The sequence below is a fragment of the Nostoc sp. PCC 7524 genome (genome assembly GCF_000316645.1).
GTDB lineage: Bacteria > Cyanobacteriota > Cyanobacteriia > Cyanobacteriales > Nostocaceae > Trichormus.
On record NC_019684.1, the window covers coordinates 6,526,766 to 6,584,436 of the forward strand.

Annotated in this window: 46 protein-coding genes, 1 tRNA gene and 1 pseudogene (1 of these 48 cut by a window edge); 27 read left to right on the forward strand and 21 right to left on the reverse strand. The window is 41.6% G+C overall.

Annotated elements, in window-relative coordinates; translation table 11 throughout:
* On the forward strand, positions 1 to 8,265 hold the 3' portion of the coding sequence (locus NOS7524_RS26700) for a putative Ig domain-containing protein (RefSeq protein ID WP_015141599.1). It extends 8,664 nt beyond the left edge of the window; the window shows 8,265 of its 16,929 coding nt (coding positions 8,665-16,929); its start codon lies beyond the left edge, outside the window; its stop codon occupies positions 8,263 to 8,265.
* On the opposite strand, the gene NOS7524_RS26705 is transcribed toward NOS7524_RS26700, so the two are convergent.
* A complete protein-coding gene (locus NOS7524_RS26705) occupies positions 8,262 to 9,878 on the reverse strand; it encodes an ankyrin repeat domain-containing protein (RefSeq protein WP_015141600.1) in 1,617 nt (538 codons plus the stop codon). The genes NOS7524_RS26700 and NOS7524_RS26705 overlap by 4 nt on opposite strands.
* Before the next feature lie 231 nt (positions 9,879 to 10,109).
* On the opposite strand from NOS7524_RS26705, the gene NOS7524_RS26710 reads away from it, so the two are divergent.
* Positions 10,110 to 10,298, forward strand: a complete 189-nt coding sequence (locus tag NOS7524_RS26710) for a hypothetical protein (protein WP_015141601.1) — start codon at positions 10,110 to 10,112, stop codon at positions 10,296 to 10,298.
* A 418-nt stretch (positions 10,299 to 10,716) separates the two neighbouring features.
* Here the strand turns inward: NOS7524_RS26710 and ccmS are convergent, their stop codons facing one another.
* On the reverse strand, positions 10,717 to 11,145 hold the full coding sequence (ccmS, locus tag NOS7524_RS26715) for a beta-carboxysome assembly chaperone CcmS (RefSeq protein WP_015141602.1): 429 nt from the start codon (positions 11,143 to 11,145) through the stop codon (positions 10,717 to 10,719).
* Positions 11,146 to 11,217: 72 nt separating this feature from the next.
* On the reverse strand, positions 11,218 to 12,645 hold the full coding sequence (locus NOS7524_RS26720; RefSeq protein ID WP_015141603.1) for an ABC transporter ATP-binding protein: 1,428 nt from the start codon (positions 12,643 to 12,645) through the stop codon (positions 11,218 to 11,220).
* A gap of 314 nt (positions 12,646 to 12,959) precedes the next feature.
* Here NOS7524_RS26720 and NOS7524_RS26725 point away from each other — a divergent pair, with 314 nt between their 5' ends.
* From NOS7524_RS26725 to purT, 6 genes are all read left to right on the forward strand, one after another.
* Positions 12,960 to 13,802: a prohibitin family protein gene (locus NOS7524_RS26725; protein ID WP_015141604.1), complete on the forward strand. Its 843-nt coding sequence runs from the start codon at positions 12,960 to 12,962 to the stop codon at positions 13,800 to 13,802.
* Positions 13,803 to 13,856: 54 nt separating this feature from the next.
* Complete coding sequence (locus NOS7524_RS26730; protein WP_041555981.1) at positions 13,857 to 14,273, forward strand: DUF1824 family protein; 417 nt, start codon at positions 13,857 to 13,859, stop codon at positions 14,271 to 14,273.
* A 196-nt stretch (positions 14,274 to 14,469) separates the two neighbouring features.
* The gene (locus NOS7524_RS26735) at positions 14,470 to 16,410 is read left to right on the forward strand and encodes an ABC-F family ATP-binding cassette domain-containing protein (protein ID WP_015141606.1); all 1,941 of its coding nucleotides are present in this window, start codon (positions 14,470 to 14,472) and stop codon (positions 16,408 to 16,410) included.
* 7 nt (positions 16,411 to 16,417) lie between these two features.
* Positions 16,418 to 16,783 (forward strand): hypothetical protein, encoded by a 366-nt coding sequence (locus tag NOS7524_RS26740; protein WP_144050911.1) that lies wholly within the window; start codon positions 16,418 to 16,420, stop codon positions 16,781 to 16,783.
* Positions 16,784 to 16,907: 124 nt separating this feature from the next.
* Positions 16,908 to 17,405, forward strand: coding sequence for a pentapeptide repeat-containing protein (locus NOS7524_RS26745; protein ID WP_015141608.1), 498 nt, complete (start codon positions 16,908 to 16,910; stop codon positions 17,403 to 17,405).
* A gap of 49 nt (positions 17,406 to 17,454) precedes the next feature.
* Complete coding sequence (gene purT, locus NOS7524_RS26750; protein WP_015141609.1) at positions 17,455 to 18,630, forward strand: formate-dependent phosphoribosylglycinamide formyltransferase; 1,176 nt, start codon at positions 17,455 to 17,457, stop codon at positions 18,628 to 18,630.
* Positions 18,631 to 18,733: 103 nt separating this feature from the next.
* Here the strand turns inward: purT and NOS7524_RS26755 are convergent, their stop codons facing one another.
* The 4 genes from NOS7524_RS26755 to NOS7524_RS26770 form a co-directional block, all read right to left on the reverse strand.
* The gene (locus NOS7524_RS26755) at positions 18,734 to 18,913 is read right to left on the reverse strand and encodes a type II toxin-antitoxin system MqsA family antitoxin (protein ID WP_015141610.1); all 180 of its coding nucleotides are present in this window, start codon (positions 18,911 to 18,913) and stop codon (positions 18,734 to 18,736) included.
* Between the two features lie 67 nt (positions 18,914 to 18,980).
* Positions 18,981 to 19,313 carry a type II toxin-antitoxin system PemK/MazF family toxin gene (locus tag NOS7524_RS26760; protein ID WP_015141611.1) on the reverse strand — a complete coding sequence of 111 codons (333 nt, stop codon included), beginning with the start codon at positions 19,311 to 19,313 and terminating at the stop codon, positions 18,981 to 18,983.
* 3 nt (positions 19,314 to 19,316) lie between these two features.
* The gene (locus NOS7524_RS26765; protein WP_015141612.1) at positions 19,317 to 19,538 is read right to left on the reverse strand and encodes a hypothetical protein; all 222 of its coding nucleotides are present in this window, start codon (positions 19,536 to 19,538) and stop codon (positions 19,317 to 19,319) included.
* A gap of 23 nt (positions 19,539 to 19,561) precedes the next feature.
* Positions 19,562 to 22,198 carry a serine/threonine-protein kinase gene (locus NOS7524_RS26770; protein WP_015141613.1) on the reverse strand — a complete coding sequence of 879 codons (2,637 nt, stop codon included), beginning with the start codon at positions 22,196 to 22,198 and terminating at the stop codon, positions 19,562 to 19,564.
* 125 nt (positions 22,199 to 22,323) lie between these two features.
* Between NOS7524_RS26770 and NOS7524_RS26775 the strand changes: the two are divergent.
* The 3 genes and pseudogenes from NOS7524_RS26775 (at position 22,324) to NOS7524_RS26785 (ending at position 25,437) form a co-directional block, all read left to right on the forward strand.
* Positions 22,324 to 22,560: pseudogene (locus NOS7524_RS26775) on the forward strand (hypothetical protein).
* 535 nt (positions 22,561 to 23,095) lie between these two features.
* Positions 23,096 to 23,590 (forward strand): putative signal transducing protein, encoded by a 495-nt coding sequence (locus tag NOS7524_RS27950; RefSeq protein ID WP_015141614.1) that lies wholly within the window; start codon positions 23,096 to 23,098, stop codon positions 23,588 to 23,590.
* 236 nt (positions 23,591 to 23,826) lie between these two features.
* Positions 23,827 to 25,437, forward strand: coding sequence for a protein kinase domain-containing protein (locus NOS7524_RS26785; RefSeq protein ID WP_015141615.1), 1,611 nt, complete (start codon positions 23,827 to 23,829; stop codon positions 25,435 to 25,437).
* Between the two features lie 429 nt (positions 25,438 to 25,866).
* Here the strand turns inward: NOS7524_RS26785 and NOS7524_RS26790 are convergent, their stop codons facing one another.
* Entirely contained in the window at positions 25,867 to 26,121 is a 255-nt protein-coding gene (locus tag NOS7524_RS26790) for a hypothetical protein (protein ID WP_015141616.1), read from the reverse strand.
* Between the two features lie 588 nt (positions 26,122 to 26,709).
* Between NOS7524_RS26790 and NOS7524_RS26795 the strand changes: the two genes are divergently transcribed.
* Positions 26,710 to 27,033, forward strand: a complete 324-nt coding sequence (locus tag NOS7524_RS26795; RefSeq protein WP_015141617.1) for a hypothetical protein — start codon at positions 26,710 to 26,712, stop codon at positions 27,031 to 27,033.
* 129 nt (positions 27,034 to 27,162) lie between these two features.
* Here the strand turns inward: NOS7524_RS26795 and NOS7524_RS26800 are convergent, their stop codons facing one another.
* From NOS7524_RS26800 to NOS7524_RS26810, 3 genes are all read right to left on the reverse strand, one after another.
* Positions 27,163 to 27,576, reverse strand: coding sequence for a heavy metal-responsive transcriptional regulator (locus tag NOS7524_RS26800; protein ID WP_015141618.1), 414 nt, complete (start codon positions 27,574 to 27,576; stop codon positions 27,163 to 27,165).
* 189 nt (positions 27,577 to 27,765) lie between these two features.
* Positions 27,766 to 27,987 (reverse strand): hypothetical protein, encoded by a 222-nt coding sequence (locus tag NOS7524_RS26805; protein WP_015141619.1) that lies wholly within the window; start codon positions 27,985 to 27,987, stop codon positions 27,766 to 27,768.
* Between the two features lie 13 nt (positions 27,988 to 28,000).
* The gene (locus tag NOS7524_RS26810; RefSeq protein ID WP_015141620.1) at positions 28,001 to 30,307 is read right to left on the reverse strand and encodes a heavy metal translocating P-type ATPase; all 2,307 of its coding nucleotides are present in this window, start codon (positions 30,305 to 30,307) and stop codon (positions 28,001 to 28,003) included.
* A 424-nt stretch (positions 30,308 to 30,731) separates the two neighbouring features.
* Between NOS7524_RS26810 and hemJ the strand changes: the two genes are divergently transcribed.
* A complete protein-coding gene (gene hemJ / locus NOS7524_RS26815) occupies positions 30,732 to 31,316 on the forward strand; it encodes a protoporphyrinogen oxidase HemJ (protein WP_015141621.1) in 585 nt (194 codons plus the stop codon).
* A 148-nt stretch (positions 31,317 to 31,464) separates the two neighbouring features.
* Here hemJ and NOS7524_RS26820 read toward each other — a convergent pair.
* A tRNA-Cys gene (locus tag NOS7524_RS26820) sits at positions 31,465 to 31,536 on the reverse strand.
* A gap of 421 nt (positions 31,537 to 31,957) precedes the next feature.
* Here NOS7524_RS26820 and cpdA point away from each other — a divergent pair.
* Positions 31,958 to 32,782: a 3',5'-cyclic-AMP phosphodiesterase gene (cpdA, locus tag NOS7524_RS26825; RefSeq protein WP_268742012.1), complete on the forward strand. Its 825-nt coding sequence runs from the start codon at positions 31,958 to 31,960 to the stop codon at positions 32,780 to 32,782.
* Positions 32,783 to 32,813: 31 nt separating this feature from the next.
* Here the strand turns inward: cpdA and NOS7524_RS26830 are convergent, their stop codons facing one another.
* On the reverse strand, positions 32,814 to 33,410 hold the full coding sequence (locus tag NOS7524_RS26830) for a chromophore lyase CpcT/CpeT (RefSeq protein WP_015141623.1): 597 nt from the start codon (positions 33,408 to 33,410) through the stop codon (positions 32,814 to 32,816).
* Positions 33,411 to 33,724: 314 nt separating this feature from the next.
* On the opposite strand from NOS7524_RS26830, the gene NOS7524_RS26835 reads away from it, so the two are divergent.
* From NOS7524_RS26835 to NOS7524_RS26845, 3 genes are all read left to right on the forward strand, one after another.
* Complete coding sequence (locus NOS7524_RS26835; protein WP_015141624.1) at positions 33,725 to 34,969, forward strand: tetratricopeptide repeat protein; 1,245 nt, start codon at positions 33,725 to 33,727, stop codon at positions 34,967 to 34,969.
* Positions 34,970 to 35,612: 643 nt separating this feature from the next.
* Positions 35,613 to 36,416, forward strand: coding sequence for an SDR family NAD(P)-dependent oxidoreductase (locus tag NOS7524_RS26840; RefSeq protein WP_015141625.1), 804 nt, complete (start codon positions 35,613 to 35,615; stop codon positions 36,414 to 36,416).
* 89 nt (positions 36,417 to 36,505) lie between these two features.
* Positions 36,506 to 38,038, forward strand: a complete 1,533-nt coding sequence (locus NOS7524_RS26845) for a GMC oxidoreductase (protein ID WP_015141626.1) — start codon at positions 36,506 to 36,508, stop codon at positions 38,036 to 38,038.
* A gap of 717 nt (positions 38,039 to 38,755) precedes the next feature.
* On the opposite strand, the gene NOS7524_RS26850 is transcribed toward NOS7524_RS26845, so the two are convergent.
* The gene (locus tag NOS7524_RS26850) at positions 38,756 to 40,216 is read right to left on the reverse strand and encodes an aminotransferase class I/II-fold pyridoxal phosphate-dependent enzyme (RefSeq protein WP_015141628.1); all 1,461 of its coding nucleotides are present in this window, start codon (positions 40,214 to 40,216) and stop codon (positions 38,756 to 38,758) included.
* 238 nt (positions 40,217 to 40,454) lie between these two features.
* Here NOS7524_RS26850 and NOS7524_RS26855 point away from each other — a divergent pair, with 238 nt between their 5' ends.
* The 5 genes from NOS7524_RS26855 to NOS7524_RS26875 all read left to right on the forward strand — a co-directional run bounded on the left by NOS7524_RS26855 (position 40,455) and on the right by NOS7524_RS26875 (position 44,518).
* Positions 40,455 to 41,690, forward strand: coding sequence for a DUF262 domain-containing protein (locus NOS7524_RS26855; protein ID WP_015141629.1), 1,236 nt, complete (start codon positions 40,455 to 40,457; stop codon positions 41,688 to 41,690).
* Between the two features lie 14 nt (positions 41,691 to 41,704).
* The gene (locus tag NOS7524_RS26860) at positions 41,705 to 42,346 is read left to right on the forward strand and encodes a HEPN domain-containing protein (RefSeq protein WP_015141630.1); all 642 of its coding nucleotides are present in this window, start codon (positions 41,705 to 41,707) and stop codon (positions 42,344 to 42,346) included.
* A 333-nt stretch (positions 42,347 to 42,679) separates the two neighbouring features.
* A complete protein-coding gene (locus NOS7524_RS30860) occupies positions 42,680 to 42,901 on the forward strand; it encodes a hypothetical protein (RefSeq protein WP_041555466.1) in 222 nt (73 codons plus the stop codon).
* Positions 42,902 to 42,940: 39 nt separating this feature from the next.
* Positions 42,941 to 44,032, forward strand: coding sequence for a redox-regulated ATPase YchF (gene ychF / locus NOS7524_RS26870; RefSeq protein WP_015141631.1), 1,092 nt, complete (start codon positions 42,941 to 42,943; stop codon positions 44,030 to 44,032).
* A gap of 42 nt (positions 44,033 to 44,074) precedes the next feature.
* Positions 44,075 to 44,518 carry a YidH family protein gene (locus tag NOS7524_RS26875; protein WP_041555467.1) on the forward strand — a complete coding sequence of 148 codons (444 nt, stop codon included), beginning with the start codon at positions 44,075 to 44,077 and terminating at the stop codon, positions 44,516 to 44,518.
* A gap of 88 nt (positions 44,519 to 44,606) precedes the next feature.
* Here the strand turns inward: NOS7524_RS26875 and murG are convergent, their stop codons facing one another.
* The gene (murG, locus tag NOS7524_RS26880) at positions 44,607 to 45,677 is read right to left on the reverse strand and encodes an undecaprenyldiphospho-muramoylpentapeptide beta-N-acetylglucosaminyltransferase (RefSeq protein WP_015141633.1); all 1,071 of its coding nucleotides are present in this window, start codon (positions 45,675 to 45,677) and stop codon (positions 44,607 to 44,609) included.
* A gap of 84 nt (positions 45,678 to 45,761) precedes the next feature.
* On the opposite strand from murG, the gene NOS7524_RS26885 reads away from it, so the two are divergent.
* From NOS7524_RS26885 to NOS7524_RS26895, 3 genes are all read left to right on the forward strand, one after another.
* Complete coding sequence (locus tag NOS7524_RS26885) at positions 45,762 to 46,592, forward strand: hypothetical protein (protein WP_015141634.1); 831 nt, start codon at positions 45,762 to 45,764, stop codon at positions 46,590 to 46,592.
* A 130-nt stretch (positions 46,593 to 46,722) separates the two neighbouring features.
* Complete coding sequence (locus NOS7524_RS26890; RefSeq protein WP_015141635.1) at positions 46,723 to 47,493, forward strand: SDR family oxidoreductase; 771 nt, start codon at positions 46,723 to 46,725, stop codon at positions 47,491 to 47,493.
* A 4-nt stretch (positions 47,494 to 47,497) separates the two neighbouring features.
* Positions 47,498 to 47,698, forward strand: a complete 201-nt coding sequence (locus NOS7524_RS26895; protein WP_015141636.1) for a DUF6887 family protein — start codon at positions 47,498 to 47,500, stop codon at positions 47,696 to 47,698.
* A gap of 97 nt (positions 47,699 to 47,795) precedes the next feature.
* On the opposite strand, the gene NOS7524_RS26900 is transcribed toward NOS7524_RS26895, so the two are convergent.
* The 5 genes from NOS7524_RS26900 to psaB all read right to left on the reverse strand — a co-directional run bounded on the left by NOS7524_RS26900 (position 47,796) and on the right by psaB (position 53,440).
* Positions 47,796 to 48,167, reverse strand: a complete 372-nt coding sequence (locus NOS7524_RS26900) for a DUF5615 family PIN-like protein (protein WP_015141637.1) — start codon at positions 48,165 to 48,167, stop codon at positions 47,796 to 47,798.
* Entirely contained in the window at positions 48,164 to 48,394 is a 231-nt protein-coding gene (locus tag NOS7524_RS26905) for a DUF433 domain-containing protein (protein WP_015141638.1), read from the reverse strand. The genes NOS7524_RS26900 and NOS7524_RS26905 overlap by 4 nt, the downstream gene beginning before the upstream one ends.
* A 154-nt stretch (positions 48,395 to 48,548) precedes the next feature.
* Positions 48,549 to 50,276: a succinate dehydrogenase/fumarate reductase flavoprotein subunit gene (locus tag NOS7524_RS26910; RefSeq protein ID WP_015141639.1), complete on the reverse strand. Its 1,728-nt coding sequence runs from the start codon at positions 50,274 to 50,276 to the stop codon at positions 48,549 to 48,551.
* A 249-nt stretch (positions 50,277 to 50,525) separates the two neighbouring features.
* Entirely contained in the window at positions 50,526 to 50,843 is a 318-nt protein-coding gene (locus NOS7524_RS26915; protein WP_015141640.1) for a hypothetical protein, read from the reverse strand.
* 368 nt (positions 50,844 to 51,211) lie between these two features.
* Positions 51,212 to 53,440, reverse strand: a complete 2,229-nt coding sequence (psaB, locus tag NOS7524_RS26920) for a photosystem I core protein PsaB (protein ID WP_015141641.1) — start codon at positions 53,438 to 53,440, stop codon at positions 51,212 to 51,214.
* 919 nt (positions 53,441 to 54,359) lie between these two features.
* Between psaB and ndhI the strand changes: the two genes are divergently transcribed.
* Together ndhI and NOS7524_RS26930 are read left to right on the forward strand one after the other, a co-directional pair.
* The gene (ndhI, locus tag NOS7524_RS26925; RefSeq protein WP_041555984.1) at positions 54,360 to 54,956 is read left to right on the forward strand and encodes an NAD(P)H-quinone oxidoreductase subunit I; all 597 of its coding nucleotides are present in this window, start codon (positions 54,360 to 54,362) and stop codon (positions 54,954 to 54,956) included.
* Between the two features lie 80 nt (positions 54,957 to 55,036).
* Positions 55,037 to 55,633: a DUF4142 domain-containing protein gene (locus tag NOS7524_RS26930; RefSeq protein WP_015141644.1), complete on the forward strand. Its 597-nt coding sequence runs from the start codon at positions 55,037 to 55,039 to the stop codon at positions 55,631 to 55,633.
* A gap of 110 nt (positions 55,634 to 55,743) precedes the next feature.
* Here NOS7524_RS26930 and NOS7524_RS26935 read toward each other — a convergent pair whose 3' ends face one another.
* A complete protein-coding gene (locus NOS7524_RS26935; protein ID WP_041555468.1) occupies positions 55,744 to 57,489 on the reverse strand; it encodes an iron uptake porin in 1,746 nt (581 codons plus the stop codon).
* Positions 57,490 to 57,671 lie beyond the last annotated feature (182 nt).

The window sequence follows — 57,671 nt, forward strand, 5'->3', positions numbered from 1 at the left end:
ATATACTATGACTCACTAGGAGCTATTTCTGGCAACCTTAATACAAAGCTCATTAGTCCAAGTGGCAACACAATTTTTGATATTCGTACCCAAGACGATCGCGGGCCATTCTACCTCACAGAGACAGGCACTTATCGCTTAGTTGTTGATGGCATTGGTGCAGCTACAGCAGACTACAAATTCCAAGTCCTTGATGTGGGTGCTGCACCAACATTATCTACAGACATTATCACAACTGGTAGCCTCGACTCTCCCCAGGCAGTGAGTCTCTACCGTTTACCAGGAATAGCTGGACAGAGGTTATCTTTTGCACCTACCAGCGACTTTTTCTTTGCTGATGCCGCAACTTTCGCAGAATCAACAACAATTTTACAAACATCAGGTGGTACAGAAGACGGCTATGACGGTATCGATGCAGCATTGAACGGTCTTTCGTTCCGTCCTGGTGCAGCCGTTAATTTCATTTTAGTCACAGATGAAGACAGAGATAATACTGATCCAAGTTTGACCTTTAGTAGCATTCTTAATGCCCTCAGTAACCAGCAGGCTCTTTTAAATGCGGTGATCAATGGTAATTTCCGCAACACTAACAATCAAACTGTACTGGGAGTTGATTCTGCCAGCCAAGCTTATCTGGCCAATGGAACTGGAGGATATACTATAACTGCTATTGGCTCTGTAGTTGGAGATGGGAATACGAAACCTGACTACATTGACCTAGCTTTGGCAACTGGGGGTGCAGCATGGGACTTAAATCAGCTGCGGAGTGGTGGACTAACAGCAACTTCTTTCACACAAGCCTTTGTTGATATTAAAGCTAGGGAGATTCTAGAACAGTTACCAATTACTGTCATTGCCTCAGACCCAACAGTATCTTTCGAGAATTTAACTGGTGCTATCTCTGGTATCGGTGCAGGTCAGACAGCTACTTTTAATACCAAGTTGACAGGAGATGGCATTGCTCGCAGTTTCGATTTGTTGTTTGTTCGTCCAGAAAGCGGCACCATTCTTGGCTCAATTCCTGTAACTATTAACAATAATTATTTTTATCTTGCCCAAGCCGTTGACCCAGATAATGACACGTTAACTTATAGTCTCCGCCAAGGACCCACGGGTGCAACCATTGATGCCAATACAGGTAGGATTCACTGGCAACCTGCTCAAGGAGGAGACTATCAATTCAGCATAGAAGTTGATGACGGTCGGGGTGGACGCTCTACACAAGATTACATTGTCACCGTTAAAACAGGTCAACCAAACACAGCTCCAACAATTACTTCTACTGCCGTTACTACAACCGCCATTGGTCGTCCCTACACATACGCTGTTCAAGCAACTGACCCGGATGATGATACCCTAGCGTACTACCTCAGTGAAGCCCCAGAAGGGTTAACAATTGACCGTACTACTGGTGTAGTTACGTGGACACCTACTCAAGCACAATTAGGCAACCAAAGCGTTAAGCTGCGTGTCCTGGATGGGCGAGGTGGGGAAGCAAATCAGTCTTTCACCCTGGCTGTGACACCGGATGTTAACAATCAAGCGCCTGTCATCCAGACAACACCTGTCACTCAAGTTATTGCAGGGGAAGTCTATCGTTACAATGTCAACGCAACAGATGGCAACGGAGACCCAATTACCTTTGACTTGCCCTTAAAGCCAGAGGGTATGACCATCGATGCTACAACAGGGTCTATACTCTGGCAACCAACCGCCGCACAAGTAGGCAACCATACAATTGTCTTACGAGCCAGGGATGGCTATGGTGGACTTGACTTACAAGCCTTTGACATCACTGTAGTATCGCTGAATAACGCTCCAACGATTACATCTTCTCCAGTTCTGGAAGCTGTTGCTGGATTACCTTACCAGTATCAAATCCGCGCTCAAGATGCGGATGGAGACGCGATCGCCTTCCGCTTAGATACAGCAATTACTGGTCTTAATATCGACTCTAATAGTGGTGTAATTACTTGGACACCACTTAACTCTCAAATTGGTCAACAAACTGTCCAAATCACCGCCAGCGATGGTAAGGGTGGAGAAGCAACTCAAACCTTTGATATTCAGGTTGTAGCTAGTGCTACTAATGCTGCACCAGAAATTACCTCAACACCCAGAACTACTATCCCCTTGGGAAGCAATTATTTGTACAGTGTTGCAGTTTCAGACCCCAACGGCGACCCCCTCACCTTTAGCCTCAGCAATGCCCCCGCAGGGATGACAATTGATCAGCAAGGATTAATCAGTTGGCAACCCCAGCCCAACCAGTTAGGGGTCAACCCCGTCAAGATGACTGTGAGTGATGGCCGGGGTGGAGTAGCTACCCAAGAATTTGCGATCGCTGTTGTCGGTCAATTCACACCTCAAACTAATCAATCACCTCAAATTATTTCCACGCCAACGTTAACAGCCACAGCTAATCAAAGTTATGAATACAACCTCTCTGGCAGTGACCCCGATGGCGATTTGCTAGTTTGGGATTTAGCAACCAAACCAGAGGGAATGTCCATTGATGCCACTACGGGCAGGATTCGTTGGCAGCCCCAATTAAGCCAAATCGGCCAGCATGAGGTTGTAGTGCAACTGGTAGATAGCTTTGGTGGTTTGGCTACGCAAACATTCACCTTGGCAGTACGGGGAATCAACACGCCTCCTGTGATTACTTCCACCCCCATCACCACAGCCGCCGTTAACCAACTTTATACCTACACTCTACAAGCCCAAGATGCCACAGGCGATCCTTTAAATTTCGAGTTACTGGCAGCACCCCAGGGAATGGTGATTGACCGTCAACGTGGTTTACTCCAGTGGATTCCCACCCCAGGACAAATTGGGCAACAAACAGTTACCTTAGCTGTCAGCGATTCCCAAGGAGCTGTAACTACCCAGCAGTATCAGATAGTAGTTGCCGCAGCCACCATTAATAATCCTCCCAAAATTACCTCGACACCGACATTTGCTGCCCCATCTGGACAAGTTTATCGATATGCCGTCACAGCCAGTGATCCTGATGGCGATCGCCTCACCTATCAATTGCTGAAAGCCCCGACTGGCATGACAATTGATGCTGAGACGGGATTGTTAACTTGGACACCAACTAATGCTCAAGTCGGTATCAATGCCATCCAAATTGCCGCCGTAGATCCCACAGGTGCAGCCGCCCTCCAGTCCTACTCCTTGGCAGTTCAAATCAACAATTCCCCTGTCATTACCTCCCGTCCTGTAGAGTCAGTCACCGCCGGGGCTACCTATCGCTACGACCTCAAAGCCAATGACCCTGACCGCCATCCCCTCACCTTTACCTTAACCGAGAGTCCAGAGGGCATGACCATAGATAATTTCGGGCGGATTACTTGGTCTGCGCCCCCAAATGCTCAAGGTACTTACCGCGTGCAAGTCAATGTCAGCGATAACTTTGGCGCTAGTACCACTCAAGCCTACGATTTAGCCGTTGTACGTGACGAACAAGCACCCCTAGTTAATCTCACCCTCAGTTCCACACCAGTAAGAGTGGGTCAACCACTGACAGTCTTAGTAGCTGCCAGTGATAACGTTGGAGTAACAGGGCTGAACTTAACCGTCAATGGTACTGCCATCGCTTTAGACGCACAAGGACGAGGGACAATTACCCTCAATCAAGTCGGAGAATTTGCCGCGATCGCTCAAGCTAGTGATGCCTCTGGTAATCTAGGTTCAGCCAATGTTTCATTCCTGGTAATTGACCCCAATGATCGCGAAGCACCGCAACTATCACTAACGGGAATTACCAATGGTCAAGAGATCACTGTACCTACTGCCATTAAGGGTGCGATCGCCGATAATAATCTGCTATCCTACACCCTCGCGATCGCCCCAGTCTCCGGTGGTACCTTTAGAGAAATCGCCCGTGGCACTCAACCAGCCGCAGATGGCACACTAGGCATTCTCGACCCCACGATTCTGGCTAATGACTCTTACATTTTGCGCTTGTCAGCCACAGATGCTGGTGGTAATCGCTCCACTTTGGATACTACTGTTGATGTTGCCGGTCAACTCAAACTCGGTAACTTCCAACTCTCCTTTACTGATTTAGAGATTCCTGTCTCTGGTATCCCCATTACCCTGACGCGCACCTATGACACCTTAACTACTAATACCAAAAATGACTTCGGTTACGGTTGGCGCATGACATTCCGCGATGCTGATGTCCGAACTAATCTGCGCCCAGACGAAATCTACCGTGAGATAGGCTACCGTACTGTAGGCTTTGAGATTGGTACTCAAGTTTACATTACATTGCCTAACGGTCAGCGTGAGAAGTTTCTCTTTAGACCTACTCCTTTCCTTCTGCCTGGTTTATACAGACCAGCTTTTGTGGCTACTGATCCAGGAGTCACTAGCACCTTAACAGTAGACTCAACAATATTAGTGGGAGCATCTGGGCAGTTTTACGGTTTTTATGGCGGTGCTTACCATCCGGCTAATTTTGGTGGTTACTACCGACTGACTACCAAAGAGGGAATTGTCTATGAAATTAATGCCGAGACAGGAAAGATAGATACTATTACCAATCGCAACGGCGATCAACTCACCTTTACACAAGCTGGAATTACTAGCAGTTCCGGTCAAAAAGTCACCTTTGGTCGAGATGCTCAAGGTAGAATTACTACGGTTACTGACCCAACAGGTAATCAGATTCGCTACGAATACGATCGCATAGGTAATTTAATCAGTGTTACTGACGGTACAGGTGATAAAACACGATTTGAATACAACAATCAACAAGTCCATTACCTAGAAAAAGTTATCGATCCCCTCAACCGCCCCATTGCTAGGACAGAATACAATGCAGACGGGCGTTTAGCGCAAATACTCAACTTTAACGGTGAAAGTTTTAGATTTACCTATGACCCAGAAAATTTAGTGCAGACAATCCGGGATGCTCTAGGTAATCCTACCATCTTGGAATATGACAGTCGTGGCAATGTGATCACACAAATCAATGCCCTGGGTGGTGTCACTCGCAAGAGTTTTGATGCTAACGATAATATTCTCAGTGAAACTAATCCTGAAGGGGAAACCACAACTTATACCTATGACAGAAATGGTAATAAGCTCACAGAAACAGATGCTTTAGGCAATACCATTCGTTACACATACAACAATAACAGTCGTCCCCTGACGGTAGTTGATGCTGTAGGCAATAGCACCACTTACACTTACAATGCTCAAGGCAACTTAACCACAACTCAAGATGGCAATGGAGCGATTACCCGCTACAGTTATGACGCTCGCGGTAGAATCATTTCCAGTACAGATAATGCTGGTAATATTATTGAGTATGGTTATGATAATTTTGGCAGATTGACCAGCCAGATTAATGCCCTTGGTCATACCACTACTTATACTTACGATGCCAACGGTAATCTCTTAACCGAAACCAAAACCCAGACTACTCCCACAGGTACGCGCAATCTGGTAACAACTAACACTTATGATGCCGCAGGTCGGTTGATTGCCGAAACCAATCCAGAAAATCAAGTCACGCGCTACGAATATGATAGTTTTGGTAATTTCGTAGCGATGATTGATCCTTTAGGACGGAGGACAGAATATCGCTACGATGCTCAAGGACGATTAATTGAAACTATTTACCCAGATAGCACACCAGCCGACCTCAGCGATAATCCCAGGATGCTGTCTGCCTATGATGCCTTGGGTCGGGAAGTTGCCAGAACTGACCGCGCTGGTCGGACAACTTATTACGTCTATGATGCCCTAGGAAGGTTAATTGAAACCATTTACCCAGATGGTACACCCGATGACCTCAGTGATAATCCCCGAACTAAGAGCGAATATGACAAAGCCGGACGGGAAATTGCTCGGATCAATGAGTTAGGCGATCGCACAGAATTTACCTATGATGATGCTGGTCGTCGAGTGCAAATCAAGGATGCTCTGGGTAACTTACAACGTTATGTTTATGATGCCGCCGGGCGGAAAACTGCGGAAATTGATGCCCTAGGACGCACCACTCGTTATGTTTACGATGCCCTAGGACGACATATCCAAACCATTTACGCTAACGCTACTCAATCTACCTTCACTTACGATGCTGTCGGTAACTTGATCGCCATCAAAGATCCCGCCGGTAACACCACCCGTTACGAGTATGATGCCCTTAAGCGAACCACAGCAGTAATCAATGCCTTAGATCAACGTACCAGTTATACCTATGATGAAATTGGCAATCTTACCCAGATCAAAGATGCCAAGAATCAGCTTACCCGCTTGGAGTATGACGGCATCGGTCAAAAAATAGCCACCGTTTTACCCTTGGGTCAGCGTGAAACCTTTGTCTACGATGCCGTGGGTAATCTGCAACGCCAGACCACCTTTAATGGCGAGACAATCACTTATACCTACGACACTAATAATTGGTTAATTCGCAAAAATCTAGGGGAAACTACCACCGTCAACTATACTTATACTCCCACAGGAGAAGTATCTAGTATTACAGACGGTCGGGGAACTACTACTTACAGTTATGATCCGCGAAATCGCTTAGTCCAACTGACCGAAACGGATGGGCGAACCCTAATCTACACCTACGACTCTGTAGGAAACCGCACCTCAATTCAAACACCCTCTGGTAAAACTACTTATACTTATGATGCCCTGCATCGATTGCAAACCGTTACCGATGCTGGTGGCAATTTCACTCAGTACACCTATGATGCTGTCGGCAACTTGACCCGCACCATCCTACCAAATAACCTGGTAGAAACCAGACAATATGACCAGCTTAATCGTTTAATTAACTTAACCCAGACCAGACCAGATAATACGGTAATTGCCAGCTACAACTATACTTTAGATGCCGTGGGTAATCGGGTGAGTGTTACCGAAGGCAATGGACGCAGAGTTAACTACAGCTATGATGCTCTTTATCGCTTAACTAGAGAAGCTATTACCGATACCATCCCAGGCGATGGCGTTCCGCCCACCGTAGGCGATCGCACTATCAGTTATACTTACGATGCCGTTGGTAATCGCCTCAGCCGTAATGATTCCCTAGAAGGCAATACGACTTATACCTACGATGGCAATAATCGACTGCTGCAAGCTGCCCTAGGCAACCAAACTACACTTTACACCTATGACAATAATGGCAATCTCTTAAGGCAGACGCAAGGAACAAATCAAACTCGATATACTTGGAGTCCAGAAAATCGGTTACTTTCAGCTGAGATCATCAATGCTAACGGTACTAGCCAAGTTCAGTATAAGTACAACGACCAAGGTATTCGCGTCGCCACCATAGTCAACGGACAAGAAACTCGTTACCTGATTGATGTCACTCAACCCTATGCTCAGGTAATCGAAGAATATACACCTGATGGCGTGGTTGCTAAATCCTATGTCTACGGTCGAGATTTAATCTCGCAACTGCAAAATGGACAGCAGTTTGTGCATTTAGGTGATGGCTTAGGTAGCACCAGAATGTTAACTGATGCTAGTGGTAATGTGACTGACCGCTACATCTATGATGCCTATGGGCAAATAATTAGTCAAATAGGCAGCACTGACAATACTTATTTATTTGCAGGTGAACAAAGAGATAGCAATCTGGATTTAGATTACCTACGGGCTAGATACTACGACTTCCGAAGTGGGCGATTTATTTCCGCAGACCCATTTGAAGGGTTCCTGAATGATCCCATGTCCCTGCATAAGTACCAGTACGCTCATGCCAACCCTGTCAATTTTACTGATCCTAGTGGGTTAGTCACGCTACAAGATGGGATTTTAGTTCATGCAATCCTGGGTCGTCATTTTGTGTTAGGTGATCCTGCCAATCGTGTAACTGATATCTCAATTGCCAAAATTAGCCAAGAGACAGGCAGTTATATCAGAGGTGCAACTGGTAATCGCTGGCGACCGGATTTAACTGATTTTGGAGTTAGACAAATCTACGAAATCAAACCTGATGGCAGATTTAGTGAGGGAGTTGCTCAATTGAATCGATACTTAACTTTAGGTGCAGGGTTGATAGGTCAAGGTTGGACTGTGGGAACAGCCGCCAACTATATGCCACTGCCAATGTTTGTGATTCCACCCATCAAAATTGTTCGGGTTGATCCTCCTGTGCAGGGAGTTATTATCTACCACCTGACCGACTATACAGGGGTGATTATAGCAGCCACAGTATTGGTTCTCGCAATTCGATTTGTGCCTCTGCCTAGCTTTAGCTTTGGATTTGGTCTCGCATTGGCTTTTTAGCCTCTAGCCTCCTGCAAGATACGCACTACTTCAGCGTGATCATTTTGCTGTGCAAACTCTAAAGCATCCCATCCCTGATGGTCACGCCGCTTGACATCTGCACCTCTAGCAATTAAGATTTCCACGATTTCCCCATATCCCATTGATGCTGCACGCATCAGAGGGGTAATTCCTCCACCCATATCTAAATCTACTGTCGCCCCGGCATCTAATAAAGCTTGGACAACCCCAACATATCCACCAGAAACGGCGGGAATGATGGCACTGTAACGTCCTGCGTTCACTCTCGCCCCGGCTTGCAACAAGCGGATCACAACTGGTAGATGTCCACCTTCAGCCGCACACCATAGGGGAGGAATTGTACTTTGTGTATTGGGAATAAATGCACCTAAACCTTGGGAAAAGGAACGTAATAGTGCCGCCATAGATGTTTCTTCTCGATTAGTCTCAACACCTGAGTCAGAATTAACCACAGCACCAGCTTGTATTAAAGCTTCCACCACATTTAAATTGCCTTGAGATGCGGCTAAGGACAAAGCTGTGGCGTGTCCCTGTTGATTTCTGGTATTGACATTAGCACCAGACGTAATCAAAGCCTGCACTTGACTCAAGTCTCCTTGAGTAACCGCTTTAATTAGACGAGCATCAACCAAGGCAGAGTCTTGATTTGTATCTCTTGTTAATAGCTGTACGATTTCTTCATGACCATTTTCGGCGGCTAACTGTATAGCTGTTTGTCCTTTTTGGTTACGCAGGTGAATATCTGCACCAGCCTCTAGTAATACTTTGACAATTTCCAGATGTCCTGCGGCGGCGGCGGCGATAAGGGGTGTATTAGCAGTAGAATTTGCTGGATTAACTTGAGCATGGGCGGCAATTAAAGCTTGTACTATGGGAAGATGACCTCTAGCGGCAGCATAGGTAATGGCTGATAAACCTAATTCATCTAGCAAATTGGGGTCACATCCTGCACCTAATAAAGTTTGTAGCTGTATTAAATCCCCAGTTTTGGCACTCCAGAAAAATTGCTCAGGTTGAATTTCTGGCAATGCCAATTCTTGGTGAGATACTAATTGAAATTCATTCCTGAGTTCTGCTTGTTCACTAAAATCAGTAAAACCTAGACAAACACGGGCTTCATCTATGCCCAGAAGTTGTGCTAAATCTGCCAGCCTGTCTTCTGCAAAAGTGTATCGACTTTGCAGAATGTGAGCGATCGCCTCTATACTTGTACCTGGTTGACAGTAGGACAATAATACTTCAGGTTGTCCTTTCAGCTGTTCTTTCCTGGTTAAATCACTAATTCCAAAATAATCAGGGAAAGAATTATATTCATCTAGACGCTGACCGTGACTATACAGTATGTATTTCAGTACGTCACTATCATGAACCAAAAAGACAAATACAGCAGTAGCTAAATCAGTGGAGATTTGACAAGCAAGTTGATGTAACTTTTGCTCATCTTGAGTTTCTGAACTTTCATCATATACTGTCACCCAACTTTGTTTCTGGAATGAAACATAAGCACGAGTTTCTATTACATCTGGCAATACCTGAGTAATATTACTAGGCACAGCATTCCACAAATGATAATTAACAAAAAAGTTACCCATTTCAGGTAATAATTATTTTGATACTGCACATTATATGCGGACTGCTATAGTTATGCTTCCCCAATATCTTCTAGTTTCTTAATCTGGTTCTTCGCTAAAAAAGCTAGATTCATAAAACTGAAGAAAATATTAAGTAATCTCTTTATCTATCTCAGGGATATGTAAATAAAATAGGGAGTTTAGGAAATATGGATAAATAACAGTAAATAAATTTCTCAAGGAAAGAGTGCAATGAATGATATACGACTTTACTCCAGAGTGGCAAAATCATTGATTCCTGGTAGGAAGAAAAATCAGCTTGATGTTTTACTAGAATGGTGCAGGATAGTTTATGGTTGTCTAGAAGGTGGACAGATTGAAGATGCTAAAATTTTTTTAGAGCAAGCAATTACCGAGGCTGAAAAACCCATACAAGATTAATATCAAGTTATGGCAATATCTATATGTCTCTAGCTAGAGAATTTGACAATGTTTTTGGCATCCACCATATTCCTACAGATAGTAGAACTAAAGCGTAGATGTCAGCTAAAAATAAATTAGATAAAAACGGTGATGAAAACAGCTAGCTAGCATATAATTACAGCCTCGGTTTGTGAATAGCCGAGGTTTTTTAACAATAAAAAAATATTCAAAATGTAGGGTGCGTCAGTGCGAGAAAACCTAGATGTACCAAGAAATTATTTATACTGACGCACCGTACTAACCCTCAATTTGGGATAATTGATTTTTTGGTGTATCCCCAAGAGTGTAAACTGAAGTGCGATCGCCTACGGTGGGCGGAACGCCATCGCCTCAAATTTCCTAATTCTCTCCGCTTCACTTTGCGCCTTCCTTGGTGTTAAACAAAAATCCTCTCACCCATACGCTCCTCCAACATATCCAACAAACTATCCACATCCTTACCAACTTGCTCAAAGCAAACTGGCGGTGCTGGTTCTGGTGCAAATTGAATTAACTTAATTTCACCCTTGCCAATCCCAATCATCAAAACTTCTACTTCCGGCTGATGATGTTTAATAATACCCAAAATTTCTTGCAGCCGATTTTCCACATTACTGTTTAATTTTTCCACTGCTTCTTGAGGACAATAAACAAAATGTGGTGTTGGTTGTAGATCAATCCCAATAGTACCTTGACTATCACCATTTGCTAACCACAAACCCCAAGCAAGTGCAGCTAATTCTTGCTGATTTTCCTTAACAAATCGATCCAACTGACCACGCCACTGATTGTCCCCTGATTCCGGTTGATTATTCCCAAACATCATAAATAATTCAAAATTCAAAATTTAACATGAAGACACATAAAATACTTTTAATGCTGTAACCTGTCACCTGCTCTATCTCATCCCACTTTGCATCCGCCAGAGACTAGCATAAATCCCAGCTTGCTCTAACAATTCCTCATGAGTTCCCGACTCAACTAATTGTCCATGTTCCATGACATAAATACAATCAGCATGGCAAATTGTGGAAAGACGATGTGCTATTGCAATTGTCGTTCTATCCACTGTAATCCGTTCTAGCGATCGCCCAATTGCTGCCTCAGTTTCATTATCCACTACCGATGTCGCTTCATCTAAGATTAAAATCGGCGGATTTTTCAACACAGCCCGCGCAATGGCGATTCTTTGTCTTTGTCCCCCAGATAATTTTTGTCCTCTTTCCCCCACAATGGTTTCATAACCTTGGGGTAAGCGGCTAATAAACTCGTGTGCTTCTGCTATCTTAGCGGCGGTGATAATTTCTTCCTGTGTCGCGTCGAAACTACCATAGGCAATATTCTCTGCTACTGTGCCATGAAATAAAAATACATCCTGGCTAACTAAACCAATACTGCGGCGTAAATCTTGTAACTTTAAATCACCTACAGACATTCTACCCGCGACGGTTTCCAGTCCACCAAATAGCAGTAATGCTGTAAATCCTGCTAGAATAAGCATCCGAATCAGGGGAATAAAAGCCGCAGATAGAGCGATCGCTTTAGTGTTACTGTGGCGATCAGCTAAACTGTCTTGCTCTAACCGCTTGATTTCATATTCTTCGGCGGTAAAACTTTTAATCGTGGTAATTCCACTGAGGTTATTAGATAATCGTCCATTGAGTAAGCCCACCTTTTCCCGAACATCGGCGTAACGTGGTGCTAACAATTTTTGGAAAGCCACCGAACCCAACAGAATCAATGGCATTGGCAACAGAGCCATCCAAGCTACACTAGGAGCCAAAACAAAGAATGCACCGCCAATGACTACAATAGTTGTGATGACTTGGATAATATCATTGGCTCCCACATCCAAAAAACGCTCAAGTTGATTAACATCATCACTGAGGATAGACATTAAACCCCCTGTGCTGCGTTCTTCAAAATAAGCTAACTCCAAATCCTGTAGGTGTTTATATGCGTCCAAACGTAGGTTATGCTGAATACTCTGTGCCAAGTTACGCCAAAACAACTGATAGCGATACTCAAAAAATGACTCTAGTATCCAAGTAATAACTGTGAGCAGGGAAATAATTAAAAATTGCCCAAAGATATATTTCACTCCCAACTGAGCAATGATAGAATCCTGCTGCTTAACTACTACATCTACAGCAATGCCAATCAAAGCTGGGGGAGCCAAGTCAAAAATTTTATTTAAAACCGAGCAACCAGTCGCTAACCAAATTTGGTGACGATACTGATATCCATAATCAAGCAGGCGCTGGAGAGGATGTCTGGAATGTCTACGCCTTTTTAATACTCGATGAAATTTAGATCCTATAGCCACAGCCGTTGACAGTTGCGAGAACCTGATATTACCACAGAAGACATTGTTGAGTGCTGAGTTAGGAGTTAGTAGTGAGGAGTTAGGAGATATGAGTAGTTAGTAGTGGGTAAATCCTAACTGCTTGGGTTGGTGGTTTTTCTCAGATGTTTAGTGAATAATAGGAGGCTGCTTGAGTAAATTTAACGCCAAAACTTTGACTATTTGCTAGCGTCTCCTGACGGAGAGGCTACGCGAACATACTCATGTGTACTAATTTACTATCAATGGGCTAAACGCCCTGCTACCACTAACAGCACTCACAGGGAGATAGAACCTTGAAAAATCAACAATTAGGAAATTGGCAAACCACTGTTTTGGGAATTATATTCGCCGTAGTTGTGATTATTGGTTTAAATTCATTTATTATTATTAACCCAGGACAAGCAGGAGTCATTAGTATTTTAGGTAAAGCTAGAGATGGTGCGTTAATAGAGGGGATTCACGTGAAACCGCCTTTAATTTCCGTGATAGATGTGTATGATTTAACGGTGCAGAAGTTTGAAGTTCCCGCCGAAAGTTCGACTAAGGATTTGCAAAATTTAACTGCCAGGTTTGCGATTAACTTTCGTCTTGATCCTACCCAGGTAGTTGAAGTGAGAAGAAAACAAGGAACTCTAGAAAATATTGTTTCTAAAATCATTGCTCCCCAAACACAGGAAGCATTCAAAATTGCTGCCGCCAAACGCACAGTAGAAGAAGCAATTACCAAACGTAGTGAACTCAAAGAAGACTTTGATAATGCCCTAGGCGATCGCCTGGATAAATATGGAATAATTGTATTAGATACAAGCGTCATAGATTTAACTTTTTCTCCTGAATTTGCCAGAGCCGTAGAAGAAAAACAAATTGCTGAACAACGCGCCCAAAGAGCCGTCTATGTAGCACGAGAAGCAGAACAAGAAGCCCAAGCAGAAATTAACCGCGCCAAGGGTAAAGCTGAAGCCCAAAGACTTCTAGCCGAAACCCTCAAAGCTCAAGGTGGGCAATTAGTGCTACAAAAAGAAGCAATTGAAGCTTGGAAAACTGGTGGCGCTCAAATGCCGCGAGTTTTAGTTATGGGTAGTGAATCCCAAGGTAATGTTCCCTTCATCTTCAATCTCGGAAATACCCAAAACTGACTATAATTTCCCTAATCACACACAAACACAGCTAAGAACACAATGAAACAATTTATGCCAATGCCCAATCACCCCAACATCACAACGACAGAAGCCAGAAAAATTCTCAACAAATTCAACTGCTTAGATATCGCACCCATCCTGAAACCGTCAGAAAAAGAATTAGTCCGTCAATCATTAGTTCTCCTTACCAAACTATCTGACTATCAAATCTTGGGAATTTGTGCGGATACAGCCGAAGAAGCATTACTCGCCATGAAAACCTACTCCCATGCGTTGGGTTATGAAGTACCAATTGATTTACCTGTAGTGGAAGGGCCAGTTTACATCAAATTAAACGGTAAAAATGGCTTATGTTATCTCGATTCTTATGTAGGACATCATCGCGGTGTATTAGTATCTTGTCAGTCTTATGACGAAGGAGGCATCAACGAAATGTATGGACATCTACCCCTCGATTTATTTGTCTAAAATTAGGCAAAATTATGAGGTGCGTTACACTAGACAAATGCACCTCATTTAATTAATATTCAACACTAAAACTCCTGTTAAACTTCTCTCTGCGCCTCGGCGTGAGATTTCTACCCACTCTCCGTCTACCCCCACATTTGTTGAGACTCATAATAAGTCAACCAGAAATAGATTAAACTGTGTCTTTTAAAATTCTATGAGTATAATCACCCTACAATCAATTAAAAAAGACTTTGGTATCAAAGAAATTTTAAAAGATGCTAGCTTTAGTTTAGATGCTACTGACAAAGTGGGTTTAATTGGGACAAACGGTTCTGGTAAATCAACCTTATTAAAAATGATTGCTGGACTCGAACCAGTGGATAGTGGTCAAATCATTAGCAACTCTGGTTCTAAAATAATTTACTTACCCCAACAGCCAGACTTAGATGAAAATCGCACAGTTTTAGAGCAAATTTTTGCTGACAGTGGCGAACAAATGGCCTTGGTACGTGAGTATGAAGAAATATCTGATAAACTAGCTCACTACCCAGAAGATAACCAGTTAATGTCCCGCCTTTCTACGGTGATGCAGCGTATGGACGCAACTGGTGCTTGGGAATTAGAAACCAATGCCAAAATTATCCTCAGCAAATTAGGAATTGTTGATTTTGATGTCACCATAGGGACATTATCTGGCGGTTATCGTAAACGTATTGCCTTAGCAACGGCTTTACTAGCCGAGCCAGATGTATTACTCATGGATGAGCCAACCAACCATCTCGATGCTTTATCTGTAGAATGGTTACAAAGTTATCTCAACCGCTATCGTGGTGCATTATTATTAATAACTCACGATCGCTACTTTTTAGATCAAGTCACCAATCGCATCATTGAAATTGATCGTGGCGATATTTACACCTATTCAGGTAATTATTCATACTATCTAGAAAAGAAAGCCTTAGCTGAAGAATCAGCCCTTAGCACCCAACGCAAACATCAAGGTGTATTGCGAAGAGAATTAGAATGGTTGAAGCGGGGGCCAAAAGCTAGAAGTACAAAGCAAAAAGCCCGGATTCAGCGTATTCAAGCCATGCGGGAGACTGAGTTTAAACAATCTCTGGGTAAAGTCGATATCTCTACAGTCGGTCGTCGCATTGGCAAAAAAGTTATTGAACTCAATAATATTTCTAAATCCTATAATGGACGTACCCTCATTCAGAACTTTACCTATGAATTTAGTCCCGAAGATCGAGTGGGGATCATCGGCGGTAATGGTGCAGGTAAATCCACATTAATGAATATGATTACTGGGCGAGTAGAACCAGATGAGGGGAGTATAGAAATTGGTTCTACCATTCACATCGGTTATTTTGATCAGCATTCTGAAGAATTACTCACAGCTTTAGATGAAAATCAGCGCGTGATTGACTACATTAAAGAAGAGGGGGAATTTGTTAAAATTGCCGATGGTACAAAAATTACCGCTTCCCAAATGTTAGAGCGATTTCTGTTTCCGGGAAATCAACAGTATGCGCCCATTCATAAACTTTCAGGTGGTGAAAAGCGACGGTTATTTCTGTTACGCATCCTCATTAGTGCGCCCAATGTGTTAATTTTAGACGAACCAACCAATGATTTGGATGTGCAAACCTTAGCAGTATTAGAGGAATACCTAGAAGACTTTAGTGGTTGTGTGATCGTAGTTTCCCACGATCGCTACTTCTTAGACCGCACTGTAGATACAATATTTGCCTTAGAAGCAGATGGCAACCTGCGGCAATATCCAGGCAATTATTCAGTGTATCTTGACTACAAAAAAGCTGAAGAAACACAACAATCAACTACCAACACTAAAGAAAAAACAAAAAATTCTGAAGAATCAAAAGTTACATCGCAAACTAGAGAAGTAGAACCTAAAAAGCGTCGGAGGCTATCTAATTGGGAAAAGCGGGAATTCGAGCAACTAGAGAGCAAAATTGCTCAACTAGAAGCAGAAAAAGCTGAAACCGAGAAAGCACTAGCTAACGTCTCTCCTGGTAGTTATACCCAAGTACAAAAACTCTACGAACAAGTAGAGACGCTCAAACAAGCAATTGATGCTGCCACTGAGCGATGGTTAGAATTAGCTGAGATTGAGTCTTCAGGGAATGGGTGAGAGTAGTATGATCGCTCTAATGCAAAATTTAGCACTAACCTTGGCATTGAGTGATGCCCAGTCTGGTAAACCTTACCCAGTCTACGGTGATGGGATAATGGAGCGTACAGATGAGGGGAGATTAAGTATCATGTCGCCGACAGGTGGCGAACTGAGTCATCAATGCCGAAAATTTACCAGTCAATTACTAAGTCGCAGCCGAAACCATAATTATGATGCAGCAATTTTTGGCGATGCTTTTGGGTTAGGATGTAAAGCCTGGGATAACTTAATACCCAACTTATGTCTGAATTTTTTCTGGGAGTTAGCAAAAGCCGCCAATTCTTTAACAACTCTGCAACTTAGTTTACCAAAAGTTTGCTTTAGTCGCTAAAGTCAGATGTTACTCTTTGTCTGAGTGGAAGATTTGACTGGGCTTTTAGGTTATTGCTGTTCATCGGGCTATTGATAACTTTAGCCGTGCATCCAATAGTTAGATATAGTGCCAAAAAATGATCATGATCAATCATCATACTCAAGACCTCCGCTCTAACGCCATTCATTTTTTAGAACAGAATCCATCACAGCGCCTAAAAATCCTCCAAGAATTAGGTATAGCTCGTTATCAGTTCTTAACCAAAATCCGTCTCAATGACGCTAATATCAACTGCGTGATGCGATTTTTGGAAGATCCCAGCCAGATGAAATTCCCCAATCTATCGGGAGCAGATTTATCGGAATTAGTTTTAGATGATGTCAAATTAATTCGAGGGAATTTATCAGGAGCGAACTTGCAAGGTAGCAGTTTATTAAATGCTGACTTGATTTTTGTTAACTTCACGAAAGCTGACTTGAGAAATGCCGATTTAAGGGGTGCAACTCTCAATGAGACAATTTGGTTAGAAGCCCTAGTAGAAAATTGTCAACTTGGGTTAGGCAATGGCTTAACAAAGCAGCAACGTAAAGATTTACAACTGCGCGGAGCTAGGCTTAACTATTTAGCCGATGATAATTAGTACCTCAAAAATATCAGACTGCTGAATTGATATCGGCTGGAACAAGTGAATGAATAATGCAATTAAATTACCCCAAAAACTAATGTTGCTGGGTTCGGGAGAACTCGGCAAAGAATTTGTGATTGCAGCGCAACGCCTGGGTAATTTTGTCATAGCTGTTGATCGCTACGCTAACGCTCCAGCTATGCAAGTTGCCGATTGTTTTGAAGTGATATCGATGCTGAGTGCTGAAGATTTAGAAGCTGTAGTAACTAAGCATAAACCTGACTTTATCATACCAGAAATTGAGGCAATTAGAACCGAAAAATTGCTGGAATTTGAACAAAGAGGCATAACAGTAATTCCCACAGCCATAGCAACTAACTACACGATGAATCGTGACAGAATTCGGGAATTAGCTCATCAAGAATTAGGGATTAGAACTGCTAAATATGGCTATGCAGTAACGCTGGATGAATTAATTGCAGTTGCTGATCAAATTGGGTTTCCAAATGTTGTCAAACCCGTGATGTCTTCCTCTGGAAAAGGGCAATCTGTAGTCTCATCAAAAGAGGAAGTTGCACAGGCTTGGAATTATGCGATCGCTAATTCTAGAGGAGACAGTCAAAAGGTTATCATTGAAGAGTTTATTAACTTTGAAATTGAAATTACTCTCCTCACAATTAAACAGTGGAATGCTCCCACAATTTTCTGTTCTCCCATTGGACATCGCCAGGAAAGAGGTGATTATCAAGAATCTTGGCAACCCGCAGAAATTTCTCCAGATCAGATATTACAAGCCCAAGAAATAGCCACAAAAGTCACCGATGCGTTAGGGGGAGCAGGTATTTTTGGTGTCGAGTTTTTTATTACCAAAGATGAGGTGATTTTCTCCGAACTTTCCCCCCGTCCCCACGATACAGGTATGGTGACATTAATATCTCAAAACCTAAACGAATTTGAATTACATCTGCGAGCAATTTTAGGCTTACCTATCCCGCAGATAGAACAGTTAGAAGCTTCTGCCAGTGCTGTCATTTTAGCTTCAGAAAAATCAGATTCAATCGCCTTTACGGGTGTAGCTGATGCCTTATCAGAAAAAAATGTAGATATTAGATTATTTGGTAAACCAAATGCTCACCCCTATCGCCGTATGGGGGTGGCTTTAGCTAAAGCTGATAGTGTACAAGAGGCGAGAGAAAAAGCAGTAAGAGCAGCGAACAAAATTCAGATTGTTAGTCAATAGTCAAGCAACATATCCATCTGGATGCTTTTTAAAAATAATTTTTGATGTATTTCATACTGAACTATACTGCATGAGAATTTAACAAATGGAAATATGCACAAGATTATGCTGCATATCGTAAAATTTCGACTTCAGCACCTTTATTAACTGCTTCTTCTGTGCGGTGTAAAACTTGTTCTGTAACAGCAGCACTTAAATAATATTCACCGCAATTTTGACAAATTTTTGCTGGCACACCTTTGAGAATAACTATGGTATCATCTCGCTCTAAAGTGACTGTCACTCATCATGGTTGAGCGTTGCCATGTTTACATATAAAGCATTGCATAGATTTAATATCTTTACTTTAGTTAAGAAATAGAAGACCATATTTGAGAGATTTGTTGACGTACTTTTTCCCAATCCTTTGGTTGTAAATTTCCTAATTGACGTTCTAATAGCCGCTTCTCTACTGTGTTTATCTTATGCAATCTCACTACCGACGGACGCATTAAACCTGCTTGCTGCCATTCGATAATTTCAACATCAAAAGCAGTGTGAGCGATTTGGCTGGTAATCCTTGCCACAACAACATCATCGTCACCTGTATCTAATAGTAATAATACCGGACGTAATTTGAATGTGACGGCATCAGAAAATGGCAATTTGATTAAGATGACTGAGCCAGATTGATAATTTTGCATTGCTTAAATGGTGTCGTATATTGCATCGTCTTCGCTATACCCTTTTAATAATTGTTCGGCTGCAAGGCGTTGCCAAGCTGCTTCTTCTTGTTCTGCTTCTGTGGGTTCATTGACGAGAAGAATCACTTTCACCTGCTGGTTATTTGGTAACTGTTGCAAGATCACATCTGGTAATTCTATTTTGCCTTCAGTGGTGACGTTTGCAGGAAATTCGTAGGCTTTCATGTTGTTTTTAATGTTTGCAAGTTTTATTTACTATTGTGACGCTGTAATTGCCAAACTAGCTGCGATCGCCAAATTTTAATATTTCCGCCACTATCTCCAGCCACTAACCAATTGCCATCGTGGCTCATGGCAAAGGATGTAACTGAGCTAAAATGGCTGAGGGTGTAAACTTCTCTACCTGTTGCGACTTCCCACAGTTTGATAACTGTACCCTGACTACTAGCTAGCATCATTTGCCCATCACTACTGAAAGCGAAAGAATTGCTAAAATAACCAGAACTAATAGTGAAACTCTGAATTTCTCTGCCTGTTGCCATATCCCAAAATTTGATAGTTCTGTCCCAACGACTACCGCTAGCTAGCATTCGACCATCATGACTGAAAGCAACATGATCAATCAAACTGGAATGACCATTGAGAGTGCGAATTTTTTTCCCTGTTGCCACATCCCATAATTTGATAGTTTTACTACCACCACCAGCCACTATTCTTCCATCGTTACTGAAGGCTACAGAAGAAAAACTGTCCATAAACCAGCCTAAACCACGAATTTCTCTTCCTGTTGCCACATCCCACAGATGAATATGCTCATTAGCAAGACTAACTAGCATTTGCCCATCTCTACTGAAAGCAACACTTTTGGGTGAATATAAATAGCTATCAAAAGTGGGAATTTCTCTACCTGTTGCTACTTCCCACAATTTGATCTTTTCACGATAATAGCAGCTAGCAAGCGTTTCCCCATCATGACTGAAAGCTACGAAGTTAACTGAATTGGAACGATCAGTGAGAGTACGAATTTCTTTTCCTGTTGCCACTTCCCACAATCTAATGGTTTCTTTACTACCACTAGCTAAAATTTTTCCATCATTACTGATAGTGAGATAATCATTGCGAGAAAAACTATAACGCTCTGTAGGGTTTCCAGTGAGAGTACGAATTTCTTTTCCTGTTCTCACTTCCCACAATTTGATAGTTCCATCATTACCACTACTACTAACTAACATTCGCCCATCACGACTGAAAGCTACGGAATCAATTGAGGTAAGATGACCAGTGAGAGTGCGAATTTCCTTTCCTGTTGCCACTTCCCACAGTTGGATATTTCCGTTCCAACTACCGCTAGCCAGCATTTTCCCATCACTGCTGAAAGCAACTCTTTTGGGTAAATATAAACGGCTATCAAAAGTGCGAATTTTCTTGCCTGTAGCTACTTCCCACAGTTGGATATTTCCGTTACCACCAAGGCTAGCCAGTATTTTTCCATCCCTACTGACAGCAACGCAATCAATAGCGTATAAATCATCAGTGAGAGTGCAAATTTCTTTGCCCGTTGCCATATCCCAAATTTCGATGGTGTTTTCATATGTAAAAAAACAACCAAGAATTTGCATATTGCTACTTAAAGCAAAAGATGTAGACACCTTGGAATCACAAGTAATAGTGCGAATTTCTCTACCTGTGACTACATCCCACAGCTTGATAGTATGATCATAACTAGCACTAGCTAGCATTTGTCCATTACTACTGAAAGTAATGGAATAAACAAACTCGGAATGACCAGTGAGGGTGAGAATTTCTCTGCCTGTTGCCACATCCCACAGTTTGATAGTGTTGTCATCACTACCGCTAGCCAAGATTTTCCCATCACTACTGAAAGCAAGGCAATCAACCGATTTGGAATGACCAAGGAGGCTACGGATAACTTGACCTGTAGTTACTGATAGTAGGTGAATAACATCACCTGCTAGACTTGCTATAATGTCGCCTCTAGGGCTAAGGGCTATCGCTCCAGAAATACCTGGGATAAAGTGGACGCACTCCCAGTTGTCTGGTTTTAGTAATGCGAACAAACTTAACCACTCCTGCACCGACTGGGGACGCAACTCGTAATGTAGCTCCATTCCCTTCATAATTGCCTTATTTACCCTGTCGCTAACAGTGGGATTAAAATATTTTGGTGGTTTTAGCCTATCATTTAGCAGTCTAGCTGGTACTTGCATTGGGAACTGTCCAGTCAGCAAAGAATACAATGTGGCGGCTAAGGCGTAAACATCAATATATTCACCGCGTTCTGCCTCATTTACATACTGTTCTGGTGGCGCATAACCAGGAGTCCAAGCTTCTGTATGCTGTAAAACTTCACCAGGAATAAATTGTCTAGCTAAACCAAAGTCAATGAGTACAACTTCTGGCTTATCTGCACGGAGCATAATATTACCGGGTTTTAAATCTCGGTGCAGTAAGCCTTTTTCGTGAACCAGTTTCAAAGCTTCGCCAATTTGTTGAATATATTGCAGTGCTTCTGCTTCTGGTAATGCTCCCTTTTTGGTAATTAGTTTATTTAAGTCCTCGCCTTTGATGTACTCCATCGCCATGCAGGGTAAGTCGCCCTCATCAAACACGGTTTCTATTTTTACAATGTAGGGATGGCGACATAAGGCTAGGCGTAATGCTTCTTCTTTAAAATCTTGCTTGATTTTAGTTAAATGCTTTTTTAAATCACGATTGTTGAGTATTGTTTCAGAGAGAGTTTTTATTACTCGCAGTTCACCCTGAAGATTTTTAGCTAGGTAAGTAATACCCATACCACCTTCACCCAGCTTTTTCTGGATTATGTAGCGTCCGCCAAATAACTGCCGCCCTGGATTCCACACCATAGGTCAAACCGTAGTTTTACTGATATTCTATTCTGGCATAGGCAAAACTTACTCTTGTACGCAGAAAGATTTAAGGTGTTAGGAATGAAACTTAAAATAGCAATATATTCAATCGCCATAAAATTATGACACCAGCAGTAGTTAAACCTTCATCTTGGCTAACGACTGGTATCCGAGTCGAAAAAGTCAATAATTTGAATCTGTTTAAATTTACAGACGAATTGGGTTTGCGGATGCAAGAACTACTAGATAGAAAAAAAGCAGACTCTCTCACACCATAAGAAGCGGCTGAACTAGAAGCGATTGGGGAATTAGACGAAATTTTTAGCTACATCAATGCCATCATTGCATCTCAGACATGACAATTCCTCATCATATCCAAGAGTTTATTTAAAAATCTCGACAACTTTGGATAAAAGCAGGTTTTCACCATCCACCAGAAGATTCACGACCAGAAAAGTAGAGACGTTGCGTTGTCCAAAACCCCGACTTTTGGGAAAAGTAAGCGTTCTAATATTTGATTTATGTTAGCATAGCCTGCGATCGCGCATAAAAAACTCTGTAGACGTGAGAAGTGTTTGTCCTACTCTCCACTCCCTACTCCCTACCTACGAGCAGATATTCATTTGTTAAATATTTTTACTGATTGCTCATTTAGTATATACTTACACATATTATAGGACTCGTATTTGATTTCTGAAAAAAACTCAGTACACCCCTACTCTCTCCTTTCCTATTGCCTATTGCCTATTGCCTGGCTACGCAGATAATTTTAGAAATCAAAGCGGATTCCTATATTTTAATTAATTTCCGAAGCAATAGTTCCTGATGTACATTGAAACTACAAATTGCACAATTAAAGAATCCTGCTGTATTTAATCAAAGACTCAAAATGGCATGGTTAATAACTTTGTCACCGTAGCTACTTTTAGTAACTATATTGATGCCAACTTAGCAAAACAGCTATTAGAATCAGCAGGCATTCAATGCTACTTAGCAAATGAATCTACTCTCAACACCGCATGGCATCTTACAGTAGCCGTTGGCTGGCTAAAATTACAAGTTCATCAAGCAGATTTAGAACAAGCCAAAGACGTTTTATCATCATCTGAATTGGCAGAAACAACAGCAGATAACTTACTTCAGGATGATGCAGATGATGATGATTTTGTCAAAATATCTTGGGCAGATGAAACAGCAGATAGAGCATTCCGCACATCTGTAATTGGGCTAATTTTACTCTTTCTGCCCATCCAACTTTACTCTCTGTGGCTACTCATTCGTCTATTTGTTTCCCGCCGTCAAATTAGTCCCAATAGAAGACTTAAAATTATTATTGCGCTGCTACTCGATTTACTCAATCTTTATATAATCTGGCATATCCTATTTTAAATGGGCATTGCTTTGCCTCTACTGTATGATGAATAAGAAAAAACTAATTTCAACCACAGGAGGTTTTGACTGAGACGGGACTTGAAAACATCAATCTTCCCTAGGTATGCAAGAGCCTAGCAATGAGCAATAAAATCCATCAGGGAAGACTTCGTTCTTTGGCAATATCCTAATAATCATCAACCCAGTACCGATATTCTCACCCAGGAATCAGGACTCAGGACTTAAAACTTTCTATGGTAGCAGGCAAAATTTTGCAGGGTGGTAAATACACCCTCATCCAAGAAATTGGACGCGGTGGCTTTGGCATTACGTTTAAAGCTACTCATCACTACTTAGAACAGGAAGTAGTGATGAAAACCATCAACGAAAAACTGCGACAACATCCTGATTTTGCGAAATTTGAGCGTCAATTCCAAGATGAAGCCAGAAGGTTAGCTACTTGTGTCCATCCCAATATTGTCCGTGTTAGCGACTTTTTTGTGGAAGATGGACTGCCTTACATGGTGATGGAGTATATTCCTGGGGAAACCTTGGGAGAAGCATTTATCTTGCCAGGGATACCCTTACCAGAAGAAACCGCCATTCACTACATCCGGCAAATTGGCGCAGCATTGCAGATAGTCCACAGCAATGGTTTACTGCACCGAGATGTGAAACCAGATAATATTATTCTCCGCCAAGGCACACAAGAAGTTGTACTGATTGATTTTGGTATTGCCCGTGAATTTAATAGCGGTGTCAAACAAACTCATACAGGATTAGTGTCTGAAGGTTATTCCCCCATTGAGCAGTATTTAACCCAAGCGCACCGCACACCCGCTACAGATGTTTATGGTTTAGCTGCAACCCTGTATGCGCTACTAACAGGGCAAGTTCCCACACCAGCATTATTGCGCGATCGCGAACAAATGCCAACTCCCCGCGAACTGCAACCCCATCTCAGCGCCGCAGTCAATCAAGCCGTCATGCGTGGTATGGCTGTAGAACCTCGCTTTCGTCCCCCTACCGTTGCTGAGTGGCTGCAACTCCTACCCGGCAGTGGCGTAAATTTTGCACCGCAAATCATCCCCACCCAAGCAGTTCCTACCATAGATTTGTCTGTTCACCACCAAGAAAATTTAGCTCGTGCCAAAAAACCTACTCCCATTCAAAAACCATCCCCCTTCAAAAATGCCACATTCATGGCTCAGAAGTTTGGTGCTTCTAAGGTAGTTTTAGGTATTGGTGTAGCTGTTGTTGCTGCTACAGCAGGTTTTAGCATCACTAATATATTTTCTGGCATTCAACAGCCAAAGTCACCTTCAAAGCCTTTGTTTGAAGAGCGCCCAATGGTGCCAAACGGTAGTAGAAATAGCACGGTTACATCACCCCAAAACTCAGAAAACAACAGACAAAATTCTTCCGCTTCCAGTTCTAGGGATACTGCACCCGTCTCTACATGGAGACGACGCAAACGCGTACCTGAGCAACAAACTGAATCTCCCAATCCCAACAGCAGTTCTCCAGAACAATCTCCGCAACCAACTTCAGAAGAATCATCGCCCTCAAATTCTGAGTCACCCCAAATTACCCCTAACACCTCTTCCACACCATCCCTAGTAGACAAACTACGAGACATTCGCTCATCTCGCAAGGCTAACCCAGCAAACTCCTCCGATAGCACCCCACCCTCTGCCAATCAAAATTCTACTTCTCCCGAAGTCGAGAAACCGTCCAATCCCGTAGTCATTCCAGCTTCACCACCGACAGAGCCAAAAGATACAGATTCTTCTTCTGTGGTAGTACCAACCTTGGAAGTCAAACAAAATTCTTCTAATGATAGCCAGGCTGAAAAGAGTCAATAGTCATTAGTCATATAGCTGTAGCCAATGATTAGGACATCAGGAAATCTTGAAGAAGGCAGAAGGCAGGAGGCAGAGGGCAGAAGGTTTCGTTGAGATAGGGATTCAAACCCCACCTCAACGAGAGCCACCAAATTGAAATTTTGGTGGGGGTCTTAAACCCTTGCTCCTTCCAGTCAGACGGTGACGCTCCTGCGTCGCTAACGCTTCTCTACGAGACGCTCCGCGAACGCTATCGGGCAATTAGAGAAGGGATAAATTCCTTTTGCCTAGCCTGACGGCTTGCCGTAGGCTACTGCCCTCTGACTTCTGCCTTTCTTTGATAAATTTCTTGGCGGGATGAAAATCTGGTGCCAGATATCAGATTAGGTATTTTTCTCATCTTCCCCCACTCCCCACCCCTGGCTACGCCTCCCGAAAGGGATACAACAATCAAAACTGATTACTATAGTGGGGAAAATTGGAATCAGGAATAGTATCCCCAACAAATTTGATGGTTATAGTATCACTTGGTGGTTGTGCGGGTTCTGGTATAGCAAACGGAAACTGAGGATTAGTGTAAGTAGTAGCAGCATCCGATGGTTGCAGTATTTCAACGCGGATTAACACTCCCATACCAATACCCAGGCAAAAACAGCCACTAATAAATCCAAAAGCGAGTAATGGAGCTAGCCCGTGATTTGCCATTTTTACTCCTTAAATACACTCATCATTATAAATACTTTCTTGCCTGCTTAATAGAAAGGAATCAACCCTAACATCTATCAGTTAATAGATTTTTTTAATTGCCATACTAACAATCAGAGCTTACAAATAAGGTAATTTTAGTAACTGCTTACTATGCCTATAGACTGATAATTTGGTTAGTATAGAATTATTTTATTTTGTTAATGATAAATTGATTACCTAATTTTATTAATGATTAATAATCTAGTACAAGTTGATTGTCATATCTTACAAAAATGCTCATTATTAGCTGATTTTTTATGTGCCAATATGCCAAAATTCAAGTCATAGAATGGTTGCATATGGGTTGTAATTGCGTATAATTATATTTATTGTATTTAATTAAATACTATCAATATATACTGTTGGTTAAATGTAGTGGTAGGTACTGAAGCAAGGAGATTTTATATATAAATTCACTGAGTTACTTCATTACCCCATTCCTGATTAACAGCACAGTATTTTGATATAAATTCAATTTGATGAAACCGTTTTGTGTGTAGCTTTCTGTTGAATTGAACTTCCAAAAAACTATAAGGGCTTGCTGGCATGAGACTATCTGAATTAGATCCACTCATACCGCTCAATCATTTGAAAGAAGAACTCATTAAGTTGCCAAAAGGCTACTCATTCTATGAAGAAGATGTAGTAGATTTTCTCTCAAAACGAAGATGGCCGGAGAGCGATCGCCGCATTGATCGCACAACTTTCTGGCGTTGGAGAAATGATAACGGAATTGAACACCAAAAAGTATTCAGCCGTCTGGATCTCCTCAAACTTTGTCAAATTTGTGACCACTACCGCATTGATGGTACCCGCAATGAATATTTGGAAATTATGAAAAAGAAAAAAGAGGTAGCACTTAACAGATAAGCACCTAGAACTAGCACTTTCCACTCAAAAGCATAGCTGCTTTTGTGAAAGTGATTGACATTTTACGGGGAATTAATTTATTACCTGCACTTTATCAAGATGCAGGTATTTTTTTGATTGCAGTCTAACTCAAGCTTTCTCAATAATGGGACAAATTGTAGTGTGAGCATTATCAGGTTTGATTTCCCAACCGGAAAGTAATCCTTCTAATTCTTGCTTCAGAATGAGTAATTGTCGAATTTGTTCGTCAATATCTTTCACTTTCTCTTCTAATTTAGTTTTGATATGTTCACAAGGTAATTCTCCAGCATCGTGAACCTGCAAAAACTCTTTAATTTCCGATAATGCCAAACCCAAACTTTGAGCGCGTTTAATAAAGTGTAAACGAGCTAAAACATCAGTATGAAATAATCTAAACCCACCCTCAGTTCTACCTGATGATTTGAGAAGACCAAGTTCTTCATAGTAACGAATAGTTTTAATGGGAACACCACTTTCCTTGGCGACTAAACCAATTAGTTTTGATTCTTCCTGAGCTAACATACTACTTTCCCCCTAATCTAGCCATTGATCTTAATACTATTAGGACTGATGCAACTGGCACATTCGTAGGATGCGTCAGATTTGAGTTTTTCGCTATTTTCAAAAGATTTTGGCATCTGACGCACCCTACAAGATAGGTTGAGTGTGGCACCTGCATAAGTCCTGACTATTTGATCACAGAGTCAGGGTTTAGGACTTGGGTTTACTCAAAAGAAACCACCATAATTCCAGCCCAATTAACCCAATTCCAGTAATTGTAACAGCAGCCTTGATGGCAAATGATTGTTCAACACGGCGGAACTGGTTTGTTGATACTTCATGGTTCATTGCTGCTACAGCTTGATCGGTAAGTAAACCAAACATCAGTCCCCAACTTGCTACACTGGCAACGCCGATTTTTCTACTCAACATTTTAGGCTTGCTCCTACACAGTTACTTTTGCCTGAAATTTACGCAGACGTAGAGCATTAGTGACTACGGAAACTGAGCTAAACGCCATTGCTGCACCTGCAATAATGGGGTTTAGCAACCAACCAAAGATGGGGAAAAGAACACCAGCAGCGATAGGAATACCAGCCACGTTGTAAATAAAGGCGAAGAAGAGGTTTTGCCGAATGTTGCGAATGGTGGCGCGGCTGAGTTGAATGGCTGTGGCTATACCTTGTAAATCACCAGAAATTAAGGTAATGTCACTAGCAGCGATCGCTACATCTGTACCAGTCCCAATTGCAATTCCCACATCCGCTTGAGCTAAAGCTGGTGCGTCATTGATCCCATCACCCACCATTGCAACAATTGGGTGCTGGGTGGGAAGTGGGGAATGGTTCAAAGTTCGTCTCCCCTGCTTCTCTACTTGCAGGGACTTAATCACCTCTGCCTTTTGTTCAGGGCGAACTTCTGCCAAAACACGCTCAATACCAGCTTCACTGGCGATACTTTCGGCGGTGCGGCGATTATCTCCGGTGAGCATGACGACTTCTAAACCTAGCTTTTGTAAGCCTTTCACAGCTTGGGCAGAAGTGGGTTTGATGGCATCAGCAATTCCCATTAATCCTTGAATTTCTTGGTTAACTGCTAGCCAAACTGCCGTTTTACCTGAGTATTCCAAACGTTCTTTGTCTGGTTGCAGTGCTTGGGTGTTAATGCCCAATTCTTCCATCCAGCGTTGTGTCCCGATTTGGACAAGGTGATGACTCACCATCCCTTGAACACCACTACCAGCAACTGCTTCAAAATCCCTAACTTCTGCTAATTCGACTTCCTGAGATTGGGCATATCTGACAACGGCTTCTGCTAGCGGGTGTTCAGAATTACGTTCTACGGAGGCGGCTAGTTGGATTAGCTTGATTTCGTTACCGTTAGCTGTACCGTTAACGGTAACAAAATCAGTAACTGTAGGTTTACCTTGGGTAATTGTGCCTGTCTTATCTAAGACAATGATTTGAATTTTGTGTGCCAGTTCTAAACTTTCAGCACCTTTAATTAAAATACCGTTTTCTGCACCTTTACCTGTTCCTACCATGACAGAGGTTGGTGTAGCTAAACCCAAGGCACAGGGACAAGCAATGATTAACACTCCCACTGTGGTAATTAATGCCAGGGTGACGTTGCCCATGAAGTTGAACCAAATGATAAAAGTGAGGATAGCGATCGCAATTACCGCAGGCACAAAGAAACCAGTAACTTGGTCTGCTAGTCTTTGAATGGGAGCTTTAGAACCTTGGGCTTGCTGCACTAACTTCACAATCTGCGCCAATACAGTATCTTTACCTACCCGTGTTGCCCGAAATTGGAAACTTCCAGTTTTATTAATAGTCGCTCCAATTACTTCATCACCTAGTTGCTTTTTCACGGGTAAACTTTCCCCAGTCACCATAGCTTCATCAACGGTGGATGTCCCATTAATTACTTCTCCATCTACGGGAATCTTTTCACCAGGACGAACCAATACTACGTCTCCAATCTGCACTTGCTCAATCGGCACATCTAATTCTTGCCCATTGCGAATTAACCGCGCTGTTTTGGCTTGCAAACCAATTAGTTTACGGATGGCTTCTGAAGTTTGTCCTTTAGCACGATTTTCAAACAATCTACCTAACAAAATTAAGGTAATGACAACCGCCGCAGTTTCATAATACACATCTGGCATCAAGCCCTGATTGATGAAAAAACTGGGAAAAACTGTAGGAAATAGGGAATAAAAATATGCCGCACTTGTACCTAAAGCTATTAATGTATCCATTGTGGCGGTATGCCGTTTAAAAGCTTTCCAGCCATTGATATAGAAACTGTTACCACACCAGAACTGTACAGGAGTAGTGAGTAATAATTGCACCCAAGCGTTATGCAGCCAAGGTGGCATCCAGGGTAAGTGTAAACCCGTCATCATTGGGATTGAACCAATCACCAGCACCATGCTAATGATGCCCCCCACTATCACCTTTCGCTGCAAATCACGGGATTCTCGCTGGCGATGTCTTTTCTCCTCGTCATCTTCACCCGCCATCAGGTTTTCTTCCTGCAATGGGTAGGCAGAATAACCTGCTGCATCAACTGCATTTTGGATAGTTTGTAAATCAGTTTTTGTGGAGTCGTACTTAATTGTGGCTTGTTCTGCCCCAAAATTCACACTACATTGCTCAACACCAGGGACAGAACGGACGGCATCTTCAATATTTTTGGCACAGCCAGCGCAACTCATGCCGCGCAGTTTCAATGTGGCATTATCCATATAAATATTCTGACTACCAAGAGGTGTAACAACTAACTACATCTTCAATTCTCCAGTCAACTGGAGAGTCAAGTGGTGATCAGAAAACTTTTTGGGATGGGGATTGGGGACTGGGGATTGGGGACTGGGGACTGGGGATTGGGGACTGGATAAAAATTCTACCTTGTCTCCCCTCACTCCCACCCTGCGGGTAGGCTTACGCCATCGCAAGAGAAGTTGATGCTACATCCTCCCCTGCCCTTCTGCCCCTCTGCTCCCCTGCTCCCCCATCTCCCCCATCTCCCCCTACCCCTGCCTTGCCAAAGTTACACTTCTTCACATATCTGCGATGCCGGATGAGGTTTTGCCGTAACCTGATTAATGAGAGCAGTTGCAATCATTTAGGCAATTACAAGAACAAGTTGATCAAGGCAGGTTTTGATTCATGGCTTATTCCTGGTTTAAAGCATTTCATATTATTGGCATTGTGGTTTGGTTCGCGGGGTTATTCTACTTGGTACGGTTGTTCATCTATCATGTAGAAGCTAACCAAGAACCAGAACCAGCCCGCACGATACTGAAAAATCAGTATCAAATTATGGAAAAACGTCTCTACAACATCATTACTACGCCAGGAATGTTGGTGACGGTAGCGATGGCAATTGGTTTGTTGAGTACGGAACCGGAAGTTTTAAAACAGGGTTGGTTACACTTTAAGCTGTTATTTGTCGTTCTGTTAGTGGGTTATCATCATTACTGTGGTCGTTTAATGAAGAAGTTAGCCGCAGATGAATGTCGCTGGAGTAGTCAGCAGTTACGTGCTTTAAATGAAGCGCCTACTGTCTTGTTGGTGGTAATCGTGATGCTGGCTGTGTTTAAGAATAATCTGCCAACGGATCTCACTGCTTGGGTGATTTTCGCCATGATTATTTTTATGGCGGTGACTATTCAGCTTTATGCTAGAAAGCGCAGGCTGGATAAGGAAAAACTGACAGCCCAGATAGGACAGATTCCTCAAGAACAAAGTTAGACAAGATTGCCTGAGATACCCTACATTAAGCTATGTTAAAAAATAGCTGTGATATCTCAGGCACAGAAGTATTGAAGCTTTGAAAACAAGACCTTTAATGTTCCAAAAAGAAGGGCTTGAAAGCCGTTTAATGCTGATATTCTCTTAAAGGCGACACCCGGATTTGAACCGGGGGATGGAGGTTTTGCAGACCTCTGCCTTACCGCTTGGCTATGTCGCCCTATCCACAATTATATATAATACCAGATTTTTATCTCAACTAGCATCCCCTGCCTTGGGAAATTTTGCTTTGTGTGTGCAGGTTTAGGAAAGAGATGATGGTAACAACCAGATTTCATGAGTTTACCTAAATAACACTAGCATTTACACCCCTGTAGATGAGTGTCGTAAAATACAAAAAGAACTTAATTTCTATCTTAGGATAGATGAAAAAATAAAATACTAGCCTATTAGATATATTTTACACAGCCAGAACTTTTACATTTGCGTATTATTAAGTAATAATATCAACTGTATTTTAGTTCACAAGTCTAGCAATAAATGGGAAATCATGCTATTGATGCTCTTAATCATGTATTTACTAACAAGCTAATTTTATTACTTTCTTGAAAACTGTTATTTTCTCAAAAGGAGAGTCAGATATTAATACACACAAATCCCTAACCGTAAAAATGAATCAGGCTTCTCCCATATCAATTGCTCAAGTAACAGATATACATCTGTTGGCGGCAGAAAATCATCAACTGCAAGGGATACCTACCACAGAGTCTTTCCAAGCGGTAATAGAACGATTGCAAGCACTCCGAGATGAACTTGATTTACTGCTACTGACGGGAGATTTGTCTGATGATGGTACACCCCAATCCTATGAAAATTTACAATATCAGCTGAATTTACTGAAGATACCAACTTATTGGCTACCAGGAAATCATGACTGTGCGATCGCAATGGATAAGATTCTAAATATAGGGATGCTATCCCGACGCAAGTCTTTTCAACGTGGTAGCTGGAATTTTATCTTGCTGGACTCGTCTGTACCTGATAATTTATATGGTTATCTATCAGCTACAACTTTAGAATGGCTGGATTGTGAGTTACAACTACTAGGCGAAAACCCTACTTTAGTAGCGTTACATCACCCGCCTTTGCCTGTTAATTCTGCATGGTTAGATGCTAGCAGGCTGAAAAATCCTGAAGAGTTGTTTGCTATTCTAGAGCGTTATCCCCAAGTTAAGTTAGTCTTATTTGGTCATATTCACCAGGAATTTCAGCAGCAGCATCATTGTATTGAATACCTGGGTAGTCCTTCTACTTGTTTTCAATTTCATTCCGAAAGTCCAACTTTCGCCATTAACCAAGACTTCCCCGGATTCCGTTTATTGAAACTATACCCTGATGGTAAATGGGAAACTAGGGTTGAACGAGTTCCTTATCCTTATCCATTCAAGTCAGCCGCGATAGTTTGAAACTGGGGAGTGAGGAAGGGAAGATCAGAACTTAAGGATTGATGACTACTTCATCAGCAAAACTTTGCCACCGCACAAAGTAAAATGGCCCTGCGACAGAACCCCAAATATGTTCATCTGTTTCTAAATCGCGTCCTCTGTCGAGGCTGATAAATTTCTCTGGGTTAATCTCAAATTCGCTATCTAAATAGGTTTTTTGTCCTTTACGGAAGACGATACAACCTTTACCTGGTTCGACTTGGCCTTTGAAACTATTACCAGTCCACTCCACAATCATGTTACAGCCTGGTAATTTTTCTAAATGTTCGCTGTTTAAGGTTTTGAGGCGTTGTAAGTTGCGGGATGCACCGTAGAAATTTTCTTCCTGCTTAACAGTATAATTTTCGATGTGGATGCGATCGCCTACGATATCCAACTTTAGCACCCGCAAGCGATAGGGGTCATTTAGCATATAGTCGTAAGCTTGTTCAACAAAAAACCCTACCCCTGACAAGACATCCCAAGGTAAGGGACGCATACATACGCGAATATGAGCATAAAAAGGTGGGTTCTCAAAAGCTTGGGCTTGATTGCTAAAATCAGCAGCCATCCAACGCGCTAAGGTGGCAATATCTGTAGAATGAGTCACGTCGCTTCGCTCCGAATTCAAAATTCAAAATTAACAATCCCCATCAATAAATTGAGGCGCTTAAAAAATAGCTGTAAGTATTGTAAAGGTTATTGGGGACTGGGGATTGGAGATTAGGGACTGGGTAAAAAATTCACCCTTGTCTTCCCTACATCCTTACCGGAGGCGGAGCATCTCCGACTCCGTACCCCTACACCTGTGAAAATTGGGGATAATTATCAATCCTTGATGCGTCAAACTAATTTGCAGTTACAGTTGTTAGGCATAGATGCCTAATTTTTAATTTTCAATGCCCTGATGATTACGAAGTACCTATGCTAAAACCTTTAAGTTTAATGATCACAGCAACTATACTTTGGCAATTTAGCAGTTCTTTGACGCTAGCACAAAGTCAAGATCCTCAACAAGCGGATAAATTTCCGCCGAATCCGTTAGAAATCACTACACCAGATCCACTTTTACCACCGTTACGCGACAAACAACCTTTAAGTCTTCCAGAACAGCAGAAACTTGAGACGGCGCTGGATGAGTTAAATCAAGAGGCGGCGGCAAAACTGCAAACTGGGGATAAGGTAGCAGCTTTTGAGATTTGGAATCGGGAATTACGCTTGCGTCGCTATTTAAGTGCGGTGGCTGAGGTAACAGCATTGTCACGAGTTGGTGAGATTGCTTGGAATCGCAGCGATCGCCAACAACTATACTACATTACACAACGGTTGCAAGCAATTCAAAAGCAAGCACAACCTAAGAAATCAAAAACTCCAAATAGCGTTGATTTAGAGCTATTACAGGCATTAGGTGTAGCTTATCAAAAAGTGCGATCGCCTAAACCTGCCATAGAAGTTTATAACCAAGTTTTGGCGGCTGTACGACAGCAAAAAGATACGTCTAGGGAAATTGATACTCTCAAAACTCTGGCGGAATTACATCTGAGTTGGTTTAATTATGCTCAAGCCGCCGCCACCTATGAGGAATTGTTAAAGTTTGCTACCTCCACGGGTGAACGTCAGGATGAATTAACATATCTGCAACAGTTAGCTTATATCTATCAGCAGGCGAAGCAGCCACAAAAATCTATTGATGTCTTGAGTAAGTTGCAAGAAATTTACTCCCAAAATGATCATCAGACACAATTGCCAACTTTACAACTGGCGATCGCTGCCAATTATGAAATCCTCGCCAAAGACAATGCTGATTTATTGCTAGAAGCTTTTAAACACTACCAAGAAGCTTACACAACAGCTTGGCAATTACAGCAGTATGGGCGTGCGGCTGAAGCTGTACAGAAATTAATTCCCTTGTATCGTTCTCAAGGACAAATTGATGCAGCTTTGCAAACTAGCCAAATTCTCTTAGAAGCAGAAGCCAGAGCCGCTAATTATTATGGAATGATGCAAGCTTATAGCCAAATGGGGCAGTTATATCTAGACAAACAAGATTACCCACCAGCACTAACAGCTTTTAATGACGGATTAGAAATAGCGCGACGACTCAAACATCAGGAAGCATACTTTACTCAGCAGATTGAAAAAGTATCAAAGTTAAAAGGCAATCGGTAATAGGGAATAACCATAAAAATGAAACCACAGATACACACAGATAATTCATCCCTGTTTATTTGTGGTTTCAAATAACAAACCAGGATTTTTATCAAAATTGTAATCATATAAAACATATTTTACTGTGTGCAATGAGACAGTTCTATATAGTAATATTCCATCAAATTAATTCTCAAGGAATCTTGATATATTCATGAATATCAGATACGCCAAAAAAGATATAAAGAAAATGTAAAGATAACTAATAAATCTATTTATTTTTGTTAGATTGAAAATTAATATCTTTGGTCAAGTAGTCAAAGACTGAATAAAAAGCGGTGTGCATCGCTGACAAAATAACATTAGGGAACACCAAAAAATAAATTATTCCAAATAGACTATTAGCTGTATTAGTCTAGTAGGGTGTGTCAGTAAGAATAATTCCTTGGTATGTCGGGGTATATAGCTGTAGCCAATGAGATTATGACATAACTATGGCTTTGGGAGTTGTCTGTTTCATATGGGTTGGGTTGACGTAAAAGCTATGTTATCTTTGCATCATACCCTTTTATAGCCTCTTGTTTTGCCTAAATCCCGCCATAAACTCGCTTTTTTAGTTTATCTCCTCAAATTTAACAAGTAACCCTACTCATCACAGTTGATTATGAAATCAATCGCAGGTAAAACGGTTCTCTTAACAGGAGCAACAGGTGGTATTGGAGTATTTATTGCGCGTGCTTTAGCTAAAGAAAAAGCGACTGTAGTTTTAGTTGCCCGTTCTGAAGAAAAACTTAATCAAATATGTGCTGAAGTAGATGCTTTAGGTGGTAAAGGAATTAGCATTGCCTTTGATATTAGTAACCTGGAAGAATTACCAGATTTAGTTGATAAAATTAATCAATTTGCTGGACAAATAGATATTTTGATTAATAACGCTGCTATTGAGAAATATCGAAATTTTCAAGACTATACCTTAGAAGATATCCAGTCTATTTTGACAACAAACCTGATTTCAGGAATGGAGTTAACCCGCTTGATTATGCCAAGCATGATAGCACGTAATAGTGGGCATATTGTGAATATTGCTTCTGGTTCTGGGAAAAAGGGAGCGCCATATAACAGTATTTATTCTGCTAGCAAAGCTGGATTAATTATGTGGACAGATGCTGTGAGGCAGGAATTAGCTGATACTAAGGTGAATATATCAGTAGTTTGTCCCGGTTACACTGCGGCTGGAATGTTTTTCGCCTTTGGATTACCTGCACCTAAATTAGCAAAAGTTTCTCAGCCTACAGAAGTAGCGATCGCTATTATCAAAGCGATTAAACAAAACCAACCAGAAGTCATGTTAGATGGGGTTTTAACTAGGTTGTTATTCTCTAATATCCAGCTATTTCCAGAATTTGGTGACAAAATATTTAACTGGATTGGTGTTAGGCAATTAAACAAAACCCGTGCTGAAAACTAAATAGGTAAATATTTACAAAATGGTAGGGATGTATTTTTTACATCTCTACAAAACATTAACATATCAATAATTAAACAACCGATAGCAAAATGACTAATAATCACTATGATGTCATCATCATTGGCACAGGTGCTGGTGGTGGTACTTTGGCATATAAATTGGCAGCAAGCGGTAAAAAAATATTAATTTTAGAACGTGGTAACTTTCTTCCCAGAAATAAAAGGAATTGGGACTCTCATGAGGTAATGAGATATCGCAACAGTGAAAATTGGTATGACAAAAACGGTAAATCTATAGAACCCAACACACACTATTATGTTGGTGGTAACACCAAATTTTACGGTGGTGCGCTGTTTAGATTGCGTGAACAAGACTTTGAAAAAGTAATCCATCAGGATGGTATTTCGCCTGAATGGCCATTAAAATATCAAGATTTTGCTCCATATTATGATCAAGCAGAAAAACTCTATGAAGTACATGGTAAACGCGGTTTAGATCCGACTGAACCAGCAACTCATGCAGATTATCCCTTTCCAGCTATCAGCCATGAACCATACATTCAACATATCTGTGATGCTTTAAAAGACAGAGGTTTACATCCTTTTTATCTACCCCTAGCAATTAAACTCAACGAAGTAAATCGTCATTTAAGTGCTTGCATTCGTTGTGATACTTGTGATGGCTTTCCTTGTTTAATGAATGCCAAGGCTGATGCTGATATTAATGGTATACGTCCTGCAATGGCTTATACCAATATCAAATTATTAACAAATGCAAAAGTTGTCCACTTACATACAAGTCCTTCCGGGAGAGAAGTCACAGGAGTAGAAGCAGAAATTGCAGGTACACGGCAAATATTCTCTGGAGATATTGTAATTGTTGCTTGTGGTGCGATTAATTCAGCAGCATTATTACTTAAATCTGCTAATGACAAACATCCTAATGGATTAGCTAATAGTTCTCAACTTGTTGGACGCAATTACATGGCGCATAAATTTGCTGTCATCATGTCATTAAGCACAGAATTAAATCCAACTGTTTTTCCCAAAACATTAGCAGTTACTGATTTTTATTGGGGAGAAGCTGATTTTGCCTATCCCATGGGCAGTGTACAAATGCTAGGTAATATCAACAAAGATAAAATTGCTGCCTACGGGCCGCCATTGATGCCTAATATAGTAGCACAGACAATTGCTAATCATTCTGTAGGTTGGCTATTAATTACTGAAGACTTACCAGATGTAAATAATCGTGTGCGTGTCAATGGTGAGCAACTATTTCTTGAATATACCAATAATAATGAATCCGCATTTAATCGCTTGATTAAACGGTGGACTGAGGTTTTAAAATCCATTGATTCACGTCATCAAAAGTCACAAATTTCCATCCATATTCCCCAAAATATGACTGTCAAAGAAGTTGGACATCAGTGTGGAACCTGTCGTTTTGGTGAAGATGCCCAGACTTCAGTTTTAGATATCAATTGCCGCACCCATGATGTTGATAATCTTTATGTTGTTGATGGTAGCTTTTTCCCATCCAGTACCGCTTTAAATCCAACGTTAACAATTGTTGCTAATGCTTTGCGTGTGGGTGATCATCTGTTAGAAAGAATGGGATAAAAAGTCAAAGCGATAACAATAAATTATTGAGCGATCGCTTCCCATGAAACTGGGTTTATAAGCGGTCGTTCCTGTGGCATAACGTAGGTAATCGCACATCATCTGGCGATTATCTACCGTATTGACTGCTTTGACACTCTCTATACGAATCCGTGATACTGTTGCACGTTAGTATATATCTGACGTGGCTTCTGCTTGTCACATATTCTATATAAATTGTGACTAAAGTCATAGGCCTATTTGTGACTTTTGTAGGAATTTACTGTTTAAAGTTAAGAGTATTAATAAATATAGTAATTTGTTAATTGTAGCGTTATCAAAGTAATGAATTTATTGATTAGTAAATTATTATTTATCAGAGAAAAAACTGATTTTATCCTTGTTGCCTAGTAAAATTTAATGTTTTCTGAGATAAGAGAGAATTGCTCATGAGTTATTACGACTTTAATAATCATTTTTGGTCTGCTGAAACTGTCTGCGCTTGTTCATCTAGACCAAAGCAAAAATCTGACCATAAAAGCAAAATAGGTTGGTCTTTATATATTATATGTATAGCTATATCTATACCTTTGTTGATTGATATCTTAGTTGGTCAAACTAATCAAAATTCCGTGCAGAATGTCAGAAGAAATAATGTCATTGGTAATTGTCTCATGCTTGAAAGTTCTATGAAAGTGCAAATGTATTGTAATTCCAATTAAATTTGCCCCTAAAATTTTATACTTTCACTACTTTTAAAGTGCAGAAATTATGATCCGCACAACCACTAATAAATCCGCCTAGAGTTTGGATTTGTCGTAGATAATCAATTGTAGCGGGCTTAATGACTTCCCCAGGCATTAACACAGGAATCCCTGGGGGGTAGGGACAGACGATTTCTGCACAGATGCGATCGCCAGTCTGTTCTACAGGTAAGATTTCACTAGCAGCAAAAAAAGCCTCACGGGGAGAAATAGCCTGAAAATATCCTAAACTACTATCTATTAACCACTCTCTCCTTGCTTGTAGGGGTGGGGTTATTGTTGCTAAACGCATAAAACCTTGCACCAACTCCTCAATATCATTTGAGGTATTACCCAAGCTAATAATAAAAGTCAGATTTTGCAGCGTCGCCAATTCAGCCGTCACACCCTGTTCATCCAACATTTCCTCAACTGCAAACCCCGTTAAACCCAACCCAGAAACATTAACAGTCAATCGGGTTTTATCCAAATCGACAAACCCAGGTGATACATATTCCTGTAGTGGTGACAACAAAACTGATAATCCCAAAATTTGACTAATTCTGTCTCTAGCCTCATTCGCCAGTTGCAAAGTGCGAGACATTAACTGTTTACCATGTAACGCCATTTGCTGACGCGCCGCATCTAGGGAAGCGAGAAGTACATAACTAGGACTGGTAGACTGTAAAAGTTGCAAAGCCTTACTTACTCGGTCAATATCAATTCTGCTACCTTGGACGTGTAACATTGAAGCTTGCGTCATCGCGCCCAATACCTTGTGAATTGACTGTACCGTTAAATCAGCACCTGCGGCTAAAGCAGAGGTAGGTAATTCTGGATGAAAAGCAAAGTGTGCGCCGTGGGCTTCATCTACCAATAAAGGAATATTGTATTGATGGGTAATGTGAGCGATCGCTTGTAAATCTCCACAAACACCGTAATATGTTGGGTAAACTGTCAACACCGCCTTAGCATCAGGATGCTGTTGTAAGGCAGCTTGAACTTCATCAGGTGTGATACTGTGGGCAATATCGAACACTGGATCATATTCAGGATTAACGAAAATTGGTATTGCACCAGAGAGAATTAAACCTGCGATCGCAGAAGAATGCACATTTCGCGGCAGAATAATCTTATCCCCCACACCACAGGTAGCAAGAATAGCCGCCTCCAGCCCACAGGTAGAACCATTCACCAGAAACCAAGTTTGTACAGCACCAAAGGCTTCAGCCGCTAATTGTTGCGCCTGTTGAATCACACCTTGGGGTGTAGATAAATTATCTAAATCCCCTAACTCTGTTAAATCTGCACTGAATACAGCCTTACCCAGTAAATCAGCCAAAGGTTGACTAATTCCCCGTCCCCGCTTATGTCCAGGGGTATAAAAAGCCACATGAGGACGTGCGGCACATTTTTTTAAAGCTTCTAGTAAAGGTGCTTGGTATTGATTGAGCATTTTTGGAGAATTGAACCGCTTAAAACTTATACCATTTATTGAGATGAGAGTTAGAAATTTTGAATATCTGCTGACTTAACACTCAGTGATAAACTGGTAGGAGCGAACCCAACAATTTACTAATATCAGATAGTAATCAAGATGGAAAAATACAGCTTTCTCTAGTAATATTTTCTACTATTTTGCCAAGTCTATTATAATTAAGTAATAAATAATTTATATCTTCCTAGTCAATACCATGCAAATTAAATCTACGAATGAAGAAGCCGTAACATTCTTTGAAGAGGATGAAGAACAAGAAAATGATTTTGAATATCCCATTAACCAAAAATCAGAATTAGAGGAAATTAAAAAGATTGTTGTAGCTGGAAGCGATTGGACAACAGCTACAATATTTGACCAAATTGTTCGTGAAAATATACAACTTAATCCTAGATTCCAGAGAAGAGATGCCTGGGACATAAGTCGAAAAAGCAGGTTTATCGAATCATTAATTCTTGGCTTTCCCATACCGCAAATAGTATTAGCTGCTCAAAAACAGGGAGGAAAGTTTATAGTGCTTGATGGTAAACAACGGCTACTGACAATCCTACAATTTTATGGCAGAAGTGAAACACCAAATAACGCTTTTGCGTTAAAAAACTTAGAATTTAGAACTGATATGAATGGTAACACCTATGAGAATTTAAGAAATCATCTTTTCTTTCAAAAAGAAGTGAATGATCTTGATAATCAAACTATTCGTACTATAGTATTACGGAATGTTGATAATGAAAATTTTCTCTATAAAATTTTTCTACGCCTTAATGTACAAAGTACACCTTTATCTGCTCAAGAACTAAGACAAGCTTTGCATCCTGGGCCTTTTATTAATTTTTTAGACGATCAATCAATCAAAAGTCAGGCTCTAAGAAAAATCTTCAAATCTCCCAATCCAGATTTTCGGATGCGTGATGTTGAATTACTCCTACGTTATGTAGGATTCCATTATTTTTTATCTGAATATCGTGGCAATCTCAAAGCATTTCTTGATATGACTTGTCAAAAACTGAATCAAGATTGGGAGCAAAAATATTATGATGTTCAAAATGTAGTTAACCAATTTGAAGCAGCAGTGCAAACAACCATTAGTATATTTGGTGAAAGAAATTTTTCTCGGATGTGGTTAAGCAATCAACAAATGTACCGAACACGATTTAATAAAGCTATTTTAGATGTGATGCTGTTTTACTTTTCGGATATAGTTATCAGGGATTCTGCCGCAAAACATCAAGAACAAGTTGTAGATGCTTTTAAAAAATTATGTTCATCAAATAGTAAGTTCAAAGAAGGAGTTGAAGGAACAACAAAAAATATTCGTGAAACTTACAATCGTCTGAGATTATGGGGTGAAACTCTATTAGAAGTCTTAGACGTAGAGTTTAATCTACCTGAACTTGTTGAAAACCGTATTATTTTTAATGGTTTAAGGTAAGTTTTTGTAAAAAGATGCCTAAATCTGTTAGATTTCGTACTTTAACCAAGGAGCTAACTAGGTTAAAAAAGCAATTTCTCCCGAAGATTAATCCTATTGGTTTATATTCTGATAGGCAGTTATCCAGAACTCTGGCATACAGAGTTTTAGCTCATGCTGAATTTGAGTCCTACTTTGAAGATAGAGCGTGGGAAGTTATTCAAGATGCTAAAAGAGTTTGGGATAATACAAGTAATACTCGTCTAACTTTAGTTAGTCTACTTGCTTTCTCAGGTCAAATGATGGAGATACCACCCGCAACACTCACACCTAGTAAAGGAAAAAAAGCTGTTCCAATAGATAAAATTAAAATAAGTAAAAAAATAGATTTAGCTATTAATAGTTTTAAGTGGATTATTGATAATAATCATGGCATTAAAGAAGCTAATATTCTGGCATTGCTTTTACCAATAGGGATAGATAGTGATGATTTAGATCCAGCTTGGCTAGCTACAATGAATACATTCGGGGAAAAAAGAGGTCTTGTAGCGCATACCTCAGCTACATCTTACAGAACTATTCAACCACCAGATCCTGCTAATGAACTCAGCATGGTGAAGCAAATTACTCAGGAACTTTTAAAAGTAGATGAGTTAATCAATAATTTGATGAAATGATGTCCCTGATGTTTGTCTTAGGGACTTCCAGAAAATAAATTATCCAATGTTGATAGCAAAGACGATGAGAAGATTCTTTCTCCCCCTGCTTCCCCTGCTTCCCCTGCTCCCCTCCGTTCGCGTAGCGTCCCGCAGGGAAGTTCCGAGCGGAGGAAGCCTCCGCTCGGACTTCTCTCTGCTCACCAAAGCGATTGGATATTTTTTTAGTTGGAAGTCCCTTAGCATATATAGTTGTAGATTATTAAAGGGCTTGGGTATAGTCATTTAGGGAGATGTCAGTAATTTAGGTTGTCATCTAGTTTGGGAAGGTCGAATAATTTATATAGAATTACCATGATTCATCCCACGGCTATTTCTATCCCCGAACCACAAATCCCCAACCCTGAACCAAACACATTACCAGAACCTGAACCCACACCGGGGCCTACAATTCCCCCTCCTTTTCCGGAGCCTGTACCAGAACCAGTACCTGCTCCCATCCCGCAAACGGTTCCGGGGCCTGTACCAGAACCAGTACCTGCTCCCATTCCCCAGACTATACCAAAGCCTGTTTAGTTTACCTTTGTACATAAACTCAAAAATCTAACATCTAAAATGCTAAGAGCCGGAATTGTCGGACTTCCCAACGTCGGAAAATCTACTTTATTCAATGCTGTAGTTGCTAATGCTAAAGCAGAAGCTGCTAACTTCCCGTTCTGCACGATTGAACCTAATGTCGGCGTTGTTGCAGTACCGGATGAGCGTTTAAACGTGCTTTCTAATATTTCCGGTTCAGCACAAATTATCCCCGCACGGATTGAGTTTGTGGATATCGCCGGCTTGGTGAAAGGTGCTAGCCAAGGTGAAGGACTAGGTAATCAATTTTTGTCTCATATTCGCGAAGTTGATGCGATCGTTCATGTAGTACGCTGTTTTGAGAATGATGATATTATCCATGTTGCTGGTTCTGTTGACCCAGCACGAGATATTGAAATCATTAGTCTAGAATTGGGTTTAGCAGATTTAGCACAGGTTGAACGGCGCATTGAGCGTACCCGCAAACAAGCCCGTACCAGTAAAGAAGCTCAATTTGAAGTGACAGTCCTGGAAAAATTAGCTGCTGCTTTAAACGAAGGTAAATCTGTCCGCCAAGTCAGTTTAAATGAAGAAGAAGCCGCAGTGATTCAAGGATTGGGATTACTCACCAATAAACCAATTATCTATGCTGCCAATGTCTCTGAAGATGACTTAGCCACGGGCAATAAATTTGTCGAACAGGTGCGGCAAATTGCAGCCCAAGAAAACGCCCAAGTTGTGATTGTTTCTGCTCAAGTAGAAGCGGAACTTGTCGAATTACCAGAAGAAGATAAAGCTGACTTTTTAGCATCTTTGGGTGTAGAAGAAGGTGGATTAAAATCTTTAATTCGGGCAACTTATACCCTCTTAGGACTACGAACATATTTCACCAGTGGGCAGAAAGAAACCCGTGCTTGGACAATTCATGCCGGGATGTCAGCACCCCAAGCAGCAGGTGTAATTCACTCGGATTTTGAACGGGGATTTATTCGTGCAGAAACCGTTGCTTACAATGATTTAGTTACATCTGGTTCTCTGAATGCTGCTAAGGAAAAAGGCTTGGTTCGGAGTGAAGGTAAAGAGTATATTGTCCAAGAAGGGGATGTAATGTTATTCCGATTTAATGTGTAGTTAATTGCAGGTGTGGATGAGTCTGCACCTGCATTTTATATGATGAATAAAACACCAAAAATTGATCGCCAACGCGAACATCAAGCCAATGAACGTACTTTTTTAGCTTGGTTGAGAACTTCCATTGCTTTGATAGGATTTGGTTTTGCTATTGCTCGTTTTGGTCTATTTTTACGTCAGCTTAATTTTGCAATTACGCAAACAGAAACATATGTACATCCTATATTTAATTCCGAAAACTTAGGGATGACTTTAGTCATTTTTGGCATTGTCACTATTGCTTTAGCTGCCTGGCGATACAATCAAGTTTTTTGGCAAATTGAACGCAGCGACTATCAACCCAACCGTTGGGCTGTTTGGGTGATGACAGGGGTAGTAATCACTTTAGGCGTTCTGAGTATGCCTTTGCTACTGTTGAGAAATCATCTTGCCCCTCGTCCATCTTCTCCCGTTGAGCCACAGTCTCGTAATTTTGACAGGCGTTGATTTATCTTTCAACGCAGAGGGGCGCAGAGGTTTACGCAAAGTAACGCAGAGATTTTGTTTGCTTGGTATTTTTACGAGTCATGATGCGTTAAGTCTCTACTACTTCTCGCAATAAAGAGGCTAACTTATCAGCACTATCGGGAACTGCGATCGCTTTGGCATTCTCCGCCATTTTGGTTAACTCGTCTGGCGATCGCAATAAATTTAACACTTGTGTTTGTAATAACTCTGCTGTTAAGTCTGATTGTTTAAAGCTTAAGGCTGCATCAGCTTTCGTAAATACTTCGGCATTGTACGATTGATGGTCTTCGGCTGCAAAGGGGTAAGGAATTAAAATTGCTGGCGTACCACATACCGCTAATTCTGTTAAGCTACCTGCACCAGAACGACTGATGGCTAAATTAGCGCGTTGCAGCAGTGCTGCCATATTGTCATAGAAAGGTAATTCTATATACTGGGGATGCTGTAAACTCCCGACATCGGGATCGCTATTTCCTGTTAAATGTACGATATAAGCACCCGCATCAAACCAAGCTGGTGCGGATTGGCGTACTAACTTGTTTACAGCCACTGCGCCTTGACTACCACCAAATACCACGATTAAGGGAACATTTTCGGGAATAGCTAAATCTAGTTCGGCACTACCTGCATCTAGAAATTGGGAACGAACAGGAGTGCCTACGCAAACATTTTTAGCACGGGGTAAATACTTAGTAGCCACATCAAATCCCAAGGCGACTACAGTACACCAAGGGCCAAAAAAGCGCGTTACCTTACCGGGTAAAGCGTTGGATTCGTGGAAAACTACAGGTAACCCCAAAGAACGAGCCGCAATCACTGCTGGCCCCGCAATGTAACCCCCTGTGGTAAACACTCCTTGAAAGTTACCTTGTTTCAGCAGTTGCCGCACCTGGAAAATTGCACTAATGAGTTTACCTAATGTTAGTAAAGAAGCAATACCTAACCCTTGCTGAAACCCTTCAACTGCAATAGTATGCAAAGGATACTGTTGAGGGACAAGCTGAGTTTCTAGCCGATTGGGGACACCTAGCCATTCAATCTCATATTCTGGTAGTTTCTGTGCCAATGCGATCGCCGGAAACAAGTGTCCACCAGTCCCACTGGCAGCTATAAGTAATTTTATGGGTGCGTTTGCCATTCAAACTCTACCGTTTAGCGCCTAGCTTAACTAAGATAAAACAATTTCCTGACCTTCTCTACTCCAATCAGTAAAGTCTTACCCATGATCAAGATTATCTTCTCGTTATTAAAACCCCAAAAACGTTTCTCCGCAAGCATCTGGCTGATTTTAAGTATTTTTTCATTTAGTTTAGTCAATACTGGAAAACCTGCTCAAGCTGTGGAAATCGCTCAAAGCAGTAACGTCCAAAATGCCCCAAGCACCCTGAAAACTCTGTTAACACAAATGGATGCCGCAGCTAGTAAAGGTGATGTCAAAGGCGTGTTGCAATTTTACAGCCCTAATTTCACCCACGGGGATGGACTCACCCGCCAAACAATGGAAAAAGCATTAACAACATTCTGGAAACGCTACCCCCAAGTACGCTACAACACACAGCTACAATCTTGGAAAACAGAAGGTAATGCCATTATCGCTGAGACAGTAACTAACATTACTGGCTTACCCTCGGCAAATACTAATAACATAGCTATAAACTCAACCATTAGATCCCGCCAGCGCATCGTCGGAGGCAAAATCACACGTCAGGATATCCTATCAGAGCGCACCTCAATGACATCTGGTAGCAAGCCACCCCAAATTGATATCAAATTACCGCAACAAGTGAGAGTTGGTCAGCAGTATAATTTTGATGCGATCGTGCAAGAACCCTTGGGTGATGATTTGCTGCTGGGAACTGCAATAGAAGAACCAATTAGAGCCACTAGATATCTCAATCCTGCGTCCATTGATTTAAAACCACTCTCCTCTGGTGGACTTTTCAAAGTGGGACGCGCCCCATCTACCCCTGGTAATCACTGGGTTTCTGCTGTAATTCTCCGGGGTGATGGGATGACTGTTGTAACTCAGCGTCTGCAAGTGGTGAGGAAGTAGAAGGATAAGGGTGGGGGAGATGGGGGAGATGGGGGAGCAGGGGAAGTAAATTCTTCCTTGTCTTTCCCAATCCCCAGTCCCCAGTCCCCAATCCCCAATCCCCAGTCCCTTAGACTATTAACTACCAAAAATGATTTCTCTCAAAAATCAGATTGTTTTAATTACGGGTGCTAGTAGTGGTATCGGTGCTGCTTGCACCAAAATTTTTGCTGATGCGGGTGCAAAACTGATTTTAGCGGCACGGCGATTAGAAAAATTACAGCAGCTTGTAGAAACATTACCTGTAACCTCTGACCAGATTCATTTGGTACAGTTAGATGTGCGCGATCGCCTGGCTGTAGAATCTGCTATATCTAACCTACCTCCACTTTGGTCAAATATAGATATCCTGATTAATAATGCTGGCCTTAGTCGCGGTTTAGATAAGCTGCATGAAGGCGACTTCCAAGACTGGGAAGAAATGATTGATACTAATATCAAGGGTTTGCTTTACCTCACCCGTTATATTGTGCCGGGGATGGTAAATCGTGGTCGTGGTCATGTAGTTAATATCGGGTCAATTGCTGGGCATCAAACTTATCCCGGTGGTAATGTCTACTGTTCTACCAAAGCAGCTGTCAAGGCAATTTCTGAAGGTTTAAAACAAGATTTGTTGGGGACTCCCATTCGTGTCACTTCCGTTGATCCCGGTATGGTAGAAACAGAATTTAGCAATGTGCGTTTTCACGGTGACACGGAACGCGCCAAGAAAGTTTACCAGGGAGTTACGCCTCTAACACCCGATGATGTGGCGGATGTGGTCTTTTTTTGTACCACGCGATCGCCCCATGTCAATATTAATGAAGTCATCCTCATGCCAGTTGATCAAGCTAGCGCCACCCTAGTTCATCGGCAAATATAGAACCATGACAAAGGTAAACTACGCTCTCATGAGTGATCAAGAGCTAAAGCAATATCGGCTCACCCATAAGGATGATCAGGAAGCTTTTTATGCTTACATGGATCGAAGAAAATCTCGTCATCGGGGTGCTGCTATTAAGTTAGATGATCCCGCTTGGGAAGAGAAGATAATAGCTGCAATTCAGCAACAATTAGGCTCTAGTTAATTGTGAATCGAGGAGGACTATATTTTACCAGTCCCCTCGATTAACTACGAACACTGAGTTAACATTAGCCATGCCTTCATATATATCTGAAAACTTCTTAAATAGGCAATTTGCGAACGCGTACAGCATTATCTTCTATCGTAATTGCTGAACCATCAATCAACATCTGCTCTAAATTTGGTAAGACTTCCAGTAATCTACGCGATACAACATCAGGTTGAGCTGAACTTAGTCGTAGCGTAATTAAACTGGGTTGAATATAGCCACCCAAAGCGACTAATGCTGAGAAGTCTAAATCTTGAGTCAGGATAATACGATTATGTATCCTAGCAAAATTGAGAATTTCTGTGTCAGATGCAGTGCGTGGAAGAAATTCAGTTACACGCAAAATATCATAACCCTCTCTTTGCAAAGCCATAACTGTAAGAGGGGAAATGTGAACATCTGCAATGAAACTAAGCACACTCATGCAGAACGAATATCAATTAGTTGATCAGAAACTACCCATGCAGCATAGTTGAGGGCTTGCTGAATATCTTCAGGTTCTAACTCTGGGTATGATGCAACAATTTCTGGAATCGATAAATTACTGGCTAGAAGTTTAAGAACAAAACTCACAGTGATTCGCATCCCTCTAATTGTGGGTTGTCCCAAGCAGATATTTGGATCGATAGTAATACGATCTAACTTTTCCATGAAACCAAAACTCTTAGCTACACACTGTATCGTTGATATTCTACCAATTATAGAACTGCGATCGCTCAAATACTCGTTTTATAGAGAAGTACACAGTTAATTGTGAATCGAGGTGGACTATTTTACCAGTCCCCTCAATTAACTATTTCAATTGTTAATATTTCCTCTCCTGTGGTTCAAACATAGTAATCGCTACTGGTCGATATTGAATATCAATTCCGGCGGGTGAATAGTAAGCCATTGTATGTTTGAGGAAGTTCGGATCATCTCGCTGGGGATAATCTTCTCGGAAATGTGCGCCCCGACTTTCTTGACGATTGAGGGCTGAGGCTAAGATAGTTTGTCCGACTACCATTAAACTTTTGAGTTCTAAAGCTTCAATTAGTTCTGTATTCCAACAACTACCTTTGTCATCCAAATATATTTGCGAATATTGCTGTTGCAATTGTGTGATTTTTTCCCACCCTTGACTCATTAATTCTTCAGTGCGGAAAACACCACAGAACTGAGTCATATTATCTTGAAAATCTTGGCGAATCTGATTAATGCGGTATTTTCCTGGTTGTGCTAACAAAGCTTGGATTTCTTGTTGGGCTTGTTGGATGTAACTTTGCTCATCTATAGAGGGTAACTTACGTTTTTGTACATATTGAGCGATCGCTGCCCCAGTCCGTTTACCATAAACTACGCATTCTAATAGAGAATTACTACCTAAACGGTTCGCCCCGTGAACAGAAACACAAGCCGTCTCACCAGCCGCAAAGAAACCTTCAACTAAACCATCGCCACTACTGCGAACTCTACCATCAATATTCACAGGGATACCACCCATACAATAGTGGATAGTAGGGCGGACTGGCATCGGTTGAGTCACAGCATCAACACCCACTAAGCGGTGGGCTTCTTCCCAACAAAAGGGAACCCGACTCATAATTTTTTCTTTGCCCATGTGGCGTAAATCCAGATAGACAAAGGGGCCGCCTGCACTCCCATCGGGATGAATCCCGCGCCCAGCCCGAATTTCGTAGGCGATCGCCCGTGAGGTAATATCACGGGGGGCTAGTTCCATGCGACTGGGTGCGTAGTTCGCCATAAAGCGATCGCCCTCAGAGTTGATTAAATACGCCCCTTCCCCTCGCACAGCTTCCGAAATCAGCACCCCTACCGGATATAAACCAGTAGGATGGAACTGCACAAACTCCATATCTTCCAGGGGTAAACCTGCCAGTGCAGTCATCGCTAAACCATCACCGGTAGAAGCGTAATCATTGGATGTGGTGTTATAAACGCGACCATATCCCCCAGTGGCAAACATGACTGCCTTAGCCCTTAGCACCTCAATCTGCCCATCAAGCAAGCGGTACATGACCAAACCCTTGGCCTCATTCTCTTCCAAAATCAGGCGCATCACGTACCATTCTTGATATATCTGCACACCATAACGCCGCAAGTTATTTACTAATTCATGCAGAATGGCATGACCTGTTTTATCGGCGGCGTAGCAAGTCCGGTTATGAGAATGTCCACCAAAGGCCCGTTGTGCAATCCGTCCGTCAGGTAAACGGGAAAACAACACGCCCATGTGTTCTAAATCAATCACTACATCCGGTGCTTCTTGGGCTAGAATTGCTACTGCATCTTGGTCTGCTAAATAATCAGATCCCTTAACAGTATCAAAAGCGTGAGCCTCCCAAGTATCAGTAGAATCCACATTTTTTAATGTAGCAGCGATACCACCTTGAGCAGCAACCGAGTGAGAACGAATCGGATGGGTTTTGGCAACTACCGCAACTTTTAAGCTGGGATCGGTGCGGGCAATTTCCACAGCCGCCCGACAACCCGCTAATCCACCCCCAACAATAATTACATCATGTTCCAACATAACTTAGCCCCCGACTGCAAAATACTGCTGTTCTATTGTAGAAAGGTCATTGGTGTGGCAGTTATAGCGTTTTTGACTTTGCTGCCATGCAGACGGCAGCCCACCCTGTTTTGGCTAAAGCTAAAATTCCCCCACCCGCTTGCGGGTAGGGGCTAGGGGTGGACTTTAAAGCCAAGTTGTCATCCCTTAAGCATTAACAATTATTGAAAATTCTCTACTCCCCATTTCCCACTCCCCACTCCCGGCTTTTCAGCTAGTTGCTTGTACAGGTTTTTGTTGGGAAACATTACCAGGTATAGGTTCTGTCTTCGTGCCTGGTTCTACAACAATTAATTCAATATGATTTAACAATGTAGTGACAAATGCAAACAATAAGAAAGGTAGGGATAACAAAACCACAAGACCTACTGTAGTTAAAGCATACACTGGTCGTCTGGCTCCCATCAGTGCTAAAGCTGAGGCCAAACTGACGACAATCGTGATTAACCAAACTATTATTTGACCGTAGATATCACCAAAAGTGAGGGTGCAGACGAACCGATAGTTTTGATTAGTATTTTTATTCATTACCCTTGCCTCAAGTTTATCCTATAGGTTCTACGTTAGAGCCATGTTTGGCTGGCAGACAATTTCTCAATATTTTTGCAAGCTTTGTAATATCACGTTACAATTGTGTCTTTTTGTTACCAAATGTAATTTCTAGATGATTTTTGTTCGAGCTAAAGCTATGTAGTCTAAATCACTAATGTAGTTTAATTCCAGAGGCGATCGCTCTCCAAAACCTATGCTCTGAAATAATAAATCCCTTCTGCCTAGCCTTGCGGCAACGCTTCCGCGAACTGCCCTCTGCCCTCTGCCTTTCTTTGATAATAAAATCCCCCTCTAATGGCAATAAAGGGGGATGATGGCTAAAGGGTCAAAGGAAATCAAAAATTTTATCCGAATTTACCGGCGGTTGCGGCTATGAGGAAGGCGGCATAGGTCAAGACGTAACCAACGGTGAAGTGTGCTAGACCGACTAACCAACCTTGAACAATTGACATAGCCACGGGTTTATCTTTCCAACGTACCAAGTTGGCTAATGGTGTGCGTTCATGCGCCCAAACCAGGGTTTCGATTAACTCTTGCCAGTAACCACGCCAGCTAATCAAGAACATGAAACCAGTCGCCCAAACTAGGTGTCCAAAGAGGAACATCCACGCCCATACAGAGAGGTTACTTGTACCGTAGGGGTTATAGCCATTGATTAACTGTGCAGAGTTAGCCCAAAGGTAATCACGCAACCAACCCATCAAATATGTAGAGTTTTCATTGAACTGGGCTACATTACCCTGCCAAATACCTAAATGCTTCCAATGCCAATAAAATGTCACCCAACCCAAGAGGTTCAGCATCCAGAAAAAGGCGAGGAAGAAGGTTTGTTCCCAAGCGGAAGTTTGACAAGTACCACCCCGGCCTGGTCCATCACAGGGAAAGGTGAAGCCGAAGTCTTTTTTATCGGGCATTAATTTACTACCACGGGCATCTAATGCACCTTTCACACAAATTAGTGTAGTAGTATGCAGACCTAGGGCGATCGCATGGTGAACTAAGAAATCACCAGGGCCAATAGTCAAGAACAGAGAGTTAGTACCAGCATTAATTGCATCTAACCAACCTGGTAGCCAAACATTGCCATGATTGGGATAGGCTGTAAAAGCAATACTATCTGGATTAGATAACAGAGTATCCATGCCATACAGCAGTTTACCGTGAGCAGCTTGGATAAATTGAGCAAACACAGGCTCAATCAAAATCTGCTTCTCTGGTGTACCGAAGGCAACCACCACGTCGTTGTGAACGTATAACCCCAGTGTATGGAAACCTAGGAATAACGACACCCAACTTAAGTGAGAGATAATCGCCTCTTTATGCTGGAGGACGCGATCAAGGACATTCCCTCGGTTTTGTTCTGCGTCATAGTCCCTAACCCAGAAAATCCCCGCGTGGGCAAATGCCCCAATCATCAAGAACCCGGCAATATATTGATGGTGCGTATATAGCGCCGCTTGAGTGGTGTAGTCCTTAGCTATGAAGGCATAAGGCGGTAAGGAGTACATATGCTGCGCTACCAAGGAAGCTGCTGTTCCTAAAGCTGCCAGGTGAATACTTAACTGGAAATGCAGAGAGTTGTTATAGGTATCATAAAGCCCGTGGTGGGGCAGGTTGAACTGACCTTCAGTGCGGAGTCCAAAGAAATTTCTGGCGTTAAGCATTTCTTTGATACTGTGACCGATACCGAAGTTAGTGCGGTACATATGACCGGCGATAATGAAGATGACTGCGATCGCTAAATGGTGATGCGCCATATCAGTCAACCACAGAGATTCTGTCTGGGGATGGAAACCACCCAAAAAAGTCAAAATCGCCGTTCCTGAACCTTGAGCAGTTCCGAATAGATGCCCTGGTGTATCTGGATTTTGAGCATACACGCCCCAATTACCCGTCCAGAAGGGTGTTAAACCAGCTGGATGAGGTAAAGTCGTCAGAAAATTATTCCAGCCAACATGAACCCCCCGTGATTCAGGAATTGCAACGTGGATTAAATGACCAGCCCAAGCCAAAGAACTAACACCAAATAAACCTGCCAAGTGGTGATTTAAACGAGGTTCAGCACTCTTAAACCAAGTTAAACTCGGACGGAATTTGGGCTGTAGGTGTAACCAACCGGCAAACAGAAACAATGCCGCCAATAATAGCAGGAACACTGAACCAATGTACAAATCATTATTGGTTCGCATCCCAATGGTGTACCACCAATGATAGACACCAGAGTAAGCAATGTTAACTGGGTAGTTAGCACCGCCTTGGCTAAAAGCTTCTACAGCTGGTTTACCAAAATGAGGGTCCCAAATCGCATGGGCAATGGGACGAATATGTAAGGGATCTCTAATCCACTGTTCAAAGTTACCTTGCCAAGCGACGTGGAACAATAAGCTAGAAGCCCAAAGGAAAATGATAGCTACGTGACCGAAGTGAGTAGCAAAGATTTTCTGATATAAATTTTCCTCTGTCATCCCATCATGGCTTTCAAAGTCATTACCTTGAGCCATTGCATACCAAATACGCCGCGTAGTTGGATCTTGAGCAAGATCCTGGCTAAATTTAGGATATTTCGCTGCCATGTATTTTAATCACATCCTTTTCAAACACTCAACCAATTTGCTATTGCTCATGAGCTAGCACCTCTACGCGGAAGTCAAAAGTTAAAAGAATAAATAGTAGATTTATTTCCGCCGTGCTGTACTAGCAACCATTTGCGATTGAGTTACCACGTTTTGAATTTGCTTAATAGAGACGGTGACGTTTATAAGGCTTAGTTCAAGTAATTACATTTCTAGACACTGTGATGTAATTCGTCTCTATAGAAGTAATAAACAAACTAATTACTACTACTTCCATCACACTATAGAGAGAGATTACGATTAATTTTATTTGTAGTCTTGTATACGCTTAAAATCCAAAGGTTTAAACCAATACCAGTATCACTTCAACACATGAGATGCGTGACATTAATAAGGTTATATTTTAGGGATTGATGAAACCGTAGTAAATGGCAGCAATGAAGAAAAAGGATGAGAAAAAAAGCATAAAAATGCTCCGCACCAAGAAGGAGAATACGTTTTTTTCTGTGATGTGTATTTTTTCAAAAATACTAGATTTTAAAGATTTTTTACTGTGGTCAACTTGATATTGACTGGAGGATATTTCCACCTCATCTATTATGGATTTATCTTGGGGTTTCATAAACTTTTGCTCACATTTATGTGGCTATCTTATTGTTATATTTCCCAAAATAAATTTTTGATTACATCATTCTTTAGGACTACCTTGGTTAAACTTTGACTTTTGCTCAGGGGTTACTCAGAGTAAAGTTATTATGTAATTGTGAACACAGATTGTTTTAGTTAATTATCAGCCTGTAAGATGTAGCCTCATGCACGCCGAAAATTAATTTAAAAACCTTTCATTCGACAGAGGTTTAAGTTAATAGCAGCAATTACCGTGCAGATTAAGGAATTGTTAACTGAAATTAATTTATTTATGTTTAAATTTCTACAAGAAGTAAGTGATTACATCCAAAATTCATTTTTAGCAGGTAAATATATAGGGCAAGGACTATCGGTAACATTTGACCATATGAGCCGTCGTCCAATTACTGTCCAATATCCCTATGAAAAACTAATTCCCTCCGAGCGTTTCCGAGGGCGAATTCACTTTGAATTTGATAAGTGCATCTCTTGTGAAGTTTGTGTGCGTGTGTGTCCGATTAATTTGCCGGTAGTTGATTGGGAATTTGATCAAATCAACAAAAAGAAAAAACTTAATCACTACAGTATCGATTTTGGAGTCTGTATTTTCTGCGGTAACTGTGTGGAATACTGCCCAACCAACTGCATATCCTTCACTGAAGAATACGACATCTGCACATACGATCGCCACGAATTGAACTACGACAATGTAGCGATGGGAAGATTACCTTATAAGGTAACGAATGATCCGATGGTCACACCACTGAGAGAATTAGTGTACTTGCCAAAGGGAGTATTTAACCCTCACGGAGTCCCTGATGATGCTCATCGATCTGGTAGATTACCATCTGAAATTTTAGAAAATGATTCAGACAATACTAATACCTAATTATACAAACATATGCAGTTCTTAGTAACTGAATTCAAAAAGTAGCCAAATATTGCCAATTCCAGAGAATATTTAAGCAGATGAAATTACTAAAAGACAATTCTACTAAACAGTTTACCAAACTGGTGGGTATAGTTGGAGCGAGTGTAGCGATCGCAGTTACTCTTTATCCCCAAATCAACCAGCCAGCAACAGCTAAAACAATCACTCAAAATCCGCCATCAGAGACTACTAACCCACAAAACCAGCTAAATCAAATTGATAAGTTATTTGTACTCGAAGCGACTCAAGCCGGAATTGCAGAAATCGAAATGGCAAAACTAGCATTACAAAAGTCTCAGAATAATAGCATTAGACAGTATGCCCAGCAGATGATCAAAGATCATACAGATGCTAATCAAGAATTAACCCAGTTAGCCACCCAAAAAGGTATTACTCCCCCAACTAATACAAGTCCCAGATATCAAGCTATAATTGCCCAACTATCACAATTATCCGATGCCAATTTTGACCAAGCGTATAAAGACGAAGCTGGCATTAATGGACATATGGAAAATCTGATTATTCATAGCCGACAAATACAGCTAGGCCAAGACCAAGACTTGAAAGCCCTTGCAGCCAAAAACATCCGCCTCATAGATGCACACTTGCAAATGATTGATGCGCTATCAAAGTAGTATGAAGTATAGAACAGATAGGTTGTTATCTGTTATCGGTCATAAAAAGCCAAATTAACTCTCTTATATTCATAAGAGAGTTGAATTAGTTAATTCTGAGCAGCTAGTCCCTAGAATCGGAATGTAGTCCGAACAACACCTGTATAGATGGTATCGTTATTACTGTTATGTTCTGGGTTAAATATGACAATTAACCCTGGTGTAATCGAGATATTACTATTAACTTGGTAGCGATACAGAGCTTCTAAATGGAAAGATGTATCTGTATCTTCACGCCGAGCAGTAGTAGGAGTTATAACAGCAGGGCCAAAGTCATTACTGCTAACTTTTGGTGGTTGTCCAAAAATTAACCCGCCCAAATTCCCCTTTTTACCCAAGTCGGGAAAAGCTAAAGTTACAGCCCAATTCCAAATGTCTGCTTGATCACCACGATTCACATTTGTACCAGAACTAACCTCAGCGATCGCTTGAGTATATCCCACCCATCCAGAAAGAATAAATTGGGGATTGAAAATATAGCTAGTTTGTAAACCGTAATGGTTGGCGGAAGTCGCAACCCCAGCACCAAAGGGAGTATTAGCAAAGGTACTACCATAAGCACCAGAAACCGTCACATCTCCAGCCCCACCACTCAGGTAAGAATGGGCATAGCTTAAACCCAGAGTAAAGTTTTTATTTGGTCGGAATTCTAACTGCGCCAATGCTCCATAACTACCATCAAATAAGCCTCTACCAGGTGTAGGCTCATTGCCTCGTCTAGCAATATATCCCCCCGACAAGGTGACAGCATCACTCAACTTAAAAATAGCACTGATTCCTGAACCTATATTACTCCCAGAACCAGTGTTACTGGCGCGATAAATGGGAGAGAAGCGACCAAACCGTGAAATTGCACCGGTGGGAGCTGATGCTAACAGAGGGTTAATCGTATTGAAGTTATCGTAAAACTCCCCACCAATGGCATCAATAATGACATTGAGTCTCTCACCTACAGGAAAGCGATAGAATAACTTACCTAACTGAACACTGTTATCCAAGTTATTAGTTGAGTCCCACCCTAAGCGACTCATATTAGTGCCTGTAACTGGAGCATTAAAAGCTGTGGTGTTGGTAGCTTCTAGACGAGCAAACAAGCGGTCTTTGCCAGTAAAGCTAGAGACTAAATTTAAGCGGACGCGATCGCTAAAAATAGCATTATCTTGTAGATCCCTACCTGCGGCTCCATAGGCGTTAGCTCTAGCATTTTCTCGCGCAGTTCCCGCCGGTTGAGCATTAATAGTTCGCCATTGATCAGAGTTTAAAGCTCTATCTCCACCAAACACACTCCCCAGAGTCAAAATTACCTCTGCATTCAACTTGGTAGTGGCAGAAAATTGTTGACTTTCTAAGGTTGCGGTACGTCCTTCTAAAGCATCAACTCTTCCTCTGAGTTCTGTTAATCCTTCTGCGAACTCTTCTTGCAATCTTTGCAGGGTGGCTAAGTCTTCTTTAGTAACTAAATCCGCCGTGCTTGTCCCAATCAGTTCGTTAATCCGATTCAAGCAAGCATTCAACCCAGCCGCAAACTCATAGCGAGTCATAGCGCGATTACCCCGGAAAGTGCTGTTGGGATATCCAGCGATACAACCATAACGCTCAACTAACGATTGCAACGCTTGGAAAGCCCAATCTGTCGGTTGCACATCAGATAGTTGCGAAACAGATGTCATCTGACTCATCGATGAGTTATCACCTACATCTTTTTGTGTTTTAACGTCTCCTGCTACCGGAGATGCTGATACAACTTGAGCCATGATCACATTCACTCCCAGCAGCATCGGAGCGACATACAAAGACTTCCATACCATGTTTGACATTTGCCTCACACCTGAACAACTTGTTACCAACCTAGTTGGTATAAAAATAAATTAATATACATTATTAGCTGTAAAAAGTAGTTTTTGCTACTAATTTACATAGAGAGATATTTTTGATGCGATCGCTCAATTGTTGCCATTCTCTGACTTAATGGATTGATTTATACCAACCTAATTGGTAA

Coding starts and splice junctions, on each gene's coding strand:
- NOS7524_RS26705 (WP_015141600.1), bottom strand. CDS start 9,878: ATGGGTAACTTTTTTGTTAATTATCATTTGTGGAATGCTGTGCCTAGT.
- NOS7524_RS26710 (WP_015141601.1), top strand. CDS start 10,110: ATGAATGATATACGACTTTACTCCAGAGTGGCAAAATCATTGATTCCT.
- ccmS (WP_015141602.1), bottom strand. CDS start 11,145: ATGATGTTTGGGAATAATCAACCGGAATCAGGGGACAATCAGTGGCGT.
- NOS7524_RS26730 (WP_041555981.1), top strand. CDS start 13,857: ATGCCAATGCCCAATCACCCCAACATCACAACGACAGAAGCCAGAAAA.
- NOS7524_RS26735 (WP_015141606.1), top strand. CDS start 14,470: ATGAGTATAATCACCCTACAATCAATTAAAAAAGACTTTGGTATCAAA.
- NOS7524_RS26740 (WP_144050911.1), top strand. CDS start 16,418: ATGATCGCTCTAATGCAAAATTTAGCACTAACCTTGGCATTGAGTGAT.
- NOS7524_RS26745 (WP_015141608.1), top strand. CDS start 16,908: ATGATCAATCATCATACTCAAGACCTCCGCTCTAACGCCATTCATTTT.
- purT (WP_015141609.1), top strand. CDS start 17,455: ATGAATAATGCAATTAAATTACCCCAAAAACTAATGTTGCTGGGTTCG.
- NOS7524_RS26760 (WP_015141611.1), bottom strand. CDS start 19,313: ATGCAAAATTATCAATCTGGCTCAGTCATCTTAATCAAATTGCCATTT.
- NOS7524_RS26765 (WP_015141612.1), bottom strand. CDS start 19,538: ATGAAAGCCTACGAATTTCCTGCAAACGTCACCACTGAAGGCAAAATA.
- NOS7524_RS26770 (WP_015141613.1), bottom strand. CDS start 22,198: ATGGTGTGGAATCCAGGGCGGCAGTTATTTGGCGGACGCTACATAATC.
- NOS7524_RS27950 (WP_015141614.1), top strand. CDS start 23,096: ATGGTTAATAACTTTGTCACCGTAGCTACTTTTAGTAACTATATTGAT.
- NOS7524_RS26785 (WP_015141615.1), top strand. CDS start 23,827: ATGGTAGCAGGCAAAATTTTGCAGGGTGGTAAATACACCCTCATCCAA.
- NOS7524_RS26790 (WP_015141616.1), bottom strand. CDS start 26,121: ATGGCAAATCACGGGCTAGCTCCATTACTCGCTTTTGGATTTATTAGT.
- NOS7524_RS26795 (WP_015141617.1), top strand. CDS start 26,710: ATGAGACTATCTGAATTAGATCCACTCATACCGCTCAATCATTTGAAA.
- NOS7524_RS26800 (WP_015141618.1), bottom strand. CDS start 27,576: ATGTTAGCTCAGGAAGAATCAAAACTAATTGGTTTAGTCGCCAAGGAA.
- NOS7524_RS26805 (WP_015141619.1), bottom strand. CDS start 27,987: ATGTTGAGTAGAAAAATCGGCGTTGCCAGTGTAGCAAGTTGGGGACTG.
- NOS7524_RS26810 (WP_015141620.1), bottom strand. CDS start 30,307: ATGGATAATGCCACATTGAAACTGCGCGGCATGAGTTGCGCTGGCTGT.
- hemJ (WP_015141621.1), top strand. CDS start 30,732: ATGGCTTATTCCTGGTTTAAAGCATTTCATATTATTGGCATTGTGGTT.
- NOS7524_RS26835 (WP_015141624.1), top strand. CDS start 33,725: ATGCTAAAACCTTTAAGTTTAATGATCACAGCAACTATACTTTGGCAA.
- NOS7524_RS26840 (WP_015141625.1), top strand. CDS start 35,613: ATGAAATCAATCGCAGGTAAAACGGTTCTCTTAACAGGAGCAACAGGT.
- NOS7524_RS26845 (WP_015141626.1), top strand. CDS start 36,506: ATGACTAATAATCACTATGATGTCATCATCATTGGCACAGGTGCTGGT.
- NOS7524_RS26850 (WP_015141628.1), bottom strand. CDS start 40,216: ATGCTCAATCAATACCAAGCACCTTTACTAGAAGCTTTAAAAAAATGT.
- NOS7524_RS26855 (WP_015141629.1), top strand. CDS start 40,455: ATGCAAATTAAATCTACGAATGAAGAAGCCGTAACATTCTTTGAAGAG.
- NOS7524_RS26860 (WP_015141630.1), top strand. CDS start 41,705: ATGCCTAAATCTGTTAGATTTCGTACTTTAACCAAGGAGCTAACTAGG.
- NOS7524_RS30860 (WP_041555466.1), top strand. CDS start 42,680: ATGATTCATCCCACGGCTATTTCTATCCCCGAACCACAAATCCCCAAC.
- ychF (WP_015141631.1), top strand. CDS start 42,941: ATGCTAAGAGCCGGAATTGTCGGACTTCCCAACGTCGGAAAATCTACT.
- NOS7524_RS26875 (WP_041555467.1), top strand. CDS start 44,075: ATGAATAAAACACCAAAAATTGATCGCCAACGCGAACATCAAGCCAAT.
- murG (WP_015141633.1), bottom strand. CDS start 45,677: ATGGCAAACGCACCCATAAAATTACTTATAGCTGCCAGTGGGACTGGT.
- NOS7524_RS26885 (WP_015141634.1), top strand. CDS start 45,762: ATGATCAAGATTATCTTCTCGTTATTAAAACCCCAAAAACGTTTCTCC.
- NOS7524_RS26890 (WP_015141635.1), top strand. CDS start 46,723: ATGATTTCTCTCAAAAATCAGATTGTTTTAATTACGGGTGCTAGTAGT.
- NOS7524_RS26895 (WP_015141636.1), top strand. CDS start 47,498: ATGACAAAGGTAAACTACGCTCTCATGAGTGATCAAGAGCTAAAGCAA.
- NOS7524_RS26900 (WP_015141637.1), bottom strand. CDS start 48,167: ATGAGTGTGCTTAGTTTCATTGCAGATGTTCACATTTCCCCTCTTACA.
- NOS7524_RS26905 (WP_015141638.1), bottom strand. CDS start 48,394: ATGGAAAAGTTAGATCGTATTACTATCGATCCAAATATCTGCTTGGGA.
- NOS7524_RS26910 (WP_015141639.1), bottom strand. CDS start 50,276: ATGTTGGAACATGATGTAATTATTGTTGGGGGTGGATTAGCGGGTTGT.
- NOS7524_RS26915 (WP_015141640.1), bottom strand. CDS start 50,843: ATGAATAAAAATACTAATCAAAACTATCGGTTCGTCTGCACCCTCACT.
- psaB (WP_015141641.1), bottom strand. CDS start 53,440: ATGGCAGCGAAATATCCTAAATTTAGCCAGGATCTTGCTCAAGATCCA.
- ndhI (WP_041555984.1), top strand. CDS start 54,360: ATGTTTAAATTTCTACAAGAAGTAAGTGATTACATCCAAAATTCATTT.
- NOS7524_RS26930 (WP_015141644.1), top strand. CDS start 55,037: ATGAAATTACTAAAAGACAATTCTACTAAACAGTTTACCAAACTGGTG.
- NOS7524_RS26935 (WP_041555468.1), bottom strand. CDS start 57,489: ATGTCAAACATGGTATGGAAGTCTTTGTATGTCGCTCCGATGCTGCTG.